Genomic DNA, 57,671 nt, shown 5'->3' with positions numbered 1-57,671 from the left:
ACGCTGTATTTGGGATTATACATCCGTTCTACCATCGTTTCCCACTGCGTCAAATTGGGTTGGCGTTGTTCCATTTGCAGTAAGTCTAGGACTTGCTCGGCTAATCCTTCCCGTTCTAAAATTACTGGTACTTCATAAATGCTGGGGGCATCTGGGCTAGTAATGACGCATTCTACCGGTACGTCACAAAACTCAGATAACTTTTGTTTTAAGCCAACAGGGATGGGGCGATCGCTCCGACATACTAAAATATCTGGTTGAATGCCAATTGATCTTAATTCCTTAACAGAATGCTGAGTGGGTTTAGTTTTCATTTCTCCCGCTGCCGCAATCCAAGGCAAAAGAGTGACGTGCATATACAGAACATTTCGCCGTCCTACTTCCTTCCGCAATTGACGAATTGCTTCTAAAAATGGAAGTGATTCAATATCACCCACTGTGCCACCAATTTCAGTAATTACCGCTGATGGATTAGTTTCTTTAGCAACTCTAATAATCCGCTCTTTAATCTCATTAGTAATATGGGGAATGACCTGAACTGTGCCGCCATTATAGTCGCCCCGGCGTTCTTTATTAATGACTGACTGATAAATTAAGCCAGTGGTAACGCTGTTTAATCGGGACATTGAAGTATCAGTAAAGCGCTCGTAATGTCCCAAGTCCAAATCCGTTTCTGCACCATCTTGGGTCACAAAAACTTCCCCATGTTGAAAGGGACTCATCGTGCCTGGATCGACGTTAATATAGGGATCGAGTTTGAGAATCGATACCGAATAATCCCGTGATTTCAGCAATCGTCCCAGACTTGCTGCTACAATGCCTTTACCAATACTGGAAACAACGCCTCCAGTTACAAAGATAAACTTAGTCATAGTATTTTCAATTTCTAGTAACTTCTAAAAATACATCCCGTTTTCTGAGGGAGAAAGTGTGTTTACGCCTGAGGACTAGTGTGAGCGGTCAGTGACATTTATCAGTAGCTTTAAAAGACTTATCTTACAAGCTTTCAAGCTAATTTCATCTGCTCAATGATTTCTGCTGTACTGCACTAGTATGAAAGATGAATTACCCCTCACAGATAAATCCATGTCTTTTGATCCGATTTATTTGCGTCTGTTTTCATCCTTGATTTTTTATTCATTATTGGTTATTGTCCCACAATTGCTATCATGAAATCTTCTGTATTTTTGCAGTGAACAAACTATTAGTATTAGTAGTATTTAACTTTCTCTTCACCTCCTCAGTGGCCATAGCACAAACCTCTCTTGTAGTAGTTTTTCCCTCAACAAACTACCAAACCAGTACAGAAAAAATATTTTTTATTGGTACAGCACCAGCCAATGGGCAAGTTCTCATTAATGGTAAGCTCATTAGCCGTAGCAAAACAGGTCATTTTTCCCCAAGTTTCCCCTTACAGGTGGGGGAGAATCTGTTTAAAGTCACTGACCAAAATCAAGAACGAGAGGTGAAGGTAACAAGGCTTTCAACTCAGCCAGAATTACCACAGGAATTAGGCTTTGCAAAGGATTCTCTAACTCCGGCGGCTGATATTGCTAGATTACCCGGAGAACTGATATGTTTTGGGGCTATTGCACCTCCTCAAGCGACTGTCTCTGTGAAGTTGGCTAACCAAACTATTCCCTTGTCACCACAACCACCACAAGGGCAATTACCTGCTAATTCAGGTGTACTCACAGGAAGAAATCAGCCAACTCCTTCTAGTCCTAGCAAATATCAAGGCTGCACAACAGTGGCCAATGCTGCCGATTTGGGACAACCTCAATTTAGTTTGACATTGAATGGTAATACTGCTACTCAACTTGGTCAGGGCAAAATTCAAATTCTTACACCTGCAAAACTGCCAGTTACTGAGGTGACAGTAGCATCAGGTGTGGCTCGGACTGGACCTAGTACAGATTATTCACGACTCACACCGCTACCAAAAGGGACAAGGGCAACAGTTACAGGTAGAGAAGGTGATTGGTTACGCTTAGACTATGGGGGTTGGATTAATAGCAAAGAAACCAAAATTCTACCCGGTGCAGTTTCACCACAAACAATAATTCGCAGTGTTGGATATCGTCAACTAGCTGGAGCAACAGAGATAATTTTTCCATTACAAGTTGCTGTACCTGTGAGTGTGGAACAAAGCGATGATCGCACTTTTACTCTCACTCTCTACAATACTACTGCTCAAACAGATACCATTCGTCTGGATGATGACCCCCTCATTTCTCGCCTAGATTGGCAACAGGTGGCTCCTGGTCAGGTAAAGTACACCTTTAACCTCAAAAAGCTCCAACAATGGGGGTATAGACTGAAATACGACAATACAACCCTGGTGTTAACTTTACGTCATCCACCGCATCTTGAACACAGAAAACGCCTGCCTCTATCTGGCATCAAAATTGTACTCGATCCAGGACATGGTGGTAAAGAATCTGGTTCAAGTGGACCGCCGGGATATTTAGCAAAAGATGTAAATTTGGTGTTATCGAAGTTACTGCGGGATGAGTTGGTGCAGCGTGGTGCAAAAGTGGTGATGACAAGGGAGGATGATCGAGATGTTTCTTTAGTGGAACGTCAGGAGATAATTAGTTATGAAGAACCTGCGATCGCTCTTTCCATCCATTACAATTTTTTAGCTGATGATAGTAAAGTAGAAAAAACTAGGGGGTTGGTGAGTTTTTGGTATCATCCCCAGGCACACAGCCTAGCAATATTTTTACATAATTACGTAGTTAACAAACGCCTTGAACCTTCCTATGGCCTATTTTGGAATAATTTAGCCCTGACTCGTCCCTCAGTTGCACCTGCGGTTTTATTAGAATTTCGTTTGATGAGTAATGCTGATGAGTTTGAAGAGATAGTCAACTCTCAACAACAGAGGAAAATTGCTAAGACGTTGGCTGATGGGGTGACAGAGTGGTTTAAGATGGTGAAGTAGGGGCGAAGCATTCGGAAAATAGCCTTTGCTAACAACTGATAATTGATCGCCCGAATGCTGATGCTTCCAGCACGCTACGCGAACGCCCGAACAGGAGTCAGGAGGAAGAGTTAGAAGGCAGTCAGAAACTTATAAAAATAGATTTTTTTCATCGAGTTACTGTTATTAAATATTTTGTATTTTTGCCGTGAAAAAACTTTTAGGATTAGCAATATTTAGCTTGATTTTCACCTCCTCCGAGTCCTTGGCACAACCATCGCTTTTAGTGGTTTATCCCCCAGCAAACCACCAAACCAGTACAGAAAAAATATTTTTTATCGGTACAGCACCAGCAGGTGGACAAGTTCTAATTAATGATAGACAAATTAACCGCAGTCAGTCTGGTCATTTTGCGCCTAGTTTCCCTTTAAAATTAGGGGAGAATGTATTTAAGGTACGTTACCAAAATCAGGAACGAGAAATTAAGGTAACAAGGCTTTCTACTCAACCAGAATTACCACAAGGTTTAGGTTTTGCCAAGGATTCTCTGACTCCTGCTGTGGATATTGCTAGACTACCAGGAGAACTAATTTGTTTTGGTGCGATCGCACGTCCGCAAGCTAATGTTTCTGTTAAACTGGCTAATCAAATTGTTAATCTTTCACCTCAACCTGCAAAAGCAGAATTACCTGCTAATTCCAGCATTTTAACCGGGCGCAATCAGGCTACTATTTCTAATATTAGTAAATATCAAGGTTGTACAACTATCGCCAATGCTGCTGATTTGGGACAACCTCAATTTAGTTTGACATTAAATGGTCAGACCATGACGGAAACTGGTAAGGGTAAAATTGAAATTATTGCACCTGCACAGTTACCAGTTGTAGAAGTAACAGTGACATCAGGGGTTGCACGCACGGGTTCTAGTACCGATCATTCCCGACTGACACCATTACCAAAAGGAACAAGGGCAAGCGTTACAGGTAGAGATGGTGATTGGTTACGGTTAGATTATGGGGCTTGGATTAATAGTAAAGAAACCAAAATTATACCAGGTGCAGTTCCACCACAAACAGTCATTCGCAGTGTGGGATATCGTCAACTAGCTGGAACGACGGAGATACGTTTCCCCTTGCAAATGCCTGTACCTGTGAGTGTGGAACAGAGCGATCGCACTTTGACTCTCACTCTCTACAATACCACTGCCCAAACAGATACAATTCGTCTGGATGATGATCCCCTCATTTCTCGCCTAGATTGGCAACAGGTGAATCCTCAACAGGTTAAATACACCTTTAACCTCAAAAAGCTCCAACAGTGGGGTTATAAGCTGAGATACGACAACACAACTCTGGTATTGAGTCTGCGTCATGCACCGAATATTCAGAATAGAAAACCCTTATCTGGTATCAAGATTTTACTAGATCCGGGACACGGTGGGAAGGAATCTGGTGCAAGTGGTCCAACGGGATATTTAGAAAAAGATGTGAATTTGATAGTTTCTAAATTACTACGGGATGAGTTGGTGCAGCGTGGTGCAAAGGTGGTGATGACAAGGGAAGATGACCGGGATGTGTCTTTGGTAGAACGTCAGGAGATAATTAGTAAAGAAGAACCTGCGATCGCTCTTTCTATTCATTACAATTCTTTACCTGATAATGGTGATGCGGAAAAAACCAAAGGCTTTGGTACTTTTTGGTATCACCCTCAATCACATAATCCCGCAGTATTTTTACATAATTACGTAGTTAACAAACTTCGTAAACCTTCCTATGGCGTGTTTTGGAATAATTTAGCTTTAACTCGTCCCGCTATTGCACCTTCGGTATTATTGGAATTGGGTTTTATGAGTAACCCTTATGAGTTTGAGGAGATAGTGAACCCAGAGGAACAGAAGAAAATGGCTAAAACTTTAGCGGATGGGGTGACAGAGTGGTTTAAAACTGTTAAGTAAGGAAAAGTTTCGCGCAGAGGCACAGAGGAGCAAAGGCGCAAAATAGTATTGGATATTTCTTAATTTGGAAGTTTCTAAGAAAATTTTGTCTCATCATTAGCTCTAGGAATTTTCACAGTAAAAGTTGTTCCTACGCCAACTTTACTTTCCACCAAAATTTCTCCCTGGTGTCTTTCAACACATTTCTTGACAATTGGTAATCCTAACCCAGTTCCGACAATACCTTCAACATTTTCAGACCGAAAAAAAGGCTCATAAAGCCTAGTCTGTTCCTCTGGAGAAATGCCTATACCTTCATCTATCACCTGAAAGATAGTAGCATCTGATTGAGAATTTAAAACTAAGTATATAGTACCCCCTGATGACGAATATTTAATAGCATTTAAAAGTAAATTACTAAGAATAGAGTACAACAATTTTTCATCTAGATTAGCACGAAAAGATTGACCATTTTTGATAAACTTTATAATATGATTTGTGCGACTAAACATCTGCACATCTTCCAGCAGATTCAAACAAAAGTTTTCCACATTGATTAATTGAGGTTTATAATCTAGTTCACCTGCTTCGGCTCTAGTCAAAGTTAATATATCTGTTAACAGGTGATTCATCAACTTTGCTGAAGACTGAATGCGGTCAAGATTTTTTAATTCCTTTTTATCCACCAAATCCACCAGAATTTCCCGTAATAACTGAGATGAAAGCAATATTACACTTAAAGGTGTACGAAATTCATGGGAAATCATAGAAAATAGCTGAACCTTGAGTTCACCAATTTTTTTTTCTTGAGCAAGGGAAGCTTCCAAAGATTTAATGTGTTCATGTTTTACTCCTTGACGCTCGATGATAAAACATAAACTGCAAATCACAACCAGACTTAAAATAGTTCCTAGTATTTCCATGAATATTCGTAAGTGAATACTCTGTTGCGACTGCTTGAGAGAACTGTTTAGGAAACTTTGTTCTTCAGTTTGAATATCTGCAATTATAGGAATAATTTTTTCTCTTAAATTAACACTAGCTTCGGTAATGTTAGTTTGCTGTTGTAATGCATTTTTATCTTGTTGATAAAGTTTTATTGATTCTTCTAAAAGAGATAATCTTTGATTAACCAATGATTTAAACCTGGCAAATCTCTGTTTTTGATTGATATTATTATGGATTTGAGTTTCTAATAAACTGACCTTAGTTTTTATGTTATTTATGGCATTTTCATAACGCTCTAAATCTTGTCTACTTCCCAAAAATATATACCCTCTTCGTGCTGATTCAGCTACTGTCATAGCTGCATATAAATCTGTCAAAGTATTGAGAGTTTGATAAGTATGCTGAACTTGATTAGCATTTTCCTTAATTTCGGTAGTGTTATTAAATGAAGCGAAGGTAACTAGCGCCATTAGCGATATAGCTAAAGAAACTCCAGCCGCAATCCATTTTCCTGAAATATACGATTTCATAAATTATCCATTTATTTATCAAGTCAATTTAAGTTAATATTTCCCTCATTACCTCTATTTGAATAAAAAATAAATTATGCGAATTCTGATAGTTGAAGATGATATTCAACTGGCAGAAGCACTTACAGAAGCTTTAACCAGAAGACAGTATGTAGTTGATGTTGCTAAAGATGGAGAAGCAGCTTGGCACGCAACAGAGTCAATGAAATATGATTTAGTAGTGCTAGATGTAACTTTGCCAAAGCTAGATGGAATCAGATTTTGTCACCGCTTACGAACTACTAGCGTCAACAGTCCAGCATATCGCAACTCAGCAGTAGCAGTATTAATGCTAACAGCGCGCGATACGGTAGCCGATAAGATTGCTGGATTAGATGCTGGTGCAGATGATTATGTAGCAAAACCATTTGATTTAGAAGAATTAATGGCTCGGATACGTGCTTTACTTAGACGTGGTAGTGCTGCGAGTACAGTAAGTTTATCTTGGGGAAAATTAACGTTAAATCCTAGCACTTACGAGACAACTTATGACGGTCATCTTATCTCCTTAACTCCTAAAGAGTATGCAATTTTGGAATTGCTGGTTGCAAATGGTAGAAGGGTTTTGAGCCGTTCTAGCATTATTGAGCAAGTTTGGTCTGTTGATGACTCTCCGGTAGAGGAAACAGTAAGGTCTCATATTAAGTGTCTTAGGCAAAAATTAAGACTCTTAGGTGCGCCAGAAACATTGATTGAAACTGTTCATGGTTTGGGATATCGTCTCAACTGATACAAATTCCTAGAGAATTTTTCAGTAATGTTTTAAATGTAGAGACGATTAATAAACTGCTCTAGTAGATTTTAATATCTCAGTGGCTGGATTTATTAAGTGCATTGTTAGAGAAAAATAAGCTCACCAACATCATACAGCCCTCTATAATATTTTATCTGCACAAATTCTGCACAAATCCCACACAAGAATTGCATATATAGGTTATATGCTGATAGTGCAAATGATTGTTAAACCAATAAAGAGTTTGTCAATGAAATGGAAAGATTCATCTTGTGGCTGGTTGATTGAATTAATACCCTTATCAAAAGGCTATTTATTTAAGTGTTGGATGCCTAATGAAGAAATAGGGATTAGCAATAACCATATTTATCCTAGTTTATCTCAAGCTGTAATGGCAGCTAGGACAAGGGCAAAAATCGAATCTGTGAGGTTGTCGCTGATCAGGTTCTTAAATGAACAGTGCGAAAATGGCAATCTCACTATTCAAGAGTATAAGGATCTAAAAAATTCAATTTCTGACTTTACTACGGCTGCTAGTCAACTAGAAATGTACGACTTTTAAAAAAACCAGATGAATCAGAAAATTATTGATTTTTAAGAGAACCAAGAAAACGCTTTACCTCTATCATCACATACAGAATTATCTACATATTTTAATAGTTATACAGGGTGCGTGACTTAAATCACGTTATTTTCATCAAAGGAAGTAGAAAATGTTAACGAACATTATATATGGTCGTGGCAGTGGTAGATTGACTCTAACTGGTTTGCGTCCCAGTCCACTTATGCAAAATCGGCATAGTAAATAAACCCCAAGCCAAACCAGTAATCAAACCAAAAGGCGTAACAATATAATTATTAAAACCCCACAAACCGAATATCTGCGCTGCTAACTCCAACGGATAAGCCATCATTAAAACACTAGTAAAAGCCGCACCAATCCAACCGTATTGGCTTAACCAAAAAACACCTTTACCACCAGTCACCGCATACAAAATTCGAGTAATTAATAATCCTGTCACCGTGCCATAACAGCGCATACATACCGCCATAATAAAAGGTGGTGCTAACTCCAAACCCATAGTAGGTTGTGGACATACATGATCACCCATAAAGTAAATAATGTCCGCAATACCTGGAAGCACAAACACACCAGACGCAGCGAGAAAAGGTGCAATAGGGGGACCAAAAACCATTCCCACTAACAGGAAATCAGCAAAAAAACCCACCCAATTAACCTGTAAATCTCTTGACAAAACAACTTTTTGCATCTTCTCTCTGTGTCCTCTGCGCCTCTGCGGTTCGTTTCTCTAAATTATAAATCATCATCTGGATCTATCCCCAATTCTCGCAATTTTGCCGCTAACTTTGCAGCTTTATTTTCTGCTTGTTCAGCCCTTTGTTGTTGTTGTTCAGCCCTAAATTTTTCTAACTGTGCTTCTTCCTTACCGACCAATAATAAATTACCTTCATTATCCCACCAACGCAGCCAAAGTTGCTCAGGATTATTCAAATAACTTCCGTGCCACAATCCTAATTCTACACCTAAAGGGGGAATAGGGTAATGTCCACGTTCGTTAGGCTGCATTTTTTGGTAACAGAAATCCACCAAATGATAAACTTCTAAATTGCCATTATTAACTTCATAAATGACATAATAGGGAATACGAATAATGCGTTCATATACCCAAAACTTCCCAGGTTTTTCACCTGGTTGTAACCCCGCTAAAGGTGTTTTATCTCGTTCTTCATCACCATTACCACTAGCTAATTCTATCGCAATTAATGGGGGAATATATTCCCGCCAGAAAACATAGGAACGGCGAATTTTACCTTCTAATCTTGGTGCTACATCAGGGACATAAAACCAGTCTGGTGCAACTGTACCTTTTTCTGGTGGTTCTGTTTCGCGCCAATAAATTCCACAATCTTGACCTATACAAAATTGTCCATCAGGATGTATTTTTTCTAAAGTTTGAATAATTGAATCTGTGATAATGATGCTTTGGGGATGTTCTTGAAAATTTTTCACAAACGTACCATCAGACTCTGGTAGTTGAGTATGATCAGGAAACTGCGGTGGTATAGCAATATCAGCCAGGGTTTCACTCATACTATTTAAAGGATTGCAGTTGTTAATTTAGTATTATATCGCACGATAGTAAATAAAATTGTCAGAATCAGGATATCCAGGAGTTAAGGATTTACAGGATGTTATTGTTAGACTTATTTTTTCTCTTGCATGAAAACAAATATTAACTAAAAATCTTTTAGTGCTGTCACCTGTCACCTAGTGTAATACATTGGCAATATAGGGACTTGTCAACTTATCCAATTGCTGCACCAACAAACTGAGGAATAAACCCACATCTGTCATCAAACATACCAGAAATGTTGAATGTTAACTTTTATAAAAGTTACAAAAAATACTTACACTTAGAAGTAAAATCAATCACGGATGTGATATGAACACAGGGTAAAACGATGAAACTTTACTTATCTTGGGCTTTAGTGCCAGTATTGGCTGTTATCTCTTCTGCAATGCTGAATCCTCCTAGTTATGCTTTCAAACAAGAAGATGTAGATAAACTTAAGAACACAGGGGAATGTGAGGGATGTGACCTCTCAGGTGCCAATCTGCAAGGACTCTTTAAGAATATAGTCACCAACATCAATCTCAAAGGTGCCAACCTCAGTGGTGCCAATCTTGCTGAATCTAACTTGTTGGGTGCCGACCTCACAGGTGCCAACCTCACAGGTGCTAACCTCACACGTACCCGTCTCACAGGTGCCAACTTGACAGATGCTAACCTCACAGGTGCTAACCTCACAGGTGCCAACCTCACAGATGCTAACCTCACACGTGCCAATCTCACAGATGCCAACCTCACACGTGCCAATCTCACAAATGCCAACCTCACAAATGCCAAATTCACAGAAAAGTCTTACGAACAACTCGCGGAACAACTCGAAGACCCAAAACTCACAGATAAAGAACGCGACGTCATACTAGACAAAATCATGGACAAGAGGATGAATAACCTCTGTGCTAACTTCACAGGTGCTAACTTTACTGGTGCTCAAATAAATAAAACAAATATACATATTTTCCCCTTTGCCTTTACCATCCTTACTAATATCCAGGGTGTCTCACCAGATATTTTGGAAATACTGGAGAGGTATGGGAATCCGATACCGTGTTGAATGTTAAGAAAGAGGTGATAAAAATAGCCCAAAATATATTAAAATTCGGGCAAGCTATCTCAAAATAACGATTATCCGGTTTTGGTATAATACTTGCCGATAGAGTATTAGATAACTCTCTGCGCCTGAAGCGTGAAAAAAAAACAAAGACACAAAAACGCACAGAAAAACCCTTTGCGCCTTTGCGTGAGATATTTCTTAGCCTACATTAGCAACATAAGTTTGTCCGGATCAAGACTCCACCAAATTAACCTGAGTTCGACGAAATTTGTAAAACCCCTCTCCAAACCTCTCCCCTGCAAGGAGAGAGGCTTAAAAACATAATTTTAAGCTGCTAAAAAAACTGGGGATTTTAGTTGTCAGAATCAGGATTTACAGGATTTAAGGATTTACAGGATTTCTACTAATGAAAATTATGATTGTTTTCTTTCTCCAATTCCAATAATACCTTAGCTACATCTTCAGCAATTTCTATGGCTTCTTGTACTGTTTTACCTTCTGCCACTAAACCTTGTAAATCATCACTTGTAGCTACAAAATATTCTTGATCTTGTTCAATAAATCTTTCAATTTTGAGTCTAATTAGGGTTTGCATTGAGTTGACTTATTTGCTAAACAATGTGTAAATAGCCTAAAAATTCTTCATTAAAGCTACTAAAATTTTCATTAAAGTTTCTAAATCATTGGGTACACGATAAAGGTTTAAATCTTGAGTGATTTCTTTTGATTCACGATGTAAAATTACAAATTGCCAAATATTACCAATAGAAACTGCACCATAAAGAATAGGATTATCAATAGGAGACCAATTATCAAAGGCAATTAATTCTACAGCTAATTGGACAATTCCTCTTTCTAAATCGGCATTTTTAGCTTCAATAACTAATAATTGATTGTCAGCTTTAATATAATAATCAACAACTCCTTTTAATTGGTTATTAATATTTAACGCATATTCTACCCTAACTTTAGCATGGGTATAGTGAATTAGTTCGATAATTACAGGAGCAATTAAAAATTCTCTTCTGGCGGTTTCACTGGTTAAACTAATATAGGGTAAACTTTCTTCAATACGGTCTTTTAGGTCTGTTAATCTTTCTAAGTTTTGTTGTGTTGTTGGTAAAGTTAGAGATTGTGATTTCAAGTTATAGCCAAAATATCCTATAATTTCATCTGGTTCATAATTCAATTTGAAATAATCAGCAAAGGTGTAGGATTGATTAGAGTCAATTATTGGTGTTTTTCCCATAATTCCTACCTCAATAATAATTATATAAGAATGTCAGATGAAATGGTGGCGGGCAAGACTTGTACTGAGTGTATCGAAGTATGCCAGCACCACAAGATTGATTATTGACTTTAACCTACCTTCGCAACATAAGGACTTGTCAATTTATCCAATTGCTGAGTTAACAAACTGAGGAACAAACCCACATCCGTAACTACGCCTACTGATTCTATTGAACCGCGATCGCTCAATTTTGTCACTACAGCCGGGTTAATATCCACACAAACCATCTTCACACCCGCAGGAGTCATATTTCCCACCCCGATAGAATGCAGCATAGAAGATAGCATGAGAATCATATCTGCACCTTGGATGATTTGAGAATATTCCTGTTGTGCTAAAATCAGGTTCATTTGGGTGTCAGGTAAAGGGCCATCATCCCGAATCGAACCAGCGAGGGAAAAGGGAATGTTATTTTTCACACATTCATACATGACTCCGCTTTTCACCACTCCCGCTTCTACAGCTTTAGCAATGCTACCAAAACGGCGGATAGTATTAATGATCTTCAAATGATGTCGGTGTCCACCACGCACAGCTACACCCCGCTTCATATCTACACCCAGGGATGTTCCCAGCAGGTTTTGTTCCATGTCATGGACAGCGATCGCATTTCCGCCTAAAAGTCCCTGTACGTAACCTTCTCGAATCAGTCGAGATAAATGTTCACCACCACCTGTATGAATCACCACAGGGCCAGCAGTGACAACTACTTTACCGTTGCTATCCTTAATTTTACGTAATTCCCAAGCCACTTGTTCAACGACTAATTCCACCCGTCTTTCACTGGAAACACCAGAAGACATAAAGCTGAATTCCTGGGAGTTGCGTTGTTCTCGTGATTCGGCTTTGCGGATGGTGCGGATACCTAAAACATCAACTACAACGCGATCGCCTATTTCCAAATCACGCAATAGTTTACACTTAGCTACTATACCATTAGCAGTTTGAGAAATGGCGATCGCGCCATCCATGCGTTGATTCTGCACTTTCAGCCATTCTCCATTTACCCGTATTTCAGTCGGATAAATCGTGCTAACATAGAAATCATCAGGAGCCACACCCGCTTGTACCACAGGTTCTAATTTAGAATCTCGTTCATCTTGGGGTAAATCAACTGCACCCAAATCAATCAACTGCGAGATAATCTCTTCCATCACTTCATGGGATGGTGCAGATACCCTCACCTCAGCCGCAGATGTACTTTGACGTTGTTCTCCCAAGTTGAATTTGAGAACTTGGAAACTTCCCCCCATTTCCACAATTAAATCTAAAGCGCGGTTAATCAAACCTGCATCCAGCAAGTGTCCTTCCATGCGGATGACACGACTTTCTACAGATACATTAGCGTGTAGTTCTTCTCTAACTGGTTCTGTTACCCGCAAAGTCAAGCATTTAGCCGCACCACCGGCTTTGAGAAATTCGGTTAAAGGTGTTTCAATGACTTGAAAACCAACTTCCGCCAAACGTGATTTTAAATTATCACTGGCTTTGTTCATAATGACGATGCTTTCCACATTCACCGCATTACAAGCGAAGTTGACAGCATCAGCTTCTGCAATAGCAATCCGCTTTTCCGGTGCGACGCGCATTTCAATCACGCGGTTAGAGTAGGAATCAAAAGCACCAGGATAATACAGCAAATAACCATTTGCTAAAGGACAGAAGCAGGTATCAAGGTGATAAAAACGTTCATCCATTAACCGCAGAGAAATCACCTCAATGTCCAGCCATTTAGCCAAGTAGGGGTGAGAATCTAATTCTGACCGAAAACCGTATCCAGCCCATAACCACCGCCCTTCCCGGTCTAGGAGTGCGTCACCAGCACCTTCAAAGGGTAGGTCTTTAGGAAGTGTGTAAACATTATAACCGTTTTGTTCAAACCACTGTTGAAAATACGGTTCTTCACCTTGGCGTTCTTTATGTAAAAAGCGGCTGAGAACGACGTTTTCACCGAGGACTAAACCTGCATTGGCACTAAATACCATATCAGGCCAGCCTTTTTCTGGGGCAACTAAATCGACAATGGCGTGATTTTTGATAACATTGTATAATTTATTCCATTGTTCCACAGCGCGATCGCGTGAGGACTTGTGAATATTCCCTTCCATCCACGGATTAATCACATAATCCACATCATAATGGTCAGGAGCGCACATTAAAAACCGAATTTGGGAAACCATAAAAATTTTTACTTCGCTTTTCAGTAATCTCTTCTGGATACAGAGTTTTGGTGTTCTACTTCTGTCAAATCTGCTACTTTATCGCTACCTTTTGTTCTTGGTAGGCTTTACAGGGCGATCGTTCCTATTCTATTACTGCTAGGGACAATGTGAGAGGTAAGGGCAAAAAATGTGTTATGGAGGATGTTATAGTGCTGATACTAGCATCTAATAAGATTAAACTTCAGGGAAAAATACCATGTCAAATATTCGTCATATTCCAGAAGGAACTTCCTTAAATAACCCAGTATATGCAATTCATAACCTTGAATCTGGACTTGTTTCTTTAGATGAACAACAACAAGAAGTTTCTTCTAAATATCCTGAAGGACCGCAACGGATTAGAGGATTAGCTGGAAGTGGAAAGACGGTGACATTTGCTCAACGTGCCGCTACTATCCACAAAGAGCATCCAGACTGGAAAATTGCCTTTATTTTCTTTACTCGTTCTCTTTATGATCAGATTATACATGAGAGAATTTCTACATACTATCAAAAATTATCTAATGGACAAAAGCCAAATTGGAATAATTTAAATGTACTCCATGCTTGGGGCGCAAAAGATAGGGATGGTTTCTATCGTAAATTGGCTCTAGCAAGTGGTATAAAACCTCTAACTCTTAATGATGTAAAAAGGATTTTTGGTGGAAGTGTTGATCCAGGAATTGCCTTTGAATATATTTGCGATCAATTAGAAAAACAAATTATTAATTATCCCCAGCTTTATGATGTAATTTTAATTGATGAAGGACAAGATTTACCACCTGCCTTTTATCGTTTAGCCAGAAATACACTTACCGAACTAAAACGTCTTTATTGGGCTTATGATGAAGCGCAGGGGATTGGTTCATTAATAGTACCTAAAGCAAAAGCAATTTTTGGCGAAAATGTGGTAAATTTACGAGGTCGTGCTAGGAATTTCAATATATCTTATAGAACTCCCAAACAATTATTAATGATTGCCCATGCCGTGAATATGGGACTATTAAGGGATGGAGGGGTTTTACAAGGTGTAAGCGATAAAAAAGAATGGGAAAAATTGGGTTATACAGTATTATTAGATGGAGACTTTAGTGATGCAAGTGTTAAAGAGAAAAAACTGGTGAAAATTGAACGAGAATATGATCAAACAAAAACAGATCCACAAAAACATCCAGTAAATCTTCATCCCATAGATCAAAATGATTTTCCTTATCAAGATGCAATTGGAGATATTTTAAAAATAGAAAGTTTTGAATATGAAGAAGATGAACAAGAATGGATAGCTCAACAAGTCGCAAATGATTTACACCAAGGATTAAACCCACGACATATTATTATCACAGCCCTATGTGGTGATGATGAAAAAATCTATTTTAAAAAACTAAAACAAGCTTTAACTAATTATGAAATTCCTGCTTATATTGCAGGAACAGATGGTAGTCGTGACATTTTTCAAAAGGATGGTTGTGTAACAATATCTAATATTTATAGAGCCAAGGGTAACGAAGCCTATAAAGTTTATGCTTGTAGATTTGATTATGCAACCAAACCTCTGAGTTGGAAACAAGAAAGTGAGCTTCACAAACGAAATGAAGCATTGGTAGCTATAACCCGTGCCAGAATTTGGTGTGTGGTTACTGGTTTAGAATCTCCTATTTTTGCAGAATTACGCCAATATAAAGAACAATTTCCTTATTTGATTTTTCCAGCCTTCAATGAAAAATCTCTCAAAAGAGTCACAGATGAGTTAGATTAATAAATAATTAAGCTGAAGAATATATAATAGTTTACGGGTTTGCGTCTTAACCCATCAACTTGTATCCAGTAGTTTTATTTAAGCAAGACCAGAGTTTTAAAACACTGTTACAAGGATTAGGAAAAGCCTCCGAAAATCAAATTAAATCAGTTCTAGCTGAACGTGAATTAGTAAAACCAGAAGAAGAATTAACTCCTGAAATTATTACTTCTCTTCAAAAAAAAATAAATAATGCAACGAGAGTATGATGCAACAAACACTCTAATTATAATAGTGCGATCGCTATCATGGTAAATTGTTACTGGGGTAAGCCATGATAGTTTTATACAAATATGCAAAACAGAAATAGTCGTATTCTCGTTGGTAACACCAGAGGCGATAATGTTCTCATCTTTGATGCTTATACAGGGAACTACTTAGGTGAGTTTATCACTCCTGGACTGGGTGGACTTGATAACCCTGACACCTTGCTTTTTGGATCAGATGGAAACGGTGATGGTAAAAGCGACCTTTATATAGCCAGCGGAACAGAATCAGGAAATTCTTCTATCTTAAGGTTTGACGGACAAACTGGTGATTTTATTGATGTATTTATCGGCGATCATGCAGATACAGAATTAGATGAAAGCGGGGGTTTGATTCGTCCCTATGGTATTGCTTTTGGTCCCGATGGCAATTTTTATGTTTCCAGCTTTCTCAGTGACCAAATATTGCGCTACAACGGTTCCACTGGAGAATTTATTGATATTTTTGCTCAAGGAAATGGTCAAGCTGGAGGATTAAACGGACCCAACGGACTACTTTTTATTAATGGTAGTCTCTATGTTACCACTCAAGGTAGTGTAGCCACAGTTGATCCTGTTACTGGAGAGGTTTCCGCTGATTTTAGTGCTGGTCTTCCTAGTCAAGTATTGCGTTATGATTCACTGACAACGGGAAGCACACCCACCGTTTTTGCTACACCTCAACCTTCCCCAGATAGCTTTGGTTTTGTTAGTTTGCTTGGTTTAGCTGTTGGTGAAGATGGTGATTTGTATGTAAGTGACTTTGCTAACGACATCCGCCGCTATGACTTGGAAAATGGGCAGTTAGTCGATACTCTGTCTACAAATTATACAACTAACACGCCGCCCAGCAATAATTTTATTGGTGGACTTGCTTTTGCGCCTAATGGTAATTTACTCACTGTTGGTTTTGATGTTAGCACCACAGAGGGCGCTGTTCTCAGCTATGAAAGTGAGGGTAATTCACCTGTTAACTCAGTTCAGATTTTAGTTCCTACAAACCCAGTTCTTGAGCGTCCTGTTGGTATAACTTTTTTCCCGACGGAGAGTAACTTAGTATCTGGAACTCCTGAAGCAGATAATTTGATTGCAGGTGTGGATTTAGAAGCTGTTGTCGATACTGTATTTACTGGTGCTGGTGATGATAAAGTTGACCTGGCTATCAAAAGTTATGCTAGTGATAACCGCGTCTTCTTAGGTAGTGGTAATGACATTATAGATGTGAGCAAGAGCGATCGCGCCTTTGGTGGTTCAGGAGATGATATTTTTGATGCTACCGATGGAAAAGGTGGTAGCCGAATGTCTAGTGGTACTGGTAATGATACCTTTTACCTTGGTAGTGGCGATAGGGCTTTGGGAGGTGCTGGTGCTGATCTATTTGTTGTTCAGTCCCGTGGTGATAATCTATTAGCAGGTGGTGCTGGTGCTGACGAGTTCCAGATCGTTACCGTTGAACTACCAGAAACGGCGAATAAGATTTTAGATTTTCAGATTGGTACTGATTTTATCAGTCTCTTTGGTGTTGCTGGACTTGGTATTTCTGCCACTACTTTGGTTTTGCAGGAAATTGGTGGCAACACAGAGATTAGCTTTGGTAATAAAACTCTAGCCATTCTCAATGATGTTACAGGCTTAAATGTTAATCTTGTCAGCTTTAAAAGCTAAAGCTACTGACATCTAAATAAAATACTCAACCTGAACAATTGTTTACATAAAGTTATGTAACAGTTTTGGCAATTTTCTCCCCATTAATTCATTTCTATGAAATCATGAAATCTGAGAAGTTAATTCGGCGACCGCGTTTGTTTTTAATATTGATAGGCTTTCTCCTTTTGGTACTTACAGACTTTTCTCCGAAACCTAAATCTCTACACTCTTATGATTTCGGAGACAATCTATGTCAATTTATGTAGGCAACCTCTCTTATGAAGTTACCCAAGATACCTTATCTGCTGTATTTGCAGAATATGGTTCTGTAAAACGTGTTCAGCTACCTACTGACCGTGAAACAGGACAACTCAGAGGCTTTGGTTTTGTGGAAATGGGTACAGAAGCTGAAGAAACAGCTGCAATTGATGCGCTTGATGGTGCTGAATGGATGGGACGTGACTTGAAAGTAAACAAGGCTAAACCAAGAGAAGACAGAGGTCCTTCTGGTGGTGGCGGCCGTGGTGGTTACGGTGGTGGCGGTTCTCGTAACCGCTACTAAAAATAAAGGACTCAAGTCTTTTAGCTAAACCATCGGTTTTAGTAACCTAATTGAATTTAGAAGCGGCTCAGGTATTAATACTTGAGCCTTTTTGATGAGTTTATTTTGATGAGTTATTGACTAGTTTATAATTATGGTTCGGGGGAAACTTGGACAATTAATTTCCCCATTTTATTCCCATCAAAAAGTTTGAGAATCGCCTTGGGTGCATTTTCTAATCCCTCGACAATCTCCTGATTGTATTTTATTTTCCCCTCTTGTATCCATTGTCCGATTTCCCGAAAAGCAACATCCCATTGCTGAACATAATCAGAGACAATAAAACCTTGTACCAGCACACGCTTCATTAAAATCTGGCTAAAATTATAGGGGCCAGGTACAGGTTCTTGAGAATTATAAGTGGAAATCAAACCACATAAGGGAATGCGTGCATTTAAATTTACTTGTGTCAAAACAGCGTCAAGAATTGCACCACCAACATTCTCGAAATAGACATCAATTCCATTGGGACATGATTTTGCTAAAGCGGGGATTAAGTCGGCGGTTTGATAGTTAATTGCAGCATCAAAACCGAGTTCTTCTAATAACCATTGACATTTCTCGTCGGAACCGGTGATTCCCACCACACGACAACCTTTAATTTTGGCAATTTGTCCAACTAGAGAACCGACTGCACCAGAGGCTGCTGATACAACTACGGTTTCTCCAGCTTGGGGTTTTCCGATATCCAGCAGACCAAAATAAGCTGTACAGCCAATAAAGCTGAGGGGACCCATAAAGGCTGTGAGAGGAACGGGTAAAGGTGTCGGTAGTTTGATCAGGGAAAGGAGGTTTGGAGGGGAAATTAGGGCGTAATCTTGCCATCCTAGCAGCCCCGAAACCAGATCCCCTGGTTGAAAGTTGGCATTTTTGGATTCTTCAACTACACCCAAAACTAAACCACGCATTACTTCTCCAAGTTGGACTGGAGGCATATACTGTGGTCTATCGCTCATCCAAATGCGATTGGTAGGATCTAGGGAAAGATAGATATTGCGTACCAGTACTTCACCATCTTCAAGGCTGGGAATTGGTTCTTCCCGATACTCAAAATCACTTTCTTTGATGTCACCTACAGGACGTGCAGCCAAGCACCACTGACGATTTATCGATTTTTGCATAAATTTGAGTTTGCGTGTTTTGAAAAATTAAAGCGGGTCTTCAGTACCATGCTAAACTATTAGAATAAAAATCCTAAGCAACAACTATTACAAATCATCGAGACAATTTTAATTTACAAATTTCCAAGAATGAATAGGGAGGAAATAGAAGCCATGTTTGGATTAAGTGAGTTAAAGCAAACACGATTTTATCAACAAGCTTTAGAAGAAGGAATAGAAACAGGTGAACGCAAAGCTAAATTAGATACAGTTCCTCGCTTATTAGCATTAGGTTTAACCACATAACAAATTGCACAGGTTTTAAATTTTAGTCTTGCAGAAGTCGCACAGATTATGCAAGAACTGCGTCAAAATGCAGAAAATAGTCAACAATCATCGATTTGATCAAAAAATTGAATTTAGGTGTAGAGACATTTAGGGAGAAATCCGGGTTAAAACCTAACACAGGTTAGAATTGCATTCAGTATCTTGCTTGTTCCAGCCCATGCTACCAGTAATTTATTCTGATGAATTTTTAGAACATAAAACAGGACGCTATCATCCTGAGAAACCAGAACGCTTAACCGCCATTGTTAAAGCTTTAAAAGCTGCGAGTTTTGGCCAAAAAATTGAATGGCTATCTCCAACCACAAAACCCGGACAGATGTCTTGGATAGAAAAAGTCCATACTGCCAGATATGTTAACAAACTTAAAGAAATTGCTTCCACAGGCGGTGGTTATTTGGATGGAGACACCCCAGTTTCCCCCCGTAGTTATGATGTAGCATTGTTGGCGGTGAGTGCTTGGTTGGATGGGGTAGATGCTGTTTTAGCCACAGAAAATCCCGCATTTGTATTAGCGCGTCCACCGGGACATCATGCCGAAAGCGATGCAGGAATGGGGTTTTGCTTATTTTCCAATGCGGCCATTGCATCTGTCTATGCCTTAGAAAAACCGGGAATTAACCGTGTTGCCATCTTAGACTGGGATGTACATCACGGTAATGGTACTCAAGCCATAGTAGAAACTCACCCACAAATTGCATATTGTTCTCTACATCAGTACCCAGCCTATCCCGGTACTGGGAAAGCTTCCGAAAAAGGTTTTCATAATAATGTGTTAAATTTACCTATTCGTCCAGGTAGTGATATTACTGAATATCAACCCTTGTGGGAAAATAAAATCATCCCCTTTTTAGGCAATTTCCAGCCGGATTTATTAATTGTCAGTGCTGGTTATGATGCTAATGCTGATGATCCTTTAGCAAGTATGAATTTGCAGCCAGAAGATTATGGTTTATTCACAAAATATTGTTTAGGCTTAACTCGCAAAATCCTTTTTGGCTTAGAAGGCGGCTATGATTTACCAACACTTTCAGCATCAGTAATTGCCACCATTGAACCCTGTTTAAGTTAGTCGTATTCTTTTTTATAGCAGATTGCAGATCAATGAGGTACAGAATCAAAATTGAAACCTAGGCAGCAAGCCAGTTTTACTCCTGAACCGATAGCGCAGCGTGGTGTAAGCCATAGGTCTGCGAAGCGTCTCCTGAATTCTGCTGTAATCAGCCAGCATTGTTCATTTTTTGGGAATTCTATACTCGACTACATTTAAGATTTTACCACTCAAATTAGTATGCTCATATTCCCCTCCAATTTTACCTCCTAACTTTTCTGCGACTCTCTGGCTGGAAGTATTTGCCCGATCTACAGGATATCTCAAATATTCATAATCTAAGTTTTCATCAGCCCAGCTTTTTAAAGCTGTAATTGCTTCTGTTGCATAGCCTTGTCCATGTGCTGATTTTTTTAACCAAATTCCAGTTTGGGGATATTTACTATTAATTTGATTGATGCCACTACATCCTAAAAATTCTTGAGAATCTTTCCTTAAAAGCACAACTATTAAATTCTCTCCTTTTTCCATCTCTAGTAAAGATTGATTAATAAAAAATTCAGTATCTACAATTTTTCTAGGTGGACTGGCATATAAATATGTCGTAATTTCGGCAGTGAATTCCTGAAAAATATCTTCCTTATATTTGAGCGATATCGGCTTTAATAACAGGCGGTTTGTACATATTACTAAATGTAAAGATGTCATGATATTTGCTTAAGTAATAGTGACTGAATTTACTGTAAATTCACAAAAATTACGGTAATGAAGATTGCCCTAATTTTTACTTTCAGTATTTTTCTGTATTGTGCCTAACCAAATTTAGGTTAAATTCATGAAAACTTTAGCAAAAAAAATTTGTCATGATGTCCTGAATCATCTAAAGTTTTGTTAAGATGCAAGTGCTAGGAGTTAATCAAGAAAATTCAGTCATCAGGCTGTAGACAGATAAACCATACTAGCGCCAGCATAGAGTTTAAAGGCTGAACCAATGACTACCTACATTTTTTTTGACGATGCCCTCCGGATGCTTACCAATGCCTTCCTGTTTTCGGCAATACTGCTAATTGCAGCTTCTAGCATAGGTTTAGCCGTGATTGAGACAATTGAAAAGACAGAACACTAAATTTACACTTCACTGTACAGTTCTGACTGGAAACGCTTCAAGGTGCGTGTTCACACTGTGTCAATTCTTGGGAACAGTAAACACGCAATTTATTTTTTTGATAAAGAATACCTCTGTCTATTTTGTGTAGTTTCTAATATCTAGTCCGGCTAATTGCTGATCAAAAAAAACTCCTCGCCTCCGCCCTAATGATAAGTATTTAACCGGACACGACACCATCGGAAATAGGCAACAGGCATATATATTCCACTGATATTTTAACTAATTACTAATTCGTAATAGTGCCTACGGTCCTGCTAGAGATACGTAATAATGCCGACCGCAGGCTACGCCAACGTAATTTTTGGGTTTAATTCCCCTTCGTCTATAGGTGGATTTGTTTGAGTCGGGGTCTAAATCCTCCTCTCAAACAGTCTTTAATTACGAATTATTTTTATATTTTGACCCCAAGGATTGTAGGATTTGGTAGAAGATATCTTCCTTCAATCCTTGCTAGTGTAGGTTCGCTGTTTTTTAAATTTAAAACTAAGACACCCTAAAATTTATCAGTATGCCTGTTTCTGCCACTCTATCCCAACTGGTTGAAGTTCTTTTAGCCCAACCAGTGAATTTATCTGCATCTGCTTTAGCCCAATTGGGCAGTGGTATTCAAACAGACACCCGAATGTTGCAAGCGGGTGAAGTGTTTGTGGCTTTGCGGGGCGAAAAGTTTGATGGACATGAGTTTGTACCGATGGCGATGGCTTTTGGTGCGATCGCAGCAATTGTCGATTATGCTTATGAAAATCCTGGGATTCCTGTATTGCAGGTGAAAGACACTCTTCAGGCATATCAGCAAATTGCGAGATGGTGGCGTGAAAGTTTTTCTGTTCCTGTAATTGGAGTAACAGGTTCGGTGGGAAAAACGACAACAAAAGAACTAATAGCCGCAGTTTTAGCCACCAAAGGACAAGTTCACAAAACTTATGGGAATTTCAATAACGAAATCGGTGTGCCAAAAACTCTCCTGGAACTGGGTACAGAACATGATTTTGCTGTCATAGAAATGGCGATGCGGGGAAGAGGACAAATTGCCGAACTAACGCAAATCGCAAAACCAACAATTGGCGTAATTACCAATGTGGGAACAGCACATATTGAATTACTCGGTTCAGAAGCAGCCATAGCCGCAGCTAAATGTGAGTTATTAGCCGAAATGCCTGCTAATAGTGTGGCAATTCTCAATTATGACAGTCCCCTGTTAATGGAAACCGCAGCGAAATTTTGGCAGGGGAAAGTTATCAGTTACGGTTTTTCTGGTGGCGATATCCAAGGAAAATTAATTGACAATGAAGTTGTAGAAGTGGCAGGAATGCGTTTACCTTTACCCTTGCCCGGTCGTCACAATGCTACTAATTTTTTGGCGGCTTTAGCTGTAGCCCAGGTATTAGAAATTGATTGGGCATCTCTACAAAATGGTGTCATGGTGAATATGCCGACAGGCAGATGCCAACGCTTTACTTTACCTAATGATGTTTTAATTTTAGATGAAACCTATAATGCTGCCCCAGAAGCCATGTTAGCAGCGTTGCAGTTATTGGCAGATACTCCCGGAAAGCGGAAAATTGCCGTATTAGGTGCAATGAAGGAATTAGGAGAAAGATCCCAACAACTGCATCAACAAGTAGGGGAAATGGTGCAGAATTTGCAGTTAGACGGTTTGCTGGTTTTGGTGGATGGACAAGATGCAGAAACTATCGCCAAAAGTGCTATTGGTATACCTTCTGAGTGTCTTACTACTCATGGGGATTTGGTAGCCAGATTGAAGAATTATATGCAGGAGGGCGATCGCTTATTATTCAAAGCAGCCCATTCCGTAGGATTAAATCGGGTAGTCAATCAGTTGCGGGCAGAAATGACCACCGGGAGTCAGTAAAAATTAAGTAGTCGTGCAAAATAAATTGCATATTTAGGGGAGGGAATAGGGAATAGGGAATAGTTTCAACCATTTGCTATCGATAAATTTTCCTCCCAGTCCCCTCAAAATGCTTTCTTTTTGAAACTCCTCCTGGAAAAATCTTGCACTTTTTTCACATCAAATAGTCTGAAAGCCTTGTCTATTAGTGTTTTTACGTTTATTCAGCCAGCCCTAATTAAAGCTACAAATGAATATCCCTGTCCCCGTGTCTCCGCATCCCCGCATCCTCGTGTCCCCGCGTCTCCGCGTCACCTGCGATAAAACGGTATTAAGCCACTTTTCATACTGTCACGTGCCATATTGTGTTCCGTTAAAGACTTATAATTAGGGCTGACGCGGAGATGGGAGAAGAGATGACGGGTCGATTTTTTTTGATAAGTAATTAAGCGAACATCATATCACCTGCTATATTTACGCAGGTTTACTGACCTCGCTTTTTTTCCTATTCAGAGTTCCCTATTCAAAGCTTCCACGAGTAAATATGGCTACGCCATACAAACTCTCATAAATCAAACTAGATTGCTATGTATCAATACAACTTGATACTTTACAAAGATCCTTTTAAACTGAAATCATGAGATTTCTATACAAGTCTATGCAAACAGAGCCAGCAGTCCAAATATTGATTGTGGATGATAATCCAGAGAATTTAAGAATTCTGTTCACTTTCTTAACAGAGTCTGGATTTAGAGTTTTGGTTGCTACAAATGGTCAAGATGCTTTAAATAAATTAGAGTATGTTACTCCCGATTTGATTTTATTGGATGTCATGATGCCTATGATTGATGGTTTTGAAGTTTGCCGTCGTCTTAAAGTCAATCAGGCTCAAGAAATTCCTATCATTTTCATGACTGCTTTAACTGATACAGAGAAGAAAGTTGAAGGATTAAATTTAGGAGCAGTTGATTATATTACCAAACCATTTCAGCATCAGGAAGTTTTAACCCGCATACAATTGCATTTAAAACTGAATAGCTTAACTCGCTCTCTTCAAGAAAATAATCAACAACTTTCTCAAGAAATTGTAGCTCGTCAGATAGCAGAAACAGAATTGCAAAAACTCAATCAGGACTTAGAACAAAGAGTAATTGAGCGAACTCAGGCATTAAGTTTGGCACTAAATGAACTTCAGCAGCGAGAGGAAAAACTCATCTATACAGCTTTTCATGACTCTATAACAGGAGTGTTTAATCGTACTTGGTTAATGCAATATTTGTCAAACTTTTCCGCACAGCAGCAATTAAAAGATGACTCAGCAATTTTATTTCTTGACCTAGATAATTTTAAAAATGCAAATGATCGTCTTGGACATATTATTGGTGATAAATTACTAAAAAAAGTTACCGAAAGACTTTATAAATGCACACATGGCAACGGAAAAATAGTACGTTTAGGAGGAGATAAATTTATAATTTTTCTGCCTAATAAAGATGGTATTGAATATATAAAAGCGATTGCTAAATGTATTATTGAACAATTACATATACCTTTTCAAATCGACGAATATCAAATTTATATTGGTGTCAGCATTGGTATTTTACCCTCTACTCTCAAATATCATCAACCCACTGATATCCTTCGTGATGCAGATGCAGCGATGTACGAAGCAAAACGTTCTGGAAAAGGTCGCTATGTCTTATTCACTTCAGAAATGCAAGCTCGAACTTTAGAGCGGATTCAGTTGGAAATTGAACTACGTCAAGGAATTGAAAGAAAGGAATTTTGCCTTTACTATCAACCCATATTTTGTCTCAATTCTCAAAAATTAATTGGTTTTGAAGCTTTAATTCGTTGGTTACACCCAAAACAGGGATTACTCTCACCGAATAAATTCATTAACCTAGCAGAAGAAATTGGTTTGATTCAGGCTTTAGATTTATTATCTTTGCAGTTAGCTTGTCAACAAATACGTCAGTGGCAACAGGAATTTGCTATTATTGATTCCCTCGTATTTAATGTTAATTTATCTTCTGTAAAAATCCAACATTTAGAACTAGTAGAACAAATTAAATACATTATTAATGAAAATCAAATATCACCTGCACTTCTTAAATTAGAAGTAACAGAAACTGCTTTTATTGAAGAATTCAGTATTACCACTCAAGTTTTAGAAAAAATTCATGATCTTGGTGTTCAACTTTGTATTGATGATTTCGGAACAGGATACTCATCTTTCAGCCGATTTTATAAATTTCCAGTGAGTTCAATAAAAATTGATCGCTCATTTATTGAGCGTCTAGATTATGGTATAGAAGGAACAGCCATTGTCAAAACCATGATTTCCTTCGCACACTGCCTAGGAATTAATGTTGTTGCCGAAGGTATTGAAACCCAAACACAACTAGAAAAATTAAAAGAGTTAGGTTGTGAATTTGGACAAGGATATTTATTCTATAAACCTTTACCTAGTGAACAAGTAAATCATATCTTATCTAATTGTTTAATTAATTAAATGGAGAAGCTATGAAAAACCCTGAACAAACTACTCTTTTAATTGTAGATGATAACCCCACTAATATTAAAGTTCTCTTTGACTTTTTACGAGAATCTGGATTTAGAGTTTTGATTGCTAATGATGGGAAAACTACCCTAGAACGTCTTGATATTGCTACACCAGATTTAATTTTACTTGATGTAATGATGCCAGGACTAGATGGATTTGAAACTTGTAAATGTATTAAATCACAGCCAAAATTTCAGAACATTCCTATCATTTTTATGACTGCTTTAGTAGATGCTGAAAATAAAGTTAAAGGATTTTCATCCGGGGCAGTTGATTATATTACTAAACCTTTTCAACAAGAAGAGGTATTAATGCGAGTTAATCTGCATCTTAAACTACAGAACTTAACTCAGCAATTGACCAAAAACAATAATAGTTTAGTTGAGCTAAATGCATCTTTAGAACAGCGAATCCAAGAACGTACTTTAGAACTTAAAAAAGCTCAATCGCAATTAATTTTAAATGAAAAAATGTCTTCACTGGGACAGTTAGTAGCTGGTATTGCCCATGAAATTAATAATCCAGTTGGCTTTATTAATGGCAATCTCAAATATGCATATGATTATACACAAGATATCATAAATTTGGTGCGAATGTATCAAAAATACTACCCTGAACCAGTCACAGAAATCGCAGCTAAGTTAGCAGAAGTTGATTTTGATTATCTGGCACAAGATTTTCCTAAATTACTAGAATCTTTACAAGAAGGAACTAACAGAATTGCCAATATTAGTAAATCAATGCGGACATTTTCACGGGTAGATACAGATGTTAAAATTAAATTTAACATTCATGAAGGTTTAGATAGTACACTGTTAATTCTCGGACATAGACTAAAAGCAAATGAACAACATCCAGAAATTATAGTCATCAAAGATTACAGTAATTTACCAGAAATAGAGTGTTACCCGGGACAAGTTAACCAGGTATTTATGAATATCTTAGCCAATGCCATTGATGCGGTGGAAGAAACCAATAATGGTCGCCAATTTGCCGATATTCAAGCTCGACCTAATTATATTTATATTCGGACTAAATTACAAGATGATCAGCACATTTGTATTTACATTAAAGATAATGGTATAGGTATAAGTCCTGAGATCAAAAATCAGTTATTTGAACATTATATGACTACTAAAGCAGTGGGAAAAGGAACGGGATTAGGATTAACTATCTCTCGTGAAATTATTGAAGAAAAACATGGTGGTAAGTTGGAATTTACATCTATTCATGGACAAGGAACAGAGTTTGTAATTCAACTGCCATTGTTCACCTCTAACAATTACAGCAGAATTCAGGAGTCAGGAGTCAGGAATAAAACTGGCGAATGTGTCTAGGTTACAATTTAGATTCTGTACCTCATTGATCTGCAATCTGCTGTAAGAATAGATCCTGAATTATTTATGATAAATCAAACTAATCAACTGTTGTTATCTTTACCTGGTTACGAAATCACCTCTGAACTAATTTTTAATAGTAAAAATGCTATATATCGTGGTTATAGGATCATAGATAAATGTCCTGTTGTCCTCAAAACTTTTAGTCATCATTTACCCCTACCAGAACAAGTAGCTGAATTAAAACAGGAATATGAGGTACAACGACAACTACAACTGCCAGGAGTCGTTCAGGCTTATGCTTTAGAAAAGGTCAACAATCAGCCAATTCTTGTACTAGAAGACTTTGGTGCAGAGTCACTGGCGCGTTTGGAGTTAGCAGGTAAGTTAGAATTATCCGAATTTCTAGAGTTAGCAATTTCTATCACCATTGCATTGGGACAAGTTCATGCAGCTGGCATTATTCACAAAGATATTAATCCCCACAATATTGTCTTCAATCAATCAACTGGACAAATCAAACTAATTGATTTTGGCATATCCACAGTACTTGCACGGGAAAAGTCCACCCTCAAACATCTACAAACTCTAGAAGGAACACTACCTTATATTTCCCCAGAACAAACGGGAAGAATGAACCGAGATATTGATTATCGCAGTGATTTTTATTCTTTGGGTGTGACTTTTTACGAACTAATTACAGGCAATTTACCATTTCCGGGAAGTGATGCCCTAGAAGTTGTTCATGCACACATTGCCAAACAACCTATTTCACCATACCAATTAACAGAAGGACATTGCCCCGAAGCTATATCTAATATTATTTTACAACTGATGGCGAAAAATGCAGAAGATCGCTATCAGTCTGATTATGGCTTGCAGCGAGACTTAGAGCAATGTTTGTATGAATTACAAACTCAGGGAATGATACAGATTTTTCCCTTGAGTTACCGCGATGCTAAGGATAAGTTTATTCTGCCACAAAAGCTTTATGGAAGGGAACAAGAACGGCAACAGCTACTGGCAGCTTATGAACGCGTTAGTCAAGGACAGTGTGAATTAGTATTAGTTAAAGGTTATTCTGGTGTTGGCAAATCTGCTTTGGTGCGAGAAATTCATCAACCCATGACTGCCAAGCGGGGGAATTATATATCTGGAAAATACGATCAATACCAGCGTAATATTCCTTATTATGCCTTAACACAAGCATTTAATGAATTGTGCGATCGCCTTCTTGCAGAACCAGAAGAGATATTAATCCAATGGAATCAGAGAATTATCCAGGCAGTAGGTAACAACGGCCAAGTTTTAATTGATGTTATTCCCTCCCTAGAACGAGTTATTGGCACTCAACCACCAGTCACTCCCGTTGGTTTGCAAGAAGCACAAAACCGCTTTCAACTCCTATTTCAAAACTTTATCCAAGCCATTTGCTGTCCCGAACATCCCCTAGTTATCTTCATTGACGACTTACAATGGGCAGATACATCATCCCTAAGTCTACTGCAATCATTAATGCAAGACTTCTCCCACCAATCCCTATTGATTATTGGTGCTTACCGGGATAATGAAGTTGATATAACCCACTCACTCAAATTAGCACTAGACTCAATTCAACAGTCTGGGGCTACTATTTCTACTATTGAACTGCAAAACTTGAGCATTGCCAATGTGAATTCTCTTATCGCTGATGCACTCTTAACACAACCTGAATATACACATTCTTTGAGTGAATTAGTTTACAGTAAAACTCAAGGTAACGCTTTTTTTACTAATGAATTTCTCAAATCTCTTTACACCGAAGGCTTACTAAAATTTTATCATCAAAAGCGGCAATGGCAGTGGGATATAGGAAAAATTAACCTGCAAAATATCACTGATAATGTAGTTGATTTAATGATTAGTAAAATTGCTCAACTACAGCCGACAACTCAACAGTGTTTACAATTAGCCGCTTGCATAGGCAATCAATTTGATTTAGCGACATTAGCTATTATTTGTCAGCGTCCAATCCAAACGACATTGACTGAAATTTGGACAGCTATTACATCCGGCTTTATCATTCCCTTAAATGACAAATATAAATTACTAAATATTCAAACCTATCAACAGCCAATTAACCATGAAATAAAATTTAAATTTCAGCATGACCGCGTACAACAAGCTGCTTATTCATTGATGGACACTGCCCAGAAACAAGCCACTCATTTACAAATTGGGCGCTTATTACTGGCACAAAACACTCCCAACCAACAAGAATCAGAGATTTTTGAAATTGTCAACCAATTTAATAAAGTTATTCCCCTAATTAGAGAGGAAAGCGAACAGTTACAAATAGCAGAATTAAACTTGAAGGCAGGTCAGAGAGCCAAAGCTACCAGCGCTTATGTTTCCGGTTTTCAATACTTAGCCACAGGAGTCGAATTACTACCTAAAAACCACTGGCAATCCTATTACAATCTCAGTCTTAAGTTGTATGAAGAAGCAGCAGAGGCAGCATATCTAAGTGGTGATTTACAGCAGACAAATCAACTTACTGATGTGATTTTACAACAAGCAACCAATCTCTTAGAGAGAATTACCACTTACGAAATAAAACTCCAAGCTTATGTGGCTCAAAACCGTTTCTTAGAAGCTATTAACTTGGGACTGGATATACTTGAGCAGTTAGGAATCGAGTTTCCAGCTTCCTCTACCCAGGCAAATATTAGCATAAAATTGCAGTATCTCCAGTCTCACTTACATGACAAAACTGTTGCTGACTTGCTAGAATTGCCGTTGATGACTGACCCTACACAACTAGCAGCTATCCGCATTTTATTAACAATTGCGGCAGCAGCTTATGTGAGCGCTCCAGATTTATATATCCTCATTATCTTGCAATTAGTAAAATTGTCCATTGAGTTTGGAAATGCTAGAGGATCTACCTATGGATATGCAGCTTACGGTTTGCTACTATGTGGTGTTTTTAGTGAAATTACCACTGGGTTTGAATTCGGTCAATTAGCTTTACGGTTACTAGAAAAATTAAATGCTCAGGAGTTTCGCTCTAAAACTTTTTTAATTGTCAATTCTTTTATCAACCATTGGCAAAGTCATGTTAGTACTACATTAAAACCGTTGTTAGCTGGCTATCCAATAGGTGTAGAAACGGGAGATTTAGAGTTTGGTAGTTACTGTGTTTTTAATTATTTTAGCCATCAGTTTTTATTAGGAAAAGAACTGAAAAGCTTAAGTGAGGAAATGACAACTTACATGACATTACTTGGTCAACTTAAGCAGCAAACAACTTTGAACTGGTTGCGTATTTATCAACAATTAACATTCAATTTTCTGGGTGCAGTCGAAAATAATTGCTGTTTGAAGGGTACAAGTTATGATGTAGAATTAATGTTGCCTATTCATCAAACCATAGGTGATCGCACTGCCATAGCTGTGATTTATAATTATCAATTAATGCTTTGTTATTTATTTGGTAATTATACCCAAGCGCGGATTAATTCGGAATTAGGTAAACAATATTTAGATGCAGTTGTGGGGTTATTAATTTCCACTAATTTCTATTTTTACGATTCTCTAAGCTATTTGGCAGTTTATCATCAGTCCTCTGTGGCAGAACAAACAGAAATTCTCGATCAGGTGCAGATCAATCAAGCAAAAATGCAACTATGGGCAAATCACGCCCCGATGAATTTTTTACATAAATGGTATCTAGTCAAAGCAGAAACATATCGTATATTAAAACAGCCTTTAGAGGCAATGGAATATTATGATTTAGCTATTGCGGGAGCAAAAGAAAATGAATATATCCAAGAAGAAGCCTTAGCAAATGAACTAGCAGGGCAATTTTATTTAGAGTTAGGGAGAGAAAAAATAGGGATTGTCTATCTCCAAGAAGCCTACTATGGTTATTTACGTTGGGGTGCATTAGCAAAAATTACAGATTTAGAAGCCCGTTATCCCCAATGGTTGAGAATAACCGCTCCTCTATCTACAACTCGCTCAGTTAATAGTTCTACCTCTTCTGCAAACTTAGATTTTGCAAGTATTATTAAAGCATCCCAAGCATTAAGTAGTGAAATTATTCTCCATCATCTTCTAGATAAACTAATGAAGATTGTGTTAGAGAATGCAGGTGCATCTAAAGGTTATTTAGTTCTAAAAAAAGAGAATGATTGGATGCTAGAAGCAGAAGGAAAAATAAATAATCAAACAATACAAATTTTTGCTTCTACCCCTTTAAATGAAATTTCCAAAACATCCATACCCAAGTCTATTCTGAATTACGTAGCTCGGACGCAAGAAATTATCGTTTTAAATACTGTGAATCCTTACGGAAATTTTAGTAAAGACCCGTATATTGAAATAGAAAAACCTAAATCTATACTCTGCACTCCTATCCTCAATCAAGGGAAAATTATTGGTCTTTTGTATCTAGAAAATCAACTCACCTCTGGAGCATTTACTCCTGAACGGTTAGAGGTTTTACATCTCCTCACAGCACAAGCAGCAGTTTCTATTGAAAATGCCTTGTTATATCAAAACTTAGAACAAACAAAGCAACAAGTTGAGGAATATTCTCGGACTTTAGAAGTCAAGGTGGAAGAACGCACCAAAGAACTAGCACAAGCTAAACAAACAGCAGAGTTGGCAAACCAAGCTAAAAGCGAATTTTTAGCGAGTATGAGTCATGAACTGCGGACACCACTCAATGGTATTCTTGGCTATACCCAAATTATGCAACGATGGCTACGCCAACCACAGGCATCGCACTTATTACTACAAACCCAATCATCACCCCCAATAGAGCAGCATCGTCATGGGGTGCAGGTTATTCATGAATGTGGTACTCACTTGCTTAATTTGATCAATGATGTGTTGGATTTAGCTAAAATTGAAGCTCGGAAAATGGAGCTTTACCCCCAAGAGTTAAACTTAAGTTCATTTTTATCTAGTATTGTAGAAATGCTGCGCGTCCGCATTCATCAAAAAGATATTGTTTTTCACTACAAAGCTGATACCAATTTACCTGAAAATGTTTTTGTAGATGAAAAACGCCTCCGACAAGTTTTAATTAACTTATTGAGTAATGCCATTAAATTCACAGACGCAGGTAGTGTGACTTTTGCAGTGGATTTATTAGAGTTGAATGTTGCTGATACTACTTCCACAGCTTGTATCCGCTTTACTATTAAAGATACGGGAGTGGGAATGAATCCAGAACAATTAGAAAAGATATTTCAGCCATTTGAGCAGGTGGGAGCTAGAGTTAAACAAATTGAAGGAACTGGTTTAGGTTTGTCTATTAGTCAGCGAATTGTAGAATTGATGAATAGCCAAATTCAAGTTAGCAGTATTTTGGGTGAAGGTAGCAGTTTTTGCTTTGTAGTTACATTACCTGTGATTACTCAATCAAATATCAAGAATAAAACTCATAATCAAGGACAAATTATTGGTTATTCAGGTGAGAAACGCCGGATTTTAGTTGTTGATGACAACCAAATTAATCGAAAAGTTTTAATTGAGTTACTGCAATCTTGGGGGTTTATCTGTGCAGAAGCTAGTAATGGGGCAGAAGGTTTGACCCAAGTTATTTCTTGGCAACCGGATTTAGTAATTACTGATATCATTATGCCTGTAATGGATGGGTTTGAATTTACGCGACGGTTGCGAGAAGATTACCAGTTAAATGATTTGATTATTATTGCTTGGAGTGCCAGAAGTTTAGGTATTAAAAATAATAATGCAGCTAGTTTAGAAGTAATTTGTAATGACTTTCTCCCAAAACCAATTCAATCTGAAGAATTACTTCTTTGCTTACATAAACATCTTCAAGTAGAGTGGGTGTATGAACAGCCATCAAGTTACATTTCTACACCTCTAGAAATTAGTGAGGCTACCCTCAAAGTTCCACCAATTGAAGAACTACAAAACATATACAATGCTGCCATTATTGGTGACATTGCCGAAATTGAACTGCAAGCAAAACGGATCAAGCAATTAGATGGTCAGTATAGCCAATTCTGCGATCGCATTTTACAACTCGTCCAAAAATTTGATGTTCAAGCAATAGTTAAGCTTCTTAAAAAGACAGTGTTATGAACTGTATAGCAGGTGAACTCACACCTTGCACTTTCTCAATCAGGGTTGGTGGGCATTGCCCACCCTACAAAATTAGACTTTGATTTTCTCCTCTAGCGATAATCTTGTCTTTGAATATCCCTTAGCCTAGCAGCATCACGCATATTATAATCAGCACGGGTAAAGCGATTGATCTGCATTTCAAAAAAATCACGATTTGCCTGTAAATGCTTAGGATTTGTATCATCTAAAGGATACAAAAGCGCAGTTCTTAAAGCTTGAATTACCGCAGAGGTGACGTTATACATTGAACGTTGAAAAGTAATCCCCAACTGAATCAACATATCCTCCTCACCCCGGCAATATTTTTGGTAATAATCAATCAGATATTGGGGCAAGAAATGCAACATATCTTGCATTAATAATGTGGGTGGAATTCCTGCTGTTCCCACCGGAAACACATCAGCATAGAGAATACCATAGTGAAAGTCTTTTTGATCTTCGGGAACTTGTCCTGCTTGGGCATTATAGGATTTTGTCCCTCGGAAAGGTGCGGTACGATAAAAAACGGCTTCTACATAGGGTAATGCGGCTTCATATAACCAGGTGAAACCCTTAGATTTGGGAATGATTTCATAGCATTCGCCATCTACATATATATGATGATAAATGGGACGACCAGCAATAGCAAATATGCCATTTACTAAAAAATCCATTGCATCTGGAACGCCTTTAAAGCCACCTTCGTCATATATGTCAGACATTTCAAAAAACACTGGTGCCATTACTTCCCAAAATAAGCCCAAATTGGAATAGTAAGACATTTGGCGACACTGTTCCAAAAACATATCTGGAAACAGTTTGTACATTCCCATCATGAGGGGATTATTTTTAAAGTAAGCTGTAATTGCTTTATCAGCATTAGCTTTATATTCTTCTGAATCTAAATAAGCATCAAACTGATTTACTGGGGCGTACATTTTTCGATGCCACAACATTGCCCGCATACAAGCTTCTGCAAATTCCATGTTAATTCTGTCATGGAATAAATGATGCAATAATTTGGGCATTTTGAAAGTTTCACCTTTCTCCATAAATGCCAAAAGTTCAGGATGTGCAGTGGCTTCACCGCGCCAAATTCTCAAATCAGCATCATCACCAGCATAATGATTATGTAAATCCAAATACTCTTGAGGTAGGAAGTATTTAAAAAAGGGAAATGGGTTTAAAAACTCACGTTCAGCTATATAAAGTAAGTCTCGCCAGTAGAAATCCATCGGTACAGCATAGGCTTTGTAGATACCGATAATTTGCATTAAATTTTCTGGGGTATCTGGTAACATTGAACCGCCAGCTTCTAGACGATGAATAACTTCTGCAAATTCGTGTCTGGAGGGTGGTAATTTGGTTGTTGATTTTTCTGGAGTTTGTACCATTTTGATTTCCTGTAAAAAAAAGATGAAATATTGATTTATGGTGTAGAATTATTAGGCAAATCTTTACGTATTTTCAGGGCATGAAAAATACTCAAAACATCATGTTGCCATTCTGGCAGTATTAACGTCATGGCTATTTCCTCTAAGGTATGGATAAAGCCTGCGATGCAAGTTAGCCATAATGCAAAACCTGCGTAATTAAAGCCGAATAGGGAAACGATAGCAATGAATAAAGTTATGCCCCAAAATTTGGCTGAGTAGGTATGATAGCTGGCAGGTTTGCCATATTTGGTTAAGTTAACTATCCACCAAATTAATTGGGCAAAAACAACTGTTAGTAATGGGAAGCGATAAGTAATTAAAACATCTTTATGTAGTAGCCAAGCGCTGATAAAGATGCAACTAAAAAGGCAAACATCAGCCCAACTATCAGCTTGTCTTAATTCGGCTGTGCTAACACCTAACTTTCTGGCAATAATGCCATCAAAAATGTCAGAAATAAAAGCGGTGACAAAACCGATAATAAACCAAATACTGACTTGTCCATCAATAGCATCCCACAGGAGGAAAGGAGATATTAAAAAGCGAAATAGTACAAGACTGCTGGGAATAAAATTTAAGTTCATCCTTCCTCCTTCTTCCTTCTTCCTATCCCTACGGGACACTACGTGAATGTGTCCTTTGCTTCTCCTGTCGGAGACGCTGCACGAACGCAACGCTACCGCGAACGCGGTTCATTTAATCAAAATTCCTCTCGTGGGAAGAAAAGGACTTGATATAACTACTTCAAAGCAATTTCCGAGATTACAGTTTTTTCAGGAGTAGGAATTGCTGCCACCATTGATGTAGTTGTGGTTTCACTCCAACGCACTAACCAAGTTGGTTGCACTCCCAAAAAGATGATGAGAGATGCCAAAATCAAGGCGGGCATTTTTTCCGCCCAGACAACTTTAGGATAATAGGCTAAATTGTTTTGAAGTCTACCAAAACAGGTACGGTTGAGAAGAATGACAAAATAAACTGCGGTTAAACCAGATGCCACTACACATAAAAGTGTGGGAATAGGAAAGGTGGAAAAACTACCTTGAAAGGAGATAAATTCAGCTACAAAACCGCTTAAACCAGGGATACCAGCACTAGCCATTCCGCTTAAAACTAGTAGGGCGCTAATGAGAGGTAAACCACGTATGGGACTCATTAAACCGCTGAGTTTATCTAATTCTCTTGTCCCAACTTTGGCTTCTACAATACCTACCAAATGGAAAAGAATTGCGAGTATAATTCCGTGACTAAACATTTGGATAACTGCACCAACTAATGCCAAAGGTGTGCTGGCTGCGGCTGCTAGTAAAATATAGCCCATGTGTCCGATGGAACTATATGCTACCATGCGCTTGATGTCCTTTTGTGCGATCGCTATGACTGCCCCGTAAATAGCGTTAACAGCGCCCCAAATTGCTAAACTAGGCGCTATTACACTCCACGCTTGGGGAAACATACCCAGTCCAAACCGCAATAGTCCATAGGTTCCCAGCTTTGCTAATACACCACCCAGCAAGATAGCGATAGGTGCAGAAACTTCAACGTAAGCATCCGGTAGCCATGTATGGAAGGGAACTAAGGGCATTTTGATCCCAAACCCTAATACTATTCCCCCTAGAAGCAGTAACTGCATTCCGGCGGAAATGTTTTGGGTAGAAATGGCATCAAAAGCAAAACTGTGGGAACCAGTTAACCAGACCATACCCAAGAACGTTGCCAGAATCAAAGCCCCGGAAACTGCTGTATAAATCAAAAACTTGATTCCAGCATAAGCTCTTTTTTCTCCTCCCCAAATACAAATTAATAAATAAAAGGGGATTAATTCTAGTTCATAAAACAGGAAAAACAGCAGTAAATTCTCTGCTAGGAAAGCACCAGCAACACCACCACTCACTAATAAAACCATCGAGTAGTAAAGGCGGGGGCGTTCGGTGTTTTTGTTGCTACTATAAATAGCTATCCAAGTCAGAAAGCTATTTAAAACCAACATTAAAATTGATAGCCCATCAACTCCTAATTGATAGTTCAATCCCAGGGTTTCATTCCAAGGTAAATATTCTTGAAATTGCATTCCTGGATAACTGATATCAAATTTCAGGAGAATGAATACATTCCAGAGTAACACTATTCCCGCTACTGTTAAAGATACTATCCGGGCGCGACTTGGTTCGATGGCATTACCAGGCCAAAACCCAATAATTGCAGCCGATATAATTGGTATCCAAATTAAAACACTCAGCATAATAAATTATTCTCAAAATTTACAATTCAAAATTCACAACTTTTGAGGCAGATTTTTCCTACCGAACTATCTGCCATTATCTTACGTTCAGAATACCAAACTTAAAAACTGTATTCCCCAGAATGGCCAAGTTACCCACGCGCCCAACAAGCCAACTCCTACAAGAATGGTAAAGGCATAAAATTGAGTTTGTCCGGTGGTGCTGTATTTGAGTCCCTCTCCACCCAGAAGAGAAAACAAACCAACTAAATTAACGATGCCATCAATTACAAACCTATCCAGCATATCGGCGAATTTGGAAATTTGGGCAACACCGAAAATGATGGTTATTTTGTAGAGTTTTGGTGTGTAAAAGTCGTAAGCCAGTAAATCTTGTAACCCTTTCCAAGGCAGACGAATCGGTTTAGGAATGTTGCCTAAATAAATCACCCCACTGATGCCGCAACCGAAGATACTCGACCAAATTAAAAGTAGAGCGATATCTTTATTTAAGGTAGCCCAATTGGGTAGTAATGATAAGCTTTGCAATACTAAAGGCAGATGTAAAACAAAGCCTACTAAAATTACCATTGGTAAAACCATTGGCCAAAGAGCTTCAGGAGAACGTTCACTCATTTGTTTGGGTTTACCACCAAAAATTAAACCGAATTCTCTAGTTAAACTAAAGGCAGTTAAAGCATTGACAGCAATGATAATTCCCACCAACCCAGGGTGATTTGTCCAAAGTCCATCGGCTAATTTAAATAATGCCCAAAAGCTGCCTAGGGGTGGAAATCCAATGAAGCCCAAAGTCCCAACAATAAACGCTATTCCAGAAATGGGGCGACGTGTCCACAGCCCGCCTAATTGAGTTACATCTTGGGTAATGCTGTTCCAAACAATTCCCCCGGTACTCATTACTAATAATGCAGAAGCTAAAGCGTGGGTGAGGACTAATAAAAGTGCTGCCTCATCTTGTTGTGTTCCCACAGCAATAAACACTAAGCCCATGTAAGCACTGACAGAATAAGATAAACAGCGTTTAATGTCAATTTGTGCGATCGCAATTAACGAAGCACCAATTGCTGTCACCGCCCCAATGGCAACCATAGCCGAAGAAACTACGGGGGACAAGCTAAACACAGGTTGCAATTTAATCAGCACCCATGCACCACTTGCCACTACCACCGAATTCCGTAAAATCGTACTCGGCACAGGGCCTTCCATTGCTTCATCTAACCATAGATGCAGCGGAAATTGGGCGCATTTACCCATTGGCCCAGCAATTAACCCCAAACATACCAATGTCATCACAGTGGGGTCAACATTCGCAGTCGCCGCCCATTCAGCTAACTCTGTATAATTCCAAGTTCCGGCTAAAGGCCAAAGTCCCAATACCCCCGTTAGCAAAAACAAGTCTCCCACCCGTTTGGTTAAAAACGCATCTCTTGCACCTGTCACCACTAAAGGCTGACTAAACCATAAACCAACTAGCAGGTAAGTCCCCAGAGTCAGAACTTCTAAGATTACATAACTGAAAAACAAGTCATTACACAGAACTAACGCACCAAGACCAGCTTCAAATAATCCTAATAAAGAAAAGAAACGTCCCCAGCCCCAGTCCATTTCCATGTAACCAATGGCGAATATCTGCGCGAGAAAATTTAAGCCACTGATGACAATTAGCGCCCCTACACTTACCGAGGAAATTTCTAAATTAATAGTTAGGTCTAAGCCTGCGGTAGACAACCAAGGGATAAATACTTCTTGGGCTGGTTGATTCCAAGTAGCTGTGAAAGCAAAAACAGCATGAAAGAAGGAGAAAAACGTCATTACCAAGTTTACATATCCCGCCGGTCTTGGCCCCGTTTTCCGAATTATGCCCGGTGACCAGGGAACTGCCAAAAGACCCCCTATTAAAGCATAGACAGGAATCAGCCAAACAGTTTCTAGTAAGTACTGAGCCATTCAATTACCTCTATATTTGCAGCAAAACTTATAGCGATGACATCAATTAGCGTTGATCCCTATCAACGCAGTGACGACCACTAATGGAAATTTATCTTTGTTTAATATTGTTAGATTTAGCTTACCTTTATATGTCCCAAATGGGAATTACTTTCCTAGATAAATCCACGATATTTTCTGTAATTTATTCTTATAGTTCTATGGATTTAATTATTGAATAATAACCATTAACTTTTATCTATGGATTAAAAAGTCTGTAGAGGCAGACTTACTTACCCCGTAACGGGGACGCGGAGACACGGTGACACGGAGACACGGTGACACGGTGACACGGTGACATGGAGACACGGTGACATGGAGATATAGCAATTAGGAAACCAATTGATAATAAAATCTAGATCCCAAACGACTTCTCACACTATCACCTGTCACCTCTCTCCTATCACCTGCTATACTTTCTGCAATCACTGCTGGTGGGTGCAATTGACTCATGGGGGCAGGTTTCATATCTCGGTAGTCGAGAATTTGCACAACTATCAGGTAAGCAACAGCTAAAAGGATAGAAATCGCACCTGTAATAACGGCCACTATTTTTGAGCGATTCATAAATATTTCCTACAACTTAAGTTATTGTCTCGTTTCTATCTCCACATTGCCATAAACTCAAGACTTATAACAGTTAATAGCCAGCTTTTTCAAACTTTTGTCTGAAAAGATAATATCAAGATTAGAACTCTGCTGAAATTAACTGTTATGTCCCTAACTGAAGAAATTCTTTCTCAACTACCAGGAAATGTTTTAAGCGGTTTACGCCGCACGGATAATATTTTAACATCCCTGCGAACAGATAACACACCTATACCTAACGTAGTTAAAGAAAATCCACAATCTTTAAACTCTGTGGAATGGGATGTAATTATTTGTGGTGGAACTTTAGGAATTCTCATGGGTTGCGCTTTAGCTGTGCGCGGTGTGCGGGTAGCATTGCTGGAAAGGGGAATTTTGCAAGGAAGGGAACAAGAATGGAATATTTCCCGGAAAGAGTTGGAAGTATTTCGAGAATTGGACTTGCTAACAGCAGCAGAATTAGAAAAAACTATTGTCACAAAATATAACCCAGCACGAGTCAGCTTTCAAGGTGGTACAGAAGTTTGGGTAGAAGATGTCCTCAACATTGGTGTAGATCCTATTTATTTACTTGAAACCTTAAAAACAAGATTTATCAATGTTGGGGGAAAGTTATTTGAAAATACACCTTTTAGCGATGTAGTGGTTCACCCAAATGGTGTAAATGTAAATAACCAATTTACAGCAAGATTGTTGCTTGATGCAATGGGAAACCTTTCATCCATTAGCCAACAAGCACGTCAAGGTAAAAAACCAGATGCCCTTTGTTTAGTTGTCGGAAGTTGTGCAGAAGGATTTACTAAAAATGACTCTGGTGATTTGTTGTTATCTTTCACCGCTTTGCAAAATCAATGTCAATACTTTTGGGAAGCTTTCCCTGCAAAGGATGGTAGAACAACTTATTTATTTACCTATATGGATGCAAATCCACAACGCTTGAGTTTAGAAACTTTATTTGCAGAATATTTCCGTCTTTTACCAGAATATCAGGGCGTGGAACTTACTCAACTAAAGTTTAAAAGAGCGCTCTTTGGTTTTTTTCCCAGTTATCGTCAAAGTCCTCTCAAAACTCCTTGGAATCGCATTTTACCAGTGGGTGATAGTAGCGGCAATCAATCACCTTTGAGTTTTGGCGGTTTTGGGGCTATGGTACGTCATTTACAAAGGTTAACGTTGGGAATTGAAGAAGCATTACAAATAGATAAATTATCTGTTCAAGACTTGACAATATTGCAACCATATCAACCGAGTTTAAGTGTAACTTGGTTATTTCAAAAGGCAATGAGTGTGGGTGTAGAACAAAAAATTGACCCAAATCAAATTAACCAACTTCTCTCAGCCGTTTTTCAGGAAATGCAACAATTAGGAACTCCCGTACTTAAGCCATTTTTACAAGATGTGGTGCAGTTTGGAGCTTTAACACAAACATTGTTAAAAACTGGTTTATCTCATCCTTTGTTAGTTGCCAAAATAATTCCCCAAGTTGGTTTAGGTAGTTTGCTAGACTGGATGTTACATTACGTTAATTTATGTATTTATAGTGGCTTGTTTTCTATAAATTCCATGTTAAAACCATTAGTTAATAATCTACCCATTCAACAACAATATTATTGGCATCGTCTTGTAGATGCATGGAAGTTTGGTTCTGGTGGTGATTATTCTGAATAATCATAGACTTTCAAACCTGTGAAGAGTTAAGAATTCCCTACTATAGGACTACTATTTGATTTTTGAAATATACGTAGGGTGGGCAATGCCCACCAAAAACATGATATGGTGGGCATTGCCTACAAATACTTAGATATATTCAAGAATAAAATCGGATACCTATATCACCTTTGCCCTAATTACCCTCATCGGCTAAACTCAGAAATACTGCATTAATCCTGATCATGTCCGACTCCCAAACCGTCAGTGCTGCTGTAGCCAAACTCTACGATACCTACCCATTCCCCCCAGAACCAATCCTCGACGAACCACCACCCGGTTATAATTGGCGTTGGAATTGGTTAGCTGCTTACAACTTCTGCACGGGAAGAAAACCACCTCAGCAAGATATCCGCATTTTAGATGCTGGTTGTGGTTCTGGTGTCGGAACGGAATATTTGGTACATCTTAACCCCCAAGCGCAGGTAGTCGGAATTGATTTAAGCGCAGGAACTCTAGAAGTAGCAAAAAAACGCTGTCAGAGTTCTGGTGCTGACCGTGTAGAATTTCATCATCTCAGTATATATGATGTTGAACAGATACCAGGAGAATTTGACTTAATTAACTGCGTCGGTGTTCTTCATCATCTCCCAGATCCCATTCGTGGTATCCAAGCATTAGCGAAAAAATTAGCCCCCGGTGGCTTAATGCATATTTTTGTCTATGGGGAATTGGGACGCTGGGAAGTTCAACTCATGCAAAAAGCGATCGCACTCCTCCAAGGTAACAAAAAAGGTGACTACCGCGATGGTGTCCAAGTCGGAAGACAAATATTTGCCTCATTACCAGAAACTAACCGACTTGTCAAGAGAGAAAAAGAACGTTGGGCAATGGAAAATCAGCGAGATGAATGTTTTGCTGATATGTACGTTCATCCCCAGGAAACTGATTACAACATTGATACACTATTTGAATTAATAGACGCTTCCGGTTTAGACTTTGTTGGTTTCTCAAATCCCGGATTTTGGCAATTAGACAGACTCTTGGCTAAAGCACCAGAGTTAATTGAACGAGCCGGAGAATTAACAGAACGCCAACGTTACCGCTTGATAGAATTACTAGACCCAGAAGTAACCCATTACGAATTTTTTCTCAGTCGTCCCCCCCTCACCAAAAGCGACTGGTCAGCAGATAATACTTTATTAGCTGCAATTCCCGAACTCAACCCTTGCATAGATGGGTTTCCCAGTCAATGCTTATTTAACTACGATTACCAAATAGTTAACTTATCAACAGCAGAGTTTGAATTTATGCAAAACTGTGATGGTAAATCTACCGTAGCAGACATTTTAACCAAAGTGCAGTTTGGGTTAGATGAAGTCAGAAATCTGATGAAACTACAAATGATTTTACTGACACCAGCTTAAGTGGAATAGCCTCATTTATAGAGGCATAACCGCAAAACCCTAATTTTTCACCTAGAATCCACAATTAGATGAAGATTCCTGTAAAAAATACTTTCTTACTTTCTATATAAGCTAGTTTCAGTTTATCATATACGTGTAGTTTTTTTACAGATAATCCTCGTGAAATTAGTTACAAAACTAGGAATAGCAACTGCTGGTGTAGCCTTGACTATGGCTTTAACCGAAACCAAACCAGCACAGGCACTAACATGGAACTGGTCTTTTAATGGCGGTGCTGAAGCTGGTACTTTTGACACAAATGGTACTTTTGCCAATACTTCAGGCTCTTTTAACTTTACCATTAACGCCAGTACAGTTGCTATCACAAGTTCTACTGTGGCTCCATCACTGGTAGGGAAAACTTTTACCGAAACTCAACCGACACAGGGCTTTTTGTGGAATGGCACTGCTCCAACTCAGTTTTATAGAAACAATGGTGCATTAACAAATGGTAGCAGATTTTCCTACAATCCTAGTTCATTGTTGTTGGCATTTACTGTCTCAAGTTCTTCATTTAATGGAAGAATATACAACCCCAGTACATTTAACCCAAACTTTAATTTCTCCAATGGAACCTTAACTCCCATTGGTGCAACTCCCGTACCCTTCGACTTTTCTACCAATTTAGGCTTAGGAATATTTGCGGCTTACACCTTGGGAAATCTGGCGCTGAGAAAAGCTAAAGCTGCTAGAAAAGCAGCAAAAGTATAGAAGCGAAAAAGAATATAGAGACGTTACAAACAGCGTCTCTTTAAGCGTTACGAATAACACATATTTCAATTCCGTGAATATTCAATGTATATTTAATTACTATTAATAACGAGTTAACCGATCATCAGCCGAATTTGGGTTTCTGAAAAAATGTGATAGTAATGCCACAGTGGCTGAGATTTTAGCCCAAGTCAAGCTAGACTTAAACGGAGTAAGACACCTCCTCAAACAACAACTGCTCTTACTAACCCCCGCTTCATGAAAGAAATCAGTAATAAGTAATTCTGTCGCCAATGACCAATGACCAATGACCAATGACCAATCTCAAGAAGTTAATTGTTTTTTCCTAAAGTATTGTTACCGGATCGTGATATGATTCAGCTGACTGAATGTGCAGTCATCATAATTTAGCTGTACTGGTTTCAAGTCCTGTGAGCTTGTCAGAAGAATCAATTGCACCGACTCCGACAACACAACAAGATGCTCAACTTGGTTTTGAAGACACAGAACCAGTAGACTCTTCCATGCAAGACTTCTATCAACTCTATCAGGAGTTGTTAGTAATCACACTTGTCCTGACAGGGGTTATTTTTATCTCTGTGTGGATTGCCTACTCCCTAAACATTGCCCTGAATTATTTGTTAGGGGCGTGTGCAGGTGTGCTTTACTTGAGGATGTTGGCAAAAGATGTTGAGCGTTTGGGCAGAGAGAAACAATCACTGAGCCAAACTCGGTTAGCCTTATTAGTAGGACTGATTTTATTAGCATCGCGCTTAAATCAGCTACAAATAATGCCCATATTTTTGGGATTTCTCACCTATAAAGCTACGCTCATCATCTACGTAGTTAGAGTGGCGTTTATCTCTGACTCCACAAAGCTCCGGCAACCTTAAAAAGGCTCCTCCTCTCCAGGTAATATTGGAGAAACGATTGAATTGGAAAGAAAATGCTGAATTTTCTGAACTTCTACTCTGTTCCACTTGCCGAATTGGAAGTGGGTAAACATCTGTACTGGCAAATAGGTAACTTGAAGCTACATGGCCAGGTGTTTCTCACCTCATGGTTTGTTATTGGTGTGCTAGTACTAGCTTCCGTCTTGGCAAGCAGTAACATCAAAAGAATTCCCAGTGGGCTACAGAACCTGATGGAGTATGCCCTGGAATTCATTCGAGATTTGGCTAAAAACCAGATTGGCGAAAAAGAATATCGCCCTTGGGTGCCATTTGTCGGCACTTTGTTTTTGTTCATTTTTGTGTCAAATTGGTCAGGGGCGCTAGTTCCTTTCAAGCTAATTCATCTGCCAGAAGGTGAACTGACAGCACCCACAAGCGACATCAACACAACTGTTGCCTTAGCTTTGTTGACATCCTTAGCGTATTTTTATGCTGGGTTCAGCAAAAAGGGTTTAGGGTATTTTGGCAACTACGTGCAACCAGTTTCGTTTATGTTGCCGTTCAAGATTATTGAAGATTTCACCAAACCCCTTTCCCTAAGCTTCCGGTTATTCGGTAACATTTTAGCTGATGAACTGGTGGTAGGAGTACTAGTTTTGCTAGTTCCCTTGTTCGTCCCCTTACCAGTAATGGCCTTGGGATTATTTACCAGCGCCATTCAAGCACTAATTTTTGCCACTTTAGCTGCTGCTTACATCGGTGAAGCGATGGAAGATCATCATGGTGGTGAAGAGCATGAGGGACATCATTAAATCTCTCAGAAAATAGTCATGAGTCATTGGTCATGGCTTATGAGCAACTAACAACTGACCAACTACAAAACCCGTTCAACTCAGTAAAGTAAGGAAAGAATATCATGGATCCATTAGTTTCTGCTGCTTCCGTTATTGCTGCTGCTCTAGCTGTTGGTTTGGCTGCAATCGGCCCCGGTATTGGTCAAGGTAACGCAGCCGGACAAGCTGTAGAAGGTATTGCTCGTCAGCCAGAAGCAGAAGGCAAAATTCGCGGTACATTGCTGTTAAGCTTGGCATTCATGGAAGCGCTAACCATCTACGGTCTAGTAGTTGCTCTAGTGCTACTGTTTGCTAACCCCTTCGCATAATCAGTAATGAGTGCTGAGTAATAAGTGCTGAGTAAAAACAAGTTAAGAGTTGGGAGTTTAACAAAAATAACTCAAAACTAGTAACTCAGGACTCAGTACTCAGCACTCAGCACTAAAATAGTAGATAGGAATAAGCAAACATGACACACTGGATCACCTTATTGGCTGTAGAAGAAGTTGCCAAAGAAGGGGGTTTGTTTGATCTAGATGCTACCCTGCCTTTGATGGCAATCCAGTTTCTAATCTTAGCCCTAATATTGAACGCAACTCTTTACAAGCCCCTGGGCAATGCGATTGATGGACGGAATGAATACATCCGTAGTAATCAATTAGAAGCTCAAGAACGCTTGTCAAAAACAGAAAACTTAGCACAGCAATATGAGCAGGATCTAGCAGGAGCTAGACGGCAAGCACAAACAATTGTTGCTGAAGCTCAAGCCGAAGCTCAAAAAATAGCTGCCCAAAAAATTGCCGCAGCGCAACAGGAAGCCCAGGCACAGAGAGAAAAAGCCGCTGGTGAAATTGAGCAGCAAAAACAACAAGCTTTAGGTTCCTTGGAAGCACAAGTTGATGCTCTCAGTCGGCAAATGCTAGAAAAGCTTTTAGGAGCCGATTTAGTTAACCAGCGCTAACTCAAAAAATAGTCATTGGTAATTAGTCATTAGTCATTGGTCATTAGTCATTAAGTAAGACAACTGACAACTGACAACTGACAAAAAAGTTTTGGCAGCGCAGTTGTGGATGAAAAATCATGGGGACTTTTTTACTGTTGATGGCCGAAGCTAGCGCCGTCGGAGGTGAATTGGCAGAAGGAGGGTTTAGTCTAAACACAAATATTTTAGACACTAACCTGATTAACCTGGCCATTATTATTACTGTGCTGTTTGTCTTCGGACGGAAAGTTGTGGGTAACACCCTAAAAACTCGTCGAGAAAATATTGAAACAGCAATTAAGAGTGCAGAGCAAAGAGCTAAAGATGCAGCCGAAAAGCTCAAAGAGGCGCAACAAAACCTAGATCGAGCTACTGCGGAAGCTGAAAGAATTAAAAAAGCAGCCCAAGACAATGCCCAAGCTGCGAAAGAAGCTATCTTGGCACAAGCTGCTGTAGATATTGAGCGCTTGCAGGAAGCAGGGGCAGCCGACTTGAGTGCAGAACTAGATAAAGCGATCGCTCAATTACGTCAAAAAGTAGTTGCTCAGGCACTGCAAAAAGTTGAGGCGCAACTCAAGAGCGGAATTGCTGACGATGCTCAACAAGTTTTAATTGAACGCAGCATCTCACAATTGGGAGGGAAAGTATGAAAAGTAATGCAGCAGCAGCCGAAATAGCCCAGCCTTATGCACAGGCGCTGTTGTCTCTGGCGCAATCGAAAAACTTAACAGAAGATTTCGGCACAGATGCACGTACTTTCCTAGGCTTCTTTACAGCCAACAAAGAGCTTGAGACATATTTGGGCAACCCCTTTATTCAAGCTGAAACCAAGAAGAGTCTGCTCAAACAAGTACTTGGGGAAGGCGTTAGTCCCTACCTGCGTAACTTTTTGCTGCTGCTAGTTGACAGACGACGCATTTCTTTCTTGGAACCGATTTTAGAGCAGTATTTAGTACTGTTGCGGCAGCTAAATCAAACCGTATTAGCCGAAGTTACTTCTGCCGTTGCTTTGACAGAAGCTCAACAGCAAGCAATTACAGAAAAAGTAATTGCCATCACCAAGGCTCGCCAGGTAGAAATACAAACCAAGATAGATAGCGAGTTGATTGGCGGTGTGATTATCAAAGTCGGCTCACAAGTAATTGATGCTAGTTTGCGCGGTCAACTACGTCGTCTTTCCTTGCGCTTAAGCAGTAGCTGAAATAATTAATAATTCAAAATTAAAAATAGTTTTTTCTAATTTTTAATTTTGAATTGTATTGACTTCTTCCGTCTCGAAAGAAAACTAAAGCACAGACAAATGAGTATTTCCATCAGACCAGACGAAATCAGCAACATTATCCAACAACAAATCGAGCAATATGACCAAGAGGTTAAAGTTGCTAACGTTGGTACAGTCTTACAAGTTGGTGACGGTATTGCCCGGATTTATGGCCTGGAAAAGGCTATGGCTGGGGAACTCCTAGAATTTGAAGATGGAACAATAGGTATCGCCCAAAACTTAGAAGAAGATAACGTTGGTGCGGTATTAATGGGTGAAGGCCGGGAAATTCAAGAAGGTAGCTCTGTAACTGCTACTGGTAGAATTGCTCAGGTACCTGTAGGTGAAGCCTTAGTTGGTCGCGTTGTCGATGCTTTGGGTCGCCCCATTGATGGTAAAGGTGATTTAAAAACCACTGAAACCCGTTTGATTGAATCCCCAGCACCTGGGATTATTGCTCGTCGGTCTGTACACGAACCAATGCAAACCGGGATCACCGCTATTGACTCGATGATTCCCGTCGGTCGTGGTCAACGGGAATTGATTATCGGTGACCGTCAAACTGGTAAAACAGCGATCGCAATTGACACCATCATCAACCAAAAAGGTGAAGATGTAGTTTGCGTTTACGTTGCCATCGGTCAAAAGGCTTCCACCGTTGCTAACGTAGTTCAAACCTTACAAGAAAAAGGCGCGATGGACTACACAGTAGTTGTAGCCGCTAACGCCAGTGACCCAGCCACCTTACAATACTTAGCTCCCTACACAGGCGCAACCATTGCTGAGTACTTCATGTACAAAGGCAAAGCGACCTTAGTAATTTATGATGACCTTTCTAAGCAAGCTCAGGCTTATCGCCAAATGTCCTTGCTACTACGTCGTCCACCCGGACGGGAAGCATACCCCGGAGACGTATTCTACATCCACTCCCGCTTATTGGAACGTGCCGCTAAATTGAGCGATGAACTGGGTAAAGGCAGCATGACCGCCCTACCAATTATCGAAACCCAAGCCGGTGACGTATCCGCCTACATTCCTACAAACGTAATTTCCATCACCGACGGTCAGATTTTCTTGTCTTCTGACTTGTTCAACTCTGGTATCCGTCCCGCTGTAAACCCCGGTATCTCTGTATCCCGCGTAGGTTCTGCCGCACAAACCAAGGCAATGAAAAAAGTTGCCGGGAAAATTAAACTGGAATTGGCACAGTTTGACGACTTGCAAGCTTTCGCGCAATTTGCTTCTGACTTAGATAAAGCCACCCAAGACCAATTGGCACGTGGTGTCCGCTTACGGGAACTCCTCAAGCAGCCCCAAAACGACCCACTGTCAGTAGCTGAACAAGTAGCGATTCTTTACGCTGGTATCAACGGTTATTTAGATGATATCCCAGCTAATAAAGTCACCGTATTCGCTAAAGGTCTACGTGATTATTTGAAGACCGTTAATACTGCATACTTCCAAGGAGTACAGGGCAGCAAAGTCCTCGGTGACGCAGAAGAAGCAGCCTTGAAAGCAGCATTAACCGAGTTCAAGAAGACCTTCCAAGCAGCAGCATAATCGGTAATTGGTAATTGGTGATTGGTGATTGGTAATCCCAATGACCAGTGACCAATGACCAATGACTAATGACTCAGGACTATAAATTATGGCCAATCTCAAAGCAATACGCGATCGCATTCAGTCGGTCAAAAACACCAAAAAAATCACAGAAGCCATGCGGCTAGTGGCTGCGGCACGGGTACGTCGCGCCCAAGAACAGGTAATTGCCACCCGTCCCTTTGCAGATCGGTTGGCACAAGTGTTGTATGGTTTACAAACCCGTCTGCGGTTTGAAGACGTAGACTTACCACTACTGAAAAAACGCGAAGTTAAATCAGTAGGTTTGTTAGTAATTTCCGGCGACCGGGGTCTGTGCGGTGGTTACAATAGTAACGTCATTCGCCGTGCAGAAAATCGCGCTAAGGAACTTAAAGCCGAAGGTATAGACTACACATTTGTAACTGTCGGACGCAAAGCTACTCAGTACTTTCAACGACGCAATCAGCCTATTGATGCTAACTACAGCGGTTTAGAACAAATTCCCACCGCAGCAGAAGCTACTAATATTGCTGACGAACTACTTTCCTTGTTTCTCTCGGAAAAAGTAGACAGAATTGAGCTAGTTTATACCAAATTTGTTTCTTTGGTTAGCTCTCGTCCTGTGGTACAAACTTTGCTACCCCTTGATACCCAAGGTTTAGAAGCAGCAGATGACGAAATCTTCCGCTTAACTAGCCGTGGTGGTCAATTCCAAGTAGAACGAGAGAAAGTGGTCAGCCAAGTCCGCGCCTTGCCTCGTGATATGATTTTCGAGCAAGACCCTGTACAAATTCTTGATTCTCTGTTGCCATTGTATCTGAGTAATCAGTTATTGCGATCGCTCCAAGAGTCAGCAGCTAGTGAACTAGCAGCGCGGATGACAGCTATGAGTAACGCCAGTGACAACGCCGGTGAATTGATTAAGACCCTTTCATTGGTTTACAACAAAGCCCGTCAAGCTGCAATTACCCAAGAACTCCTAGAAGTTGTGGGTGGTGCAGAAGCGCTAACTTAATTTGGTAATAGGTGATTGGTAATTGGTAAAATCAACCATCGCCAATCATCAATTATTAATAATTATTGAATTTCCATTTATACTCTATTACTATTAATAAAGTGATAGCGTACCCTACGGGAAGCAAGCTACGCGGTAGCGTCTCGTTCGCATAGCGTTCCGAAGGAATAGAGATAGCGCTCCGTAGGAATCTCTCTCTAATTTTAATGCCAATATTATCATAAAAAAATTAGTTAAGGGTACAAATTTTGATCAATTAATGATTGACGCGATCGCATTCTGCTTGAAGTATTAAACATCAATAAACGTGATGTAGCTTGACCAATATCAGTAATACCAATAATTTCGGCATTTTTTAAAGTAAAGTGTTCATCCCAAAGTTGTAATCGGGGATTAAATAAGCGAATAATTTCCCCATTATTGGGATCAAGAGTAGCAAAATCTGATCCTTTATGACGATTACAAGGTAAACAAGATAAAGCCAAATTTTCTGATAAAGTTTTACCTCCATGTTTAACAGCAATAAAATAATATGATCAATTTCGTGGGTGTAAATAGAAAAGTCTTGATGAATTAAACAATATTCACAACGTCCTTGAGCGCGTTCAATGACTAATTGACGTAGACTAAAAGAAATGGCATTATTTGTCATTTTTAATTACGCTGTACGCTCTAGCTTTAAGTAAAATCATTAATTGATCTAATTGTTCATAAATATCTAATTCGCTATTTTCTGCTTCGGAGATTGTACCCATACGGTTTCTTTCTAACAAGTATTCTAACCGTGTTTGTGATTGGGTTGAAACTTTAAATTTAGCTATTTGTTCGGGTGTTGGTTGTTTAATTAAAAAATCTAAAAACTCAGTATAAATGTTAGGAGTATCGCTAGAATTACTTAAGGTTAATGTTTTTGGTGTATGTGTTTCTAGGAGTTGTGAAAGCAGTTCTGGAAGACGATGTAATATGGGTTGTAAGCGGTTTGCTAGTTCGTCCGGTACTTGAATTGTTAATTGTGCCATTTTGGTTAGGGATGGTATGTTTATTTATAGGGTAGCGTGAAAATTTCCGAAATAATAAATATTAGTGTCTAAAATAAAACTAAAACTCACAGTTCTACCTCCCGTCCTAGACTACAATCTCTAAGATTTGCAAAATCCTCATCTGTAAATTCTATACCTTCTCTTTCCATACGTTCCCGAAAGCGCAAGGTCATTTCCCAGAAATTTTCACCGTCAGGATTAAACGTTGATTTTTTTGGTGGTAATTTATGTTTAAGAAATTGAATAAAATCTAAAACTTCCTGTTGTTTATCTGCTGGTAATTCTCGGAAGTTTTCTAAAACTGCTTGTTCAATGGTCATGTTTTTACCTCTACTATTAGGATAGAATAATATTATAGTTGTAAGCCCCAGCTTTAAGTCAAATCATTAATTAATTGATATAGCTATTCATAAATATCTAATTCGCTAGACAATTATCAATTACTAATTTTTATAGCACTGTATCTGTGTTTCAACACCAACCCTATTCTGAAAGTTTAATTGGCACATCAATTTTATGCCATGCCACACAAATATTATTTTTAATAATATAGCATTCCACAAAATGCTCTCCATGAAAATCACTTGATTCGATTCTTTCATGATTTCCACTATCATTTATAATTTGTCCTCGGATTTGATTTTTTCTGATTGCTTCTGTTCCAACATTGCAATCAAACCTCCTGTTGAAGTGCCACAAATCAAATCAAAATAATCAGCAATGTGACAATTAAACCTATCCTCAAAATGTTCTAGAATCCTAGCGGAATACAACCCTTTAATCCCCCCTCCATCTATTGATAGGACTTTAAATGTTTGTGATTCAGAAGTAGAATCTGAAGGAGAGTGAAGCATATCTTGACTGTTAATTATTGTTGAAATGAAATCTTGAACCTACAATTTAGCCGAATATCGTAAAATTTAAGGCTAAATCTTCTGTCATCTCAAATTTTAGCGATTACTTAAGTGTAAGTGTATTACTTTAAAAGTAGAGAAAACCGTACACGCTTCACAGAACAATGAGCGATATCCAAGGACAGCAGAGCGATCCGATCGCAATCAGCTATAAAAGATTTCCTTCTACCTTGAATTTATTGTCAACTTGCAAAATTGCGTACTATAATAAAAGTGTGAAGCACATGGGGCTTTAACGGTTTCGACAGGTTGGCGAAAGCTTCTCTGTGATTCAGGTCGAGAGCGAGTCACCTCTCGGAAATCAAAGACTCGAAAAAAAAGTAAATGCGAACAATATCGTAAAATTTGCTCGTCGGGAAGCTCTAGTAGCAGCCTAAAACACCTCTTACAGGTTCGAGCGTCTTTAATTTGACTCCGTTAAGGATTAAAGACCTAACCCCAACGGATGCTTCAGTAAGCGTTCTCTGGTTGGCTTGCTGGCTAAGATTAAATCAGAGCATCCTACGTTCGGGATAATGAACGATTCCCGCCTTGAGGGTCAGAAAGGCTAAACCTGTGAACGAGCGGTGGGTTAATACCCAATTTGGACATGGGTTCAACTCCCATAAGCTCCATTTTCAAGAATGAACCAGTCCACTTACACTTTTATGTGTGGGTGGATTTTGGCTTTCCAGGTGGATTTATCTGTTGGTTTCATATTTCAGAAAACTCAAGATGTGCCTTTAAGTAGCGGGGAGGCATTGCGGAAATTTACCCGGTTATATGAACTTGTACAAGTACTTTATGTCAAATTAAGCACTACTGAGAATTTTCTAGTTTTTCTCAGGCAGATTTCTAGGTGGAACTAAGTGTCCTTGGTAAAACCGTCGTTCTAACCTACCCAAACCAAACCAAATCCCAGCACCACTAATCACAAGCAAGGTCAGAAAACTAATCGTGAAAATGTTCGTCTGACCATAAATAAACATCAGCAACGGCAGCAACGCCCAAACCAACACTGTCAGCGCAGCTACTCCCACCCGTAACTTTTGCAAATTAGCCAGCGCAGTACGGCAACTAGCACATTTTTCTGTATGGGAGTGGTATCTATCTAATAAAGCTTCCTTCGGTAATGGCGGTGGTAGAGTTTTACCTGAAAACGGATCAACACTGTATTGATTCACCCAAGAACGCAACTGAAAGACAAACAAATCTGCCTTAGTTGGCAAATAAAACGCCTTGGTAAAATTGCCACTACCACCATGTTCTTCCAGATACCGTTCTTGATGATGCAAGAAAATTTGGTCATCTTCTAAAACTCTATTCTGTCCAATGTGTGAATACCAACGCGGAGTTAATTGCAAAAATATTCCTGGTAATTTGGAAGAAAACTTAAAGGGAAAAATCGCAAATAACCGACATTCTCCCTTGCGGATAGGAGTTGCATAAACCACCGTTAAAGTTCTACCAAATTGTTTAGAAGTCAGGTCATGCCACATTAAACCAGGGGCAATAAAAGTAGTATCTTGCCGTCCTAAAGTTCCTTTGCGGGGGCCTGCTGCCCAAGTGCCTTTAAATCCCCATTTCCCTGATTCTACAACCTCCAATTCCACAGGCGATACATTAGCTCGGTTGCCGACGGTACGGTGATGGGTGTAAGGAATGTGACTGGAATCTAAGACGTTTTCCATCAACGTCAAGGCATCATAGGGAATATCTCGAAAAGTATTCAGGCAAATCCAGCCGTCCGGGTCTTCGTCTAAAATGTCAACAATGGGAACTTTGGTTTTAGCTGCATTCTCCGCAGCACCAGGATATACAAACAACATTCCTTGGCGAACTGTAGTCGGGAATGCAGTCACACAGGCACGTTGAGAAACTTCTGCTTTTCCACCTTCAACTTGCTGGGGAATGCGATCGCATTTTCCCGTTCCTGAAAAAGCCCAACCATGATAAGGACATTCTAACAATCCGTCCTGATTAATTCTTCCTTCCGATAGTGGTGCTAACCGATGGGGGCATTGATCTAAAAATGCTCGCCACATTTGCTCTTTATTATCCCACCACAAAACCATATCCCTTTCTAGCAAGGTGAAGCGAGTAGGCTGGGATTTGTCTAAATCTTGAACATAATAGACAGGATACCAAACCTCTTGCCAATCAAAGTGTTCTGGGTCAAGTCCACCAGCGGGGAGTGCTTCTGTTGTTCTGGGTTGAGATGTGACTACTTGAGGAGATGCCTCAAACTGGATCATACTGTTGGACATGGTGGAATCAACAATGATTTTGATTTTCTATCCAAAACTAAAGTAACAATTTTTTAATCGCCCTGGCAGATAGATTTCAAAAATCAGCCGATTGTCTAAAATTGCATTAGTTAAAGCTAAAACATTTTAACACTATGGTAGTAGATACAGGAAAATGTGCAGCAGCTAAAACAGCTTTGCGTCAGGCATTAGCAGCTTGTGGTGGTAATACTAAGGACAAAACTGTAATTGCTGCGATTGAAAATCTCCAATCTCTCAATCCGACGACAGCACCAGCCCACAGTGGTAGTTTAATGGATAGTGAATGGTTGTTGATCAGTGCGCCAAATTTTCCTCAAAGTGAGCTACTTGCAGATGGCAGATATGCCTATACCTTGGGTCGTTTGGCTTTTAATATGTTTAAACCAACAAAACTAAAAGTGGTAATTGACCGCGTTCTTCAACCTGTAGTTCCATTAGGAAATGGAGAACTGCGAACTCATGATATTGTTGTTGAATTTACGACTATTGATGAATCCGTTCCTCAAATATCTGGGATTGTTCGCAACCAAGGAATTTGTCAACCTGTGAGTGATACGGTGCTGCAAGTGCAATTTACAGGAGGAATTTTAAAACCGCAATCTGAAACCAAAATAGAGGAATGGAAGGCGGTTTTTGGTGAGCAAGGTAAGTCTGAAAAAAGAAGTTGGCAAGATATTTTGATGTCTGGTTTTTTGAGGTTGATGTTTGGTTTAGTTCCTCCGCAAACTATGATTCCAGAAACTGGAGAAGTTGCTTTTATCATGAATCGTTCTCCCAAAGGACGTTTAGAAATCCTTTATTTAGATGAAGAAATGCGGATTACTCGTGGAGAAAAGGGAACTGTTTTAGTTTGTGAACGATTATTGTAGCATTTAGCAATATAGTGTGGCGGGACTTAGAAGAAAATTGTCATGAAAATAATTCTGAATTCGTTAAATTGGGCTAAAATTTAATAGCTAAATAGCAGTTAATGTCTTCTCATGAATCCCTACGCTATCCTTAATCAGAACAAATATCAATGTGTTAGTGATGGCATAATCCGATCCCTTCTAGAAAATTGTGAGACGGCCTCACATATCCTGATCTTAGTCTGGCCACAACTTGGAGATTTTGATAGTCTTGAATATGCGTGGTGGTTACAGCGCGAAGCTCAAAAGTTGGCTTCTCAAAAACTCGCTATTCGTGCAGTGGGAATTGGCAATCTCGCCTCTGGAAGAAGATTCTGTGAATATTCAGGATTTCCGCCTGAAAATTTATTTGTTGACCCTAATGGAGAATTACATCGCCAACTCAATCTCTATTCTGGTCTGAATTTTTCTCTCCCTGGACTTTCTCAATCCCAGAAAGCTTGGCTAAATCTACTATTGATGTGTGCAGGAATTGGCAGTCCGGGAACGCTGGCGGAAGTTTTTCGGGGATACAAGGGCGATTCCTACGGAGCGCTTCGCTATCGCAAAGCCCCTCAACTCATTGGAGATGATGAAATCATTCAAGCTACTCCTCTACCTGCTTTTCAAGGCTCGTTTTTCCAACTAGCCGGCGGGAGTGGGTTTCAACGTCCCTTTGAGTTAGCTACTCTCCGGCTACGGAATATGGTGGAAGTTCTGAAAAATTGGCAGACTTATGTACCGAATTCTGCCTACTTAACTCAGCGCGGTGGCACTTTTCTGTTTGATACCAAAGGTCAGTTACTTTACGAACATCGAGATCCAGGAATTCTCGGCTTTGCCGCTAATATGAGCCAACCGCTATCATTTCTATCCTTGATAGAAACACATCACTGTACGTAAATTAATAAGGATAGAGCAAATATCGAAAACAGAACTAAAAAATAGGAAATTAATTTTGTAGATTTACTTATAAAAACTAAAAGATTCTACATAAGAAAGCAAGGTATTTTATCTGATGAGGTGACAACAGAAGGATTAAAAAACCAGGGTGCTTGTTACCGCCTCATCTTCTCCATCCTCAATTTCTGTATCGCTTTCTTATTTAAGAAAAGTGACAGAGGAAGGATAATTCCACTGCACAGGATTTAATTGGTAGTAAGATTGTAACTGCTGATAAACTGCCGGATGATGAGATAACAATTGGTGTGGTTTTTCAAAGAAAGTCTCAGTCGCTACAGCAAAAAATTCTGCGGGATTCGTTGCACCATAACTATCTATGACATTATTTACACCTTGGAGAACATCGTTACAAAGTTGCTGATATGCTTCAGTCATCACTTTAGCCCAAATTGAATAGTCTGAGTTGCGTTGCAGAATCGGAACACCTTCAGCTTTCCCATCCTCTTGATCTAATTGATGAGCAAATTCATGCAAGACAACATTAAGAACACTTGAATATGTCCTTGAAGCCGCCTTCTTTCATCAGCAGAAAGATAGAGATACAGCAGATTGCAGATCAATGAGGTACAGAATCTAAATTGAAACCTAGACACCAAACCATTTTTACTCCTGACTCCTGAACCGGAGGTCTGCGAAGCGTCTCCTGACTCCTGAATTCTGCTGTATATAGGAAGATTATTCTCAATAATGGCATTCCAAAGAGGAGGAAAAGAACGCTGTTTGAGACGATTTCTCCTCCTTTTAATGAGCAGGGGATTAACTAAAATTACCGTAATAATTAGCCCAATAATGACAAAGACAATTATTGTTTCTAGCATTGATTTTTGATCAGAATACAACTCCCTACGCGAGCGACGCAAGGCTCACAAACAAAAACGCGCAGTTAGATTTGCTGAAGCATCTTCAGTACCTGCTTGTAAAAACAGCAGACCTATATCGAAGTAGGGTAACTTTTTTACCCACGCTTACCCGTAAAAATTCTATTTTAGAGGCTAAATTCGCATAACCACACCTTAATGGACGGACACCACTACCGTTACAAAGATTAAATTTACTTAATATTTCGTTACGATAAGGGCATTGAGAGAAACAACAAACTTCTCAATGCTCATATCACAGGTGAACGCCATGAATAGCACAATTCGGGTTGGCAACCTTTTTGGAATACCTTTTTATATACATCCTTCCTGGTTTTTAGTTCTAGGTTTGGTAACTTGGAGCTATAAGCTGTTGTGCAGCTAAATCGAATAAACAGCATTACCTTTATTTTTGACTTTGCGTTCCCATTTAATAATAAGACCTCCTTCGTTTAGTAATTTAATTA

General features: G+C 39.2%; 48 protein-coding genes, 1 other RNA gene and 2 pseudogenes (1 of these 51 running past the window's edge). 30 read left to right on the top strand and 21 right to left on the bottom strand.

The window, feature by feature from the left end; genetic code table 11:
• A protein-coding gene (locus H6G59_RS09570) for a CTP synthase (protein ID WP_190713795.1) crosses the window boundary here: on the bottom strand, positions 1-872 show its 5' portion. It extends 766 nt beyond the left edge of the window; only the first 872 of its 1,638 coding nucleotides appear in the window; it begins with the start codon at positions 870-872; the stop codon falls past the left edge of the window.
• 320 nt (positions 873-1,192) lie between these two features.
• Between H6G59_RS09570 and H6G59_RS09565 the strand changes: the two genes are divergently transcribed.
• Both H6G59_RS09565 and H6G59_RS09560 read left to right on the top strand, forming a co-directional pair.
• Positions 1,193-2,947, top strand: a complete 1,755-nt coding sequence (locus tag H6G59_RS09565) for an N-acetylmuramoyl-L-alanine amidase (protein ID WP_190713793.1) — start codon at positions 1,193-1,195, stop codon at positions 2,945-2,947.
• A 187-nt stretch (positions 2,948-3,134) separates the two neighbouring features.
• Positions 3,135-4,880: an N-acetylmuramoyl-L-alanine amidase gene (locus H6G59_RS09560; RefSeq protein ID WP_190713791.1), complete on the top strand. Its 1,746-nt coding sequence runs from the start codon at positions 3,135-3,137 to the stop codon at positions 4,878-4,880.
• Positions 4,881-4,954: 74 nt separating this feature from the next.
• Here H6G59_RS09560 and H6G59_RS09555 read toward each other — a convergent pair whose 3' ends face one another.
• Positions 4,955-6,337 carry a sensor histidine kinase gene (locus H6G59_RS09555; protein WP_190713788.1) on the bottom strand — a complete coding sequence of 461 codons (1,383 nt, stop codon included), beginning with the start codon at positions 6,335-6,337 and terminating at the stop codon, positions 4,955-4,957.
• A 76-nt stretch (positions 6,338-6,413) separates the two neighbouring features.
• Here H6G59_RS09555 and H6G59_RS09550 point away from each other — a divergent pair, with 76 nt between their 5' ends.
• Positions 6,414-7,106 carry a response regulator transcription factor gene (locus H6G59_RS09550; RefSeq protein ID WP_190713786.1) on the top strand — a complete coding sequence of 231 codons (693 nt, stop codon included), beginning with the start codon at positions 6,414-6,416 and terminating at the stop codon, positions 7,104-7,106.
• Between the two features lie 253 nt (positions 7,107-7,359).
• Entirely contained in the window at positions 7,360-7,671 is a 312-nt protein-coding gene (locus H6G59_RS09545) for a hypothetical protein (protein ID WP_190713784.1), read from the top strand.
• Between the two features lie 196 nt (positions 7,672-7,867).
• Here the strand turns inward: H6G59_RS09545 and H6G59_RS09540 are convergent, their stop codons facing one another.
• Together H6G59_RS09540 and H6G59_RS09535 are read right to left on the bottom strand one after the other, a co-directional pair.
• A complete protein-coding gene (locus H6G59_RS09540) occupies positions 7,868-8,380 on the bottom strand; it encodes a DUF2085 domain-containing protein (RefSeq protein ID WP_190713782.1) in 513 nt (170 codons plus the stop codon).
• 44 nt (positions 8,381-8,424) lie between these two features.
• Complete coding sequence (locus H6G59_RS09535) at positions 8,425-9,222, bottom strand: Uma2 family endonuclease (RefSeq protein ID WP_190713780.1); 798 nt, start codon at positions 9,220-9,222, stop codon at positions 8,425-8,427.
• 371 nt (positions 9,223-9,593) lie between these two features.
• On the opposite strand from H6G59_RS09535, the gene H6G59_RS09530 reads away from it, so the two are divergent.
• Positions 9,594-10,313, top strand: coding sequence for a pentapeptide repeat-containing protein (locus H6G59_RS09530; protein ID WP_190713779.1), 720 nt, complete (start codon positions 9,594-9,596; stop codon positions 10,311-10,313).
• Between the two features lie 403 nt (positions 10,314-10,716).
• On the opposite strand, the gene H6G59_RS09525 is transcribed toward H6G59_RS09530, so the two are convergent.
• The 3 genes from H6G59_RS09525 to argZ form a co-directional block, all read right to left on the bottom strand.
• Positions 10,717-10,908 carry a type II toxin-antitoxin system HicB family antitoxin gene (locus H6G59_RS09525; RefSeq protein ID WP_190713776.1) on the bottom strand — a complete coding sequence of 64 codons (192 nt, stop codon included), beginning with the start codon at positions 10,906-10,908 and terminating at the stop codon, positions 10,717-10,719.
• Between the two features lie 36 nt (positions 10,909-10,944).
• Positions 10,945-11,562, bottom strand: coding sequence for a hypothetical protein (locus H6G59_RS09520; RefSeq protein WP_190713774.1), 618 nt, complete (start codon positions 11,560-11,562; stop codon positions 10,945-10,947).
• Between the two features lie 110 nt (positions 11,563-11,672).
• Positions 11,673-13,784: a bifunctional arginine dihydrolase/ornithine cyclodeaminase gene (gene argZ, locus H6G59_RS09515; RefSeq protein WP_190713772.1), complete on the bottom strand. Its 2,112-nt coding sequence runs from the start codon at positions 13,782-13,784 to the stop codon at positions 11,673-11,675.
• A gap of 238 nt (positions 13,785-14,022) precedes the next feature.
• Between argZ and H6G59_RS09510 the strand changes: the two genes are divergently transcribed.
• From H6G59_RS09510 to H6G59_RS09495, 4 genes are all read left to right on the top strand, one after another.
• Complete coding sequence (locus tag H6G59_RS09510; protein ID WP_190713770.1) at positions 14,023-15,561, top strand: DEAD/DEAH box helicase; 1,539 nt, start codon at positions 14,023-14,025, stop codon at positions 15,559-15,561.
• Between the two features lie 59 nt (positions 15,562-15,620).
• Positions 15,621-15,809 (top strand): hypothetical protein, encoded by a 189-nt coding sequence (locus tag H6G59_RS09505; protein WP_199332004.1) that lies wholly within the window; start codon positions 15,621-15,623, stop codon positions 15,807-15,809.
• 84 nt (positions 15,810-15,893) lie between these two features.
• Positions 15,894-17,510: a Vgb family protein gene (locus tag H6G59_RS09500; RefSeq protein WP_190713768.1), complete on the top strand. Its 1,617-nt coding sequence runs from the start codon at positions 15,894-15,896 to the stop codon at positions 17,508-17,510.
• Positions 17,511-17,742: 232 nt separating this feature from the next.
• Positions 17,743-18,054, top strand: coding sequence for an RNA recognition motif domain-containing protein (locus H6G59_RS09495; RefSeq protein ID WP_190713761.1), 312 nt, complete (start codon positions 17,743-17,745; stop codon positions 18,052-18,054).
• Positions 18,055-18,185: 131 nt separating this feature from the next.
• On the opposite strand, the gene H6G59_RS09490 is transcribed toward H6G59_RS09495, so the two are convergent.
• Complete coding sequence (locus H6G59_RS09490) at positions 18,186-19,214, bottom strand: NADP-dependent oxidoreductase (RefSeq protein WP_190713759.1); 1,029 nt, start codon at positions 19,212-19,214, stop codon at positions 18,186-18,188.
• Between the two features lie 75 nt (positions 19,215-19,289).
• On the opposite strand from H6G59_RS09490, the pseudogene H6G59_RS09485 reads away from it, so the two are divergent.
• Together H6G59_RS09485 and H6G59_RS09480 are read left to right on the top strand one after the other, a co-directional pair.
• Positions 19,290-19,598, top strand: a pseudogene (locus H6G59_RS09485) (DUF2887 domain-containing protein); the annotation flags it as partial.
• A 100-nt stretch (positions 19,599-19,698) separates the two neighbouring features.
• Positions 19,699-20,610 carry a histone deacetylase family protein gene (locus tag H6G59_RS09480; protein ID WP_190713757.1) on the top strand — a complete coding sequence of 304 codons (912 nt, stop codon included), beginning with the start codon at positions 19,699-19,701 and terminating at the stop codon, positions 20,608-20,610.
• Between the two features lie 162 nt (positions 20,611-20,772).
• Here H6G59_RS09480 and H6G59_RS09475 read toward each other — a convergent pair whose 3' ends face one another.
• Positions 20,773-21,297 carry a GNAT family N-acetyltransferase gene (locus tag H6G59_RS09475; protein ID WP_190713755.1) on the bottom strand — a complete coding sequence of 175 codons (525 nt, stop codon included), beginning with the start codon at positions 21,295-21,297 and terminating at the stop codon, positions 20,773-20,775.
• Positions 21,298-21,580: 283 nt separating this feature from the next.
• Here H6G59_RS09475 and H6G59_RS27580 point away from each other — a divergent pair, with 283 nt between their 5' ends.
• The 5 genes from H6G59_RS27580 (at position 21,581) to H6G59_RS09455 (ending at position 33,614) form a co-directional block, all read left to right on the top strand.
• Positions 21,581-21,715: a hypothetical protein gene (locus tag H6G59_RS27580; RefSeq protein ID WP_277871992.1), complete on the top strand. Its 135-nt coding sequence runs from the start codon at positions 21,581-21,583 to the stop codon at positions 21,713-21,715.
• Between the two features lie 550 nt (positions 21,716-22,265).
• Positions 22,266-23,630, top strand: coding sequence for a UDP-N-acetylmuramoyl-tripeptide--D-alanyl-D-alanine ligase (locus H6G59_RS09470; RefSeq protein WP_190713754.1), 1,365 nt, complete (start codon positions 22,266-22,268; stop codon positions 23,628-23,630).
• A gap of 637 nt (positions 23,631-24,267) precedes the next feature.
• The gene (locus H6G59_RS09465; protein WP_190713752.1) at positions 24,268-26,124 is read left to right on the top strand and encodes a putative bifunctional diguanylate cyclase/phosphodiesterase; all 1,857 of its coding nucleotides are present in this window, start codon (positions 24,268-24,270) and stop codon (positions 26,122-26,124) included.
• A gap of 11 nt (positions 26,125-26,135) precedes the next feature.
• Positions 26,136-27,512, top strand: coding sequence for a hybrid sensor histidine kinase/response regulator (locus H6G59_RS09460; RefSeq protein ID WP_190713749.1), 1,377 nt, complete (start codon positions 26,136-26,138; stop codon positions 27,510-27,512).
• Positions 27,513-27,578: 66 nt separating this feature from the next.
• Positions 27,579-33,614, top strand: coding sequence for a hybrid sensor histidine kinase/response regulator (locus tag H6G59_RS09455; RefSeq protein WP_190713747.1), 6,036 nt, complete (start codon positions 27,579-27,581; stop codon positions 33,612-33,614).
• A 92-nt stretch (positions 33,615-33,706) separates the two neighbouring features.
• Here the strand turns inward: H6G59_RS09455 and H6G59_RS09450 are convergent, their stop codons facing one another.
• The 5 genes from H6G59_RS09450 to H6G59_RS09430 all read right to left on the bottom strand — a co-directional run bounded on the left by H6G59_RS09450 (position 33,707) and on the right by H6G59_RS09430 (position 39,866).
• The gene (locus tag H6G59_RS09450; protein ID WP_190713745.1) at positions 33,707-35,029 is read right to left on the bottom strand and encodes a CO2 hydration protein; all 1,323 of its coding nucleotides are present in this window, start codon (positions 35,027-35,029) and stop codon (positions 33,707-33,709) included.
• Positions 35,030-35,064: 35 nt separating this feature from the next.
• Positions 35,065-35,655, bottom strand: a complete 591-nt coding sequence (locus tag H6G59_RS09445; protein WP_190713743.1) for a CDP-alcohol phosphatidyltransferase family protein — start codon at positions 35,653-35,655, stop codon at positions 35,065-35,067.
• 155 nt (positions 35,656-35,810) lie between these two features.
• A complete protein-coding gene (locus H6G59_RS09440) occupies positions 35,811-37,313 on the bottom strand; it encodes an NADH-quinone oxidoreductase subunit M (protein ID WP_190713741.1) in 1,503 nt (500 codons plus the stop codon).
• 87 nt (positions 37,314-37,400) lie between these two features.
• A complete protein-coding gene (locus H6G59_RS09435; RefSeq protein ID WP_190713739.1) occupies positions 37,401-39,260 on the bottom strand; it encodes an NAD(P)H-quinone oxidoreductase subunit F in 1,860 nt (619 codons plus the stop codon).
• 369 nt (positions 39,261-39,629) lie between these two features.
• Positions 39,630-39,866 carry a hypothetical protein gene (locus H6G59_RS09430; RefSeq protein WP_190713738.1) on the bottom strand — a complete coding sequence of 79 codons (237 nt, stop codon included), beginning with the start codon at positions 39,864-39,866 and terminating at the stop codon, positions 39,630-39,632.
• Positions 39,867-40,013: 147 nt separating this feature from the next.
• On the opposite strand from H6G59_RS09430, the gene H6G59_RS09425 reads away from it, so the two are divergent.
• The 11 genes from H6G59_RS09425 (at position 40,014) to H6G59_RS09375 (ending at position 50,276) form a co-directional block, all read left to right on the top strand.
• Entirely contained in the window at positions 40,014-41,555 is a 1,542-nt protein-coding gene (locus H6G59_RS09425; protein ID WP_190713736.1) for an FAD-dependent oxidoreductase, read from the top strand.
• 224 nt (positions 41,556-41,779) lie between these two features.
• A complete protein-coding gene (locus H6G59_RS09420; protein ID WP_190713734.1) occupies positions 41,780-42,961 on the top strand; it encodes a class I SAM-dependent methyltransferase in 1,182 nt (393 codons plus the stop codon).
• A 159-nt stretch (positions 42,962-43,120) separates the two neighbouring features.
• Positions 43,121-43,711, top strand: a complete 591-nt coding sequence (locus tag H6G59_RS09415) for a PFE-CTERM domain-containing protein (protein ID WP_190713732.1) — start codon at positions 43,121-43,123, stop codon at positions 43,709-43,711.
• Between the two features lie 389 nt (positions 43,712-44,100).
• A complete protein-coding gene (locus H6G59_RS09410) occupies positions 44,101-44,604 on the top strand; it encodes an ATP synthase subunit I (RefSeq protein ID WP_190713729.1) in 504 nt (167 codons plus the stop codon).
• A gap of 53 nt (positions 44,605-44,657) precedes the next feature.
• The gene (gene atpB, locus H6G59_RS09405; protein ID WP_190713726.1) at positions 44,658-45,416 is read left to right on the top strand and encodes a F0F1 ATP synthase subunit A; all 759 of its coding nucleotides are present in this window, start codon (positions 44,658-44,660) and stop codon (positions 45,414-45,416) included.
• Positions 45,417-45,520: 104 nt separating this feature from the next.
• Complete coding sequence (gene atpE / locus H6G59_RS09400) at positions 45,521-45,766, top strand: ATP synthase F0 subunit C (protein ID WP_015206126.1); 246 nt, start codon at positions 45,521-45,523, stop codon at positions 45,764-45,766.
• Between the two features lie 140 nt (positions 45,767-45,906).
• The gene (locus H6G59_RS09395; RefSeq protein ID WP_127053817.1) at positions 45,907-46,398 is read left to right on the top strand and encodes a F0F1 ATP synthase subunit B'; all 492 of its coding nucleotides are present in this window, start codon (positions 45,907-45,909) and stop codon (positions 46,396-46,398) included.
• A gap of 119 nt (positions 46,399-46,517) precedes the next feature.
• On the top strand, positions 46,518-47,069 hold the full coding sequence (locus tag H6G59_RS09390) for a F0F1 ATP synthase subunit B (RefSeq protein WP_190713724.1): 552 nt from the start codon (positions 46,518-46,520) through the stop codon (positions 47,067-47,069).
• Positions 47,066-47,620, top strand: coding sequence for an ATP synthase F1 subunit delta (atpH, locus tag H6G59_RS09385; protein ID WP_190713723.1), 555 nt, complete (start codon positions 47,066-47,068; stop codon positions 47,618-47,620). The genes H6G59_RS09390 and atpH overlap by 4 nt, the downstream gene beginning before the upstream one ends.
• 99 nt (positions 47,621-47,719) lie before the next feature.
• Positions 47,720-49,240, top strand: a complete 1,521-nt coding sequence (gene atpA / locus H6G59_RS09380; RefSeq protein WP_190713721.1) for a F0F1 ATP synthase subunit alpha — start codon at positions 47,720-47,722, stop codon at positions 49,238-49,240.
• An 88-nt stretch (positions 49,241-49,328) separates the two neighbouring features.
• Positions 49,329-50,276 (top strand): F0F1 ATP synthase subunit gamma, encoded by a 948-nt coding sequence (locus H6G59_RS09375; RefSeq protein ID WP_190713720.1) that lies wholly within the window; start codon positions 49,329-49,331, stop codon positions 50,274-50,276.
• Between the two features lie 233 nt (positions 50,277-50,509).
• On the opposite strand, the gene H6G59_RS27310 is transcribed toward H6G59_RS09375, so the two are convergent.
• The 5 genes from H6G59_RS27310 to H6G59_RS09350 all read right to left on the bottom strand — a co-directional run bounded on the left by H6G59_RS27310 (position 50,510) and on the right by H6G59_RS09350 (position 52,170).
• Positions 50,510-50,800, bottom strand: a complete 291-nt coding sequence (locus tag H6G59_RS27310) for an HNH endonuclease (RefSeq protein ID WP_339327945.1) — start codon at positions 50,798-50,800, stop codon at positions 50,510-50,512.
• Between the two features lie 117 nt (positions 50,801-50,917).
• A complete protein-coding gene (locus tag H6G59_RS09365; protein WP_190713717.1) occupies positions 50,918-51,295 on the bottom strand; it encodes a hypothetical protein in 378 nt (125 codons plus the stop codon).
• Between the two features lie 86 nt (positions 51,296-51,381).
• Positions 51,382-51,636: a DUF2281 domain-containing protein gene (locus tag H6G59_RS09360; RefSeq protein ID WP_190713715.1), complete on the bottom strand. Its 255-nt coding sequence runs from the start codon at positions 51,634-51,636 to the stop codon at positions 51,382-51,384.
• 163 nt (positions 51,637-51,799) lie between these two features.
• Positions 51,800-52,015: a nucleotide-binding domain-containing protein gene (locus tag H6G59_RS27820; RefSeq protein ID WP_190713713.1), complete on the bottom strand. Its 216-nt coding sequence runs from the start codon at positions 52,013-52,015 to the stop codon at positions 51,800-51,802.
• Positions 51,934-52,170 carry a patatin-like phospholipase family protein gene (locus H6G59_RS09350; RefSeq protein ID WP_242038835.1) on the bottom strand — a complete coding sequence of 79 codons (237 nt, stop codon included), beginning with the start codon at positions 52,168-52,170 and terminating at the stop codon, positions 51,934-51,936. The genes H6G59_RS27820 and H6G59_RS09350 overlap by 82 nt, the downstream gene beginning before the upstream one ends.
• 286 nt (positions 52,171-52,456) lie before the next feature.
• Here H6G59_RS09350 and ssrA point away from each other — a divergent pair.
• Positions 52,457-52,847: a transfer-messenger RNA gene (gene ssrA / locus H6G59_RS09345) on the top strand.
• Between the two features lie 195 nt (positions 52,848-53,042).
• On the opposite strand, the gene H6G59_RS09340 is transcribed toward ssrA, so the two are convergent.
• Complete coding sequence (locus tag H6G59_RS09340) at positions 53,043-54,476, bottom strand: aromatic ring-hydroxylating dioxygenase subunit alpha (RefSeq protein WP_190713711.1); 1,434 nt, start codon at positions 54,474-54,476, stop codon at positions 53,043-53,045.
• Positions 54,477-54,610: 134 nt separating this feature from the next.
• On the opposite strand from H6G59_RS09340, the gene H6G59_RS09335 reads away from it, so the two are divergent.
• Both H6G59_RS09335 and H6G59_RS09330 read left to right on the top strand, forming a co-directional pair.
• On the top strand, positions 54,611-55,366 hold the full coding sequence (locus tag H6G59_RS09335) for a PAP/fibrillin family protein (protein ID WP_190713704.1): 756 nt from the start codon (positions 54,611-54,613) through the stop codon (positions 55,364-55,366).
• Between the two features lie 111 nt (positions 55,367-55,477).
• Positions 55,478-56,287, top strand: a complete 810-nt coding sequence (locus H6G59_RS09330; RefSeq protein WP_190713702.1) for a peroxiredoxin-like family protein — start codon at positions 55,478-55,480, stop codon at positions 56,285-56,287.
• A gap of 198 nt (positions 56,288-56,485) precedes the next feature.
• On the opposite strand, the pseudogene H6G59_RS27815 reads toward H6G59_RS09330, so the two are convergent.
• A pseudogene (locus H6G59_RS27815) lies at positions 56,486-57,165 on the bottom strand (M90 family metallopeptidase).
• Positions 57,166-57,671 lie beyond the last annotated feature (506 nt).

It is taken from the genome of Anabaena lutea FACHB-196 (assembly GCF_014698305.1).
In the GTDB taxonomy this organism is placed as follows: Bacteria; Cyanobacteriota; Cyanobacteriia; order Cyanobacteriales; family Nostocaceae; genus Anabaena; species Anabaena lutea.
Note: the sequence above shows the minus strand (reverse complement) of the source record. Positions and strands in the feature narration are given on the sequence as shown.

Bases quoted from the DNA above. Each gene is read 5' to 3' on its own strand.
- H6G59_RS09555 (WP_190713788.1), bottom strand. From the start codon at position 6,337: ATGAAATCGTATATTTCAGGAAAATGGATTGCGGCTGGAGTTTCTTTA.
- H6G59_RS09550 (WP_190713786.1), top strand. From the start codon at position 6,414: ATGCGAATTCTGATAGTTGAAGATGATATTCAACTGGCAGAAGCACTT.
- H6G59_RS09545 (WP_190713784.1), top strand. From the start codon at position 7,360: ATGAAATGGAAAGATTCATCTTGTGGCTGGTTGATTGAATTAATACCC.
- H6G59_RS09540 (WP_190713782.1), bottom strand. From the start codon at position 8,380: ATGCAAAAAGTTGTTTTGTCAAGAGATTTACAGGTTAATTGGGTGGGT.
- H6G59_RS09535 (WP_190713780.1), bottom strand. From the start codon at position 9,222: ATGAGTGAAACCCTGGCTGATATTGCTATACCACCGCAGTTTCCTGAT.
- H6G59_RS09530 (WP_190713779.1), top strand. From the start codon at position 9,594: ATGAAACTTTACTTATCTTGGGCTTTAGTGCCAGTATTGGCTGTTATC.
- H6G59_RS09525 (WP_190713776.1), bottom strand. From the start codon at position 10,908: ATGCAAACCCTAATTAGACTCAAAATTGAAAGATTTATTGAACAAGAT.
- H6G59_RS09520 (WP_190713774.1), bottom strand. From the start codon at position 11,562: ATGGGAAAAACACCAATAATTGACTCTAATCAATCCTACACCTTTGCT.
- argZ (WP_190713772.1), bottom strand. From the start codon at position 13,784: ATGGTTTCCCAAATTCGGTTTTTAATGTGCGCTCCTGACCATTATGAT.
- H6G59_RS09510 (WP_190713770.1), top strand. From the start codon at position 14,023: ATGTCAAATATTCGTCATATTCCAGAAGGAACTTCCTTAAATAACCCA.
- H6G59_RS09500 (WP_190713768.1), top strand. From the start codon at position 15,894: ATGCAAAACAGAAATAGTCGTATTCTCGTTGGTAACACCAGAGGCGAT.
- H6G59_RS09495 (WP_190713761.1), top strand. From the start codon at position 17,743: ATGTCAATTTATGTAGGCAACCTCTCTTATGAAGTTACCCAAGATACC.
- H6G59_RS09490 (WP_190713759.1), bottom strand. From the start codon at position 19,214: ATGCAAAAATCGATAAATCGTCAGTGGTGCTTGGCTGCACGTCCTGTA.
- H6G59_RS09480 (WP_190713757.1), top strand. From the start codon at position 19,699: ATGCTACCAGTAATTTATTCTGATGAATTTTTAGAACATAAAACAGGA.
- H6G59_RS09475 (WP_190713755.1), bottom strand. From the start codon at position 21,297: ATGACATCTTTACATTTAGTAATATGTACAAACCGCCTGTTATTAAAG.
- H6G59_RS27580 (WP_277871992.1), top strand. From the start codon at position 21,581: ATGACTACCTACATTTTTTTTGACGATGCCCTCCGGATGCTTACCAAT.
- H6G59_RS09470 (WP_190713754.1), top strand. From the start codon at position 22,266: ATGCCTGTTTCTGCCACTCTATCCCAACTGGTTGAAGTTCTTTTAGCC.
- H6G59_RS09465 (WP_190713752.1), top strand. From the start codon at position 24,268: ATGCAAACAGAGCCAGCAGTCCAAATATTGATTGTGGATGATAATCCA.
- H6G59_RS09460 (WP_190713749.1), top strand. From the start codon at position 26,136: ATGAAAAACCCTGAACAAACTACTCTTTTAATTGTAGATGATAACCCC.
- H6G59_RS09455 (WP_190713747.1), top strand. From the start codon at position 27,579: ATGATAAATCAAACTAATCAACTGTTGTTATCTTTACCTGGTTACGAA.
- H6G59_RS09450 (WP_190713745.1), bottom strand. From the start codon at position 35,029: ATGGTACAAACTCCAGAAAAATCAACAACCAAATTACCACCCTCCAGA.
- H6G59_RS09445 (WP_190713743.1), bottom strand. From the start codon at position 35,655: ATGAACTTAAATTTTATTCCCAGCAGTCTTGTACTATTTCGCTTTTTA.
- H6G59_RS09440 (WP_190713741.1), bottom strand. From the start codon at position 37,313: ATGCTGAGTGTTTTAATTTGGATACCAATTATATCGGCTGCAATTATT.
- H6G59_RS09435 (WP_190713739.1), bottom strand. From the start codon at position 39,260: ATGGCTCAGTACTTACTAGAAACTGTTTGGCTGATTCCTGTCTATGCT.
- H6G59_RS09430 (WP_190713738.1), bottom strand. From the start codon at position 39,866: ATGAATCGCTCAAAAATAGTGGCCGTTATTACAGGTGCGATTTCTATC.
- H6G59_RS09425 (WP_190713736.1), top strand. From the start codon at position 40,014: ATGTCCCTAACTGAAGAAATTCTTTCTCAACTACCAGGAAATGTTTTA.
- H6G59_RS09420 (WP_190713734.1), top strand. From the start codon at position 41,780: ATGTCCGACTCCCAAACCGTCAGTGCTGCTGTAGCCAAACTCTACGAT.
- H6G59_RS09410 (WP_190713729.1), top strand. From the start codon at position 44,101: ATGTGCAGTCATCATAATTTAGCTGTACTGGTTTCAAGTCCTGTGAGC.
- atpB (WP_190713726.1), top strand. From the start codon at position 44,658: ATGCTGAATTTTCTGAACTTCTACTCTGTTCCACTTGCCGAATTGGAA.
- atpE (WP_015206126.1), top strand. From the start codon at position 45,521: ATGGATCCATTAGTTTCTGCTGCTTCCGTTATTGCTGCTGCTCTAGCT.
- H6G59_RS09395 (WP_127053817.1), top strand. From the start codon at position 45,907: ATGACACACTGGATCACCTTATTGGCTGTAGAAGAAGTTGCCAAAGAA.
- H6G59_RS09390 (WP_190713724.1), top strand. From the start codon at position 46,518: ATGGGGACTTTTTTACTGTTGATGGCCGAAGCTAGCGCCGTCGGAGGT.
- atpH (WP_190713723.1), top strand. From the start codon at position 47,066: ATGAAAAGTAATGCAGCAGCAGCCGAAATAGCCCAGCCTTATGCACAG.
- atpA (WP_190713721.1), top strand. From the start codon at position 47,720: ATGAGTATTTCCATCAGACCAGACGAAATCAGCAACATTATCCAACAA.
- H6G59_RS09375 (WP_190713720.1), top strand. From the start codon at position 49,329: ATGGCCAATCTCAAAGCAATACGCGATCGCATTCAGTCGGTCAAAAAC.
- H6G59_RS09365 (WP_190713717.1), bottom strand. From the start codon at position 51,295: ATGGCACAATTAACAATTCAAGTACCGGACGAACTAGCAAACCGCTTA.
- H6G59_RS09360 (WP_190713715.1), bottom strand. From the start codon at position 51,636: ATGACCATTGAACAAGCAGTTTTAGAAAACTTCCGAGAATTACCAGCA.
- H6G59_RS09350 (WP_242038835.1), bottom strand. From the start codon at position 52,170: ATGCTTCACTCTCCTTCAGATTCTACTTCTGAATCACAAACATTTAAA.
- H6G59_RS09340 (WP_190713711.1), bottom strand. From the start codon at position 54,476: ATGTCCAACAGTATGATCCAGTTTGAGGCATCTCCTCAAGTAGTCACA.
- H6G59_RS09335 (WP_190713704.1), top strand. From the start codon at position 54,611: ATGGTAGTAGATACAGGAAAATGTGCAGCAGCTAAAACAGCTTTGCGT.
- H6G59_RS09330 (WP_190713702.1), top strand. From the start codon at position 55,478: ATGAATCCCTACGCTATCCTTAATCAGAACAAATATCAATGTGTTAGT.